A 57,165-nucleotide genomic window follows, 5' to 3' on the forward strand; every position below is an offset into this window, starting at 1 on the left:
TTCGGCGGCGTGCCGTGTGGCAATGTTGCGGGCGGTGCAGGTGCCCAACGCCGCCTCGGCCAGCCAGATTGAATCCTTGCCATGTTTCGGGCCTTTGGCGGCGGACCAGTCCAGTATCGCGATGCGGTCAAAGATCACGGGTCCGCTCACGAGCGCTGGCCAGATCCTCGGGCGTGTTGATGTTGAAAAACGGATCTTCGGCGGCAGCGAACCGTGTGGGAACGGCCCCATATTGCACCGCCCAGCGGATCACCTTGCGCTGCCCCGTCAGCAGATCGCGGCGCAGGTCGTGCCGGAGGCGGGTCGGCCAAAGGCCAAAGACCGGGTGCCAGTCAAGCGCGTCACCAAACCCGCTTGCGGCAAGGCTGAACCGGGCGGTGCCGTCCGTAGCCTGCAGACGCGCAACCAGATCGGTCGGAAAGAACGGCGTGTCGGCGGCCACGGTCACAACCGTATCTGCGCCGAGGCCCGCCGCCCAATCCATCGCCGCCAGCACCCCTGCCAGCGGGCCGGGGAACCCCGGCACCGGGTCTGGCAGCACCGGAAAGCCGAAAGGAAAGCGTGCGGCATCACCATTGGCGTTGATCGCCATGCGCTGCACCTGCGGCGACAGCCGGCGGATCACATGGTGCAGGATGCTGTGATCATCCAGCATCAGCAGGCCCTTGTCGCCCCCCCCCCATGCGCCGCGATTGCCCGCCCGCCAGAATGACGCCGATCGGCCCGGTCACCTGCATGATCTGTCTTGCCCCCAGCGAGCGCTTTCGCGTTTCGCGGGCATCATGTAAGCAGGGCCGTCAAGATTCAAGCGGACCGGGCAGGTGAACATGCTGGCATTTGTATCCGCCCCGGAGCGGGGGGAGGGCGACCGGCTGCTGGCCCGCGTGGCTCAGCGGCTGGGTGCGGCCGGGGTTGCGCTGGCCGGTGTGGTGCAGCTTAACACCGAGACCGACCCGGACCGGCCTTGTCTGATGGATCTGCGGATCCTGACCGATGGCAGCACCGTTCGGATCAGCCAAAGCCTTGGCCGCTATGCGCAGGGGTGTCGGCTGGATGCCGCGGGGCTGGAAGACGCCGTTGGGCGGGTTGGCGCAGCGCTGCTGGCCGCACCGCCACAGCTTCTGATCCTGAACAAATTCGGCAAGCAAGAGTCCGAAGGCCGTGGCTTTCGACCGGTGATCGCGCAGGCCATGGCGCTTGGCGTACCGGTGCTGACTTGCGTTTCGGAAAAGAACCGGGCTGGGTTTGATCTGTTTGCCGGTGATGTCGCGTCGGAACTAGGGACAGATGAAGCGGCTGTGCTGGCATGGTGCCAGCTGAAAACCGTTTGGCCCAGAAGCGTTTAGACTGGGGGATGCCCCTGCACAAAGCAGGGCGTAGTCTGGCCCTCGTCTCGGCGGTGGCCGCCCCCGGCTCAGGGTGCCGCATCAACCGGGGCGGTTGCCAAAAGGTCGGCAATCGCCTGCCGCGTGGCAGCACTTTGATTCAGCTGCGTCTGGCCCGCCAGCAGCGGTGGGGAGGTGGCAATGGCTTGATCCGGGTCAATCAGACCGGCTACAGCGGACCAAGGGTCCGTGGCAGCCAAACCTGATGCGCCTGTGTCCGCCGGATTTGACGGGTCGTCAGCGCCATCTGCGGGGGAGGGCCAGGTGCCTGACCAACGTTGCAACCGCTGTGCCTCTGCAATGTTGCCGGAACCTTCAAGACGGTTGGCCGCCGATTCAAAGTCGCCCAAAGCCGCGAAAGAGGCGGCAAGAAGATCGGCATCGGCATTGGGCAGGTTTGCGGCCAATGCCTGCAATGCGCCACGCGCATCGCCATTGGCCAAGGCGATCCGGGCGGTGAGGCTGTCGTCAAGATCGCCCTTTTGCGTCCAATTCGCCGCGATGTTGGGCAGGCCGGCGTCAAGTAGCCTTTCCGCGAGTTTGCTGCGTATGGCCAGCGGAAGGGAATCTCGCCGGATCGGGTCGAGCCCCACTGCATGCAGCAGCAGCTGCGATTCGGCCCCGACGTCACCCATCAACATCCAGACATCCTGTTCCAGAGCGGGTGAGTTTAGCGCATGATCGAAGGCTGCCGTAAAATCGCCCCCCAGCGCGGCACCATGGGCTAGCGCCCGGTCCAGTCGGGGGCGTAGCGGACCATTTCCATGTTCGAACGAAAACGCCTCCAGTGCCAGAATGTCTCTGCCTTCGATAGGTTTTCGTTGTTGAAACCGCGCCTCGACCAAGGTGAACAGGGCCGCCATTGCGGTTTCTCCGGTCGCACCCGTGGGCAGAGCGGCCTCGGCTTCGGCGGGGGCACCGCCGATCAGCGCCTGATCTGCACTGAGCAGGTCAATCGTCGGATCCCCTTGCGGTGCTGCACGGGCGAAGGATTGCGTGACCACCTGGGCATTGGCACCGTCGCCCGATCTCAGCAGGCGCTTTGCCACTTCAGGCCCAAGCATCGTGCGCAGGTGGCGAGGCAGCGCCAGGAAGGTGCGGCTGATCGAAGTGCCGTTGACATAAGGAAGTACCTCCCCCTCCGGCGCCGCCAGCAGAGCCCAAAGCGCGGCAGCGGAATCACAGCTTTGCATCGAAAGGAACGGGTTGTCGGGCGGCAGATCGCCATCGAGCAGATAAGAAAGCCCTGTGCGCAACGCAGTGTCCTGTCCGGCGGGCATAAAGCTCGAGAGCATCAGGCGCGCCTCTGCCCCAAAACCAAAGTGCAGATGTGTGTTCACCGCCTGCACCACGCTGTCCCGGTCCGGAACGTCAAATTCGCTGAGCAAGGCGGCACGGGCGCGGGATAGCTCGTCTGCGGCCTCCTCGGTTGCCGCCCAGGCGCCGACATCGACCTCGGCAGGTGCCGGACAGTTGCTGCCCTGCACCATGAGATCGGGCGGCGAGTCCGGCCCGGACGTGATGCCGATGCCCGGCAATTCGATGACGGCCGCGCGGGCATTGTCCGGCTGGGGAGAGATGGCGCTGTCTGTGGCCGGATCAGCAAGTCGTTGCCGCGGTTGCATCTCGACAACGCCCTGCGTGGCCCCTCGCCCCATCTCTTCAATCAACATGGTGCGGAAGTCTTGCAGCCGCAGATCACTGTCCAGCCCGGCGATCTCGGGTTCTGCCGGGGGCGTGGGTGCGGATCGTTGGACGGGCGTCGGTCGGTCAAGCCAGTCATAGGTGGCAGTGAAGCCGCCGTTACTGCGGGGCCGTATCGGCACCGAAGGCCGGATCGGAGAGGCCAGGGTGCCGTCCACAAGGCGACGCTCAAAGCTGGAATTCGGGGGTGGCGCACCATCCCTGATGTCGATCACCAGAAATCTGCTGCCGAGTTCAAAGGGAATGGCATGGCAAGGGCAATCAACGCCAAACAAAAGATCGCCGTTTGCCGGGTCAACCCCGATGGTGCGCAGCCTGTCCTTGGTGATCAGATCAAACACCGACGACAGATTGTAATTTAATCTTGGCCCGGCGACCCGCAGGCCGTAACCCCCCGATGTTCGTCCCAAAACCCAACTCACCCGCGCCGGGAAGGTCAGCACGATGCGGGTAAACGCCCCATGATCGCCCGTCCTGACCGTCACGCCCAGCGCCTGAGCCTGCGCTTGCCCGGTGAGAAGGGTGAACAGCAGCAGCAAAACCCTCATGCCGCCTCCTGCTTGAGGCCGCGCAGCGCCTCTTCAAGATCGCCGAAGCTGGGTCTTACGGAATGAGGTGTGTTCTGGCGTCCCACCTCTATGCAGATATTGGCTGGATGGTTGTGCAGATTGGCAATCAGCACCTCACGGATCAGCTGATAGAAATGGCCATCCTCATCCACCACGGCTTTCACGCGGCTGGCAAAGGGGCCCACGATGCCATAGGCCAGAAACACTCCAAGAAAAGTGCCGACCAGAGCGCCACCAATCATTTTTCCCAAAATTTCCGGAGGTTGATCAATCGACCCCATCGTTTTGATCACGCCCAGAACCGCCGCGACAATACCCAGCGCGGGCAGCGCATCGGCCATGGATTGCAGCGCATGGCTGGAGTGAAGCGCATGGTTCTGCGTCGCCTCCATCCGTTTATCGAGAACCTCTTCCACCTGATGCGGATCATCGTAATTCATCGAGGCGGCACGGAAGGTGTCGCAGATCAGATCGACCGCTTCGTGATCTTTCTGTATTTTCGGATAGCGCCCGAAAATGGTCGATGTCCCCGGGTTTTCGACGTGTTCTTCAAGCCCGACCGGGTTTGACCGGGCAAGGCGGATCAGTTCAAAGAGCAGACACAGCAGGTCACGGTAATCCGACGGCTTCCAATGCGCGCCCTTGAACACCTTGCCGATATCCTTGGCAGTGTGCTTGACCACAGAAATATTGTTGGAAATGAGGAAGGCACCAATGGCGGCCCCCCCGATCATCATCATCTCAAAGGGCAACGATTTCAGGATGATCCCCATTTTGCCGCCAGCCAGCATATAGCCGCCAAACACCATTACAAAGATCACGCCAATGCCAATGAACCCAAACATCCGGTTCCCATCCTGCTGTTGTTCGGCCTGATCATTGCAGCCAAGCGTAAAGAAAGGCTGACCTTATTCCTTTGGCGCGCGCGCATTGCGCCCTGCAATCAAGACGCTGATCGCATAGGCTGTTTCCAGTTGCATCCCGGCAAGGACTGCGGCAGCGGCATCGGGGCGCATGCGGCCAAGAAAACCTGCCGCAAATTCTTGCGCCATCGTTTCGAAAATCGCTGCGGCCTCGGCAGGTTTCATCGCTTCATAAACCGTGGTCAGCCGCTGCAGGTCTTTTTCGGCGGCCCCGTCTGCAATGGCGAGCGTAGCCCGCAGACTTGCCTCGGCAGTTTCCAGCTCTGCCAGACGGGCTGTAAGCGCAGAGTCTGCAAGGGACAATGCGGCAAGCCTGTCCTGCAAGGCGGCTTCGCGCGCCGCAAGGGCGGCGTCCCGGTCCCGCAGCGCCTGCGCGAGCGCGGCAGGCGGAGCGGGGCATTGCAGCGGTTCCGCACTGGCGACCGGGTCTTCGGCCGCCTGCAGCGCCATCGCGGTCCCGATCCCGTGCCCCAGGCGTAGGGCCCCGGCCGCCGCAAGGACAAGTGCCAGTAGTGCCAGCGTTCCCCGCCCGGCAAGTGTGGGGCGCAGGGTCATTCTGCAACCCTCAGCGCTGCCCGGTCGGAGCGGCGGCGCACGACCCGCAGGCGCTTGTCCTCTGCCGGCTCCTGCAATGGCGCGGCGGAGTCTTCTGGCAAGTCGTGCATCGAGGCGAGGATCAGATCAAGCCGGGCGGCTGCCGCTTCGGCGCGGCGCACCTGATCATCCAGCCCGGAGGCGGATTTCTGGGCCGATGCGCGCGCCCGTTCAAGGGCTTTCGTCATGTCGTCAACCTGCGCAGACAGCACCGCAATTGCCCCGCCCATGGCAGATTCCAATGCAGTGAACCGCCGGAGCCGGCGGGAGAGGACCAGACAATAGACCGAGACCGAAAAGGCACCGGCAGCCATCAGAAAATCGGCAATCAGGTTCATGATGCACCCCTTCAGTTCAGGACAAATTCAGAGATCAACAGGTCACGCACCCGGTCTTGCCCGGTCACGATTTGTACCCGACGCAGCATCTGCGCCTTGAGACGCATCAGGGCAGCGGGATCTTCGAGCTGCACCAGTTCTACGGCGCGCAGGTAGCTGTTGAGCACATCCGCAACGCGGGGCAGCAACAGCTGTACCTCGGCGACATGGGCGGCACTCACCTCCAGTTGCGACGCGAATCGCAGGTGCCGTGACCGGGATTGTGGGCCAAGGCTGATGATGATCGGGTCCACCGGTACAAAGACGATATCGGGAAGCGCCGTTGCCCCGCCGGACACCGGGGATTGCGCCCCCGGATCCCCGAGGAGTAGCCCTGAATAGGTTACATAAAATCCGCCGCCTCCAAGGGCGAGCGCCCCCGCCAATCCGATCAAAAGGGGCAGCTTGCCCTTCTTTTTCGGCAGATCTTCGGTCGGTGTGTCAGCTTGGGTCATCGCGGGCTCGCTTCTGTTCGGCGAGGACCAAAATAGATCAAAGGTCACTAACCGATTGTTAAGGCACATCCTTCATTGATCAGTCAAAGCGCAGACAGACGTCTGCTAGACGGAGGGCTGGTGTGAACAATCTCGTTTCCTTGTGGCAGGGGCTGACGCTGGCCAAGCGGGTCGTGCTGGTGGCCGCAACCGTCGGGATGTTTCTGTCGGTGCTGGCGCTGGCGCGTATTGGGCAATCAGGCGGGCAAAGCCTGCTCTATGCCGGGCTGGATGGGCGGACGGCGGGCGATGTGATCACCGCACTGGATCAGGTTGGCGTCATCTATGATGTGCGCGGCGATTCGATCTATGTGCCGTCGGCCGCGCGCGACGCGCTGCGCATGCAACTGGCCGGACAGGGCCTGCCGGCCTCGGGCGGTGCGGGCTACGAACTGCTTGACGGGCTGACCGGCTTCGGGACGACCTCGCAGATGTTCGACGCTGCCTATTGGCGCGCCAAGGAAGGCGAGCTTGCGCGCACCATTCTGGCGATGCCGCAGATCAAGGCGGCCCGCGTGCATATTTCGCAAGGCAACAGAAGCGGTTTTTTGCGCGACCAGACCCTGAGCGCCAGCATTACGGTGACAACTGCGTCAGGGTCGCTTTCAGCAGAGCAGGCCAATGCGCTGCGCCACCTGGTGGCCAGCGCAACCGGTAATCTGAAGCCCGATGATGTGTCAGTCATCGACTCGGTTGCGGGTCTGATCGCCGGGCAGGCAGACATGTCTGCGGCGTCGTCAGGCGATGCACGGGCGCAGGACATCAAACACAATGTCGAACGTCTGCTGGCCGCCCGCGTGGGGCCCGGACGGGCAGTTGTGGAAGTGTCTGTCGATGTGGTGCGCGACCGCGAAGCAATCACCGAGCGGACCTTTGACCCACAGGCGCGGGTGGCGATTTCTTCGGATACCGAGCAGAGCAGCGACAGCTCGAAGGACGGGCAGGCAGGTGTGACCGTTGCGTCCAACCTGCCCGATGGCGATGGTGCCGCAGGGGCCGCGGGCGAGAGCCAGAGCACCACCAGCCGCGAGCGTGTGAATTTCGAAGTCTCGCAAACCCAGAGAGAGCTTTTGCGCGAACCCGGTGCCATCCGCCGGCTGACCGTCGCTGTTCTGGTGGACGGGGAGCAGATCACGGCGGAAGACGGTACGGTAAGCTGGCAACCGCGGTTAGAGGCCGAACTGGCCGATCTGCGCGAACTTGTCAGCTCTGCGGCTGGTCTGGATGAGGCGCGGGGCGATGTGCTGACCCTCAAGTCCATGGAATTCAGCCCGCTGCCAGCCGAAGGCGCTCTGGCAGAGGCAGGGCTTCTGTCTCAGCTAGGCCCCATCGACCTGATGTCGGTGATTCAGCTTCTGGTTCTGGGCCTCGTCTCGCTGGTCCTTGGCCTGTTTGTGCTGCGCCCGCTGCTAACCCAGCGCGCAGGTGCCGCAGAGCTGCCGGGTGCTGCAAGCGGTGCCCTGTCCTTGCCGGGGCCGCCGGAATCGGACGCTTTCGCAGGTTTGACCGGGGAGATTGCTGACGGGTTCGATCTACCCGACATGCCGATGGTCAACTTTGACGATGCCGGCGTCTATGGGGCACCGCAGAACGACCCTGTGTCGCGGCTGCGGCGCCTGATTGACGAGCGCCAGAGTGAGTCGGTCGAGATTCTGCGCAATTGGATGGAAAAAGAAGAGGAGCGCAGCTGATGCCACCGCTGAAGCTGGAGGTGTTTGAATCGTCGTCGCAGCGGGACAACAGCCAGATCGTTGTGATGGACAATGCGGCCATCGAAGATGCCCGGCTGCGCGCCTATGAGACCGGTTATTCAGCAGGCTGGGAGGATGCAACGGCGGCAAGTCAGGATGATCAGGCCCGAATCAACTCTGAGCTTGCCAACAACCTGCAGCAGATGGGGTTCACCTTTCAGGAGGCGCGCGCGCATATCCTGCGGTCGGTGCAGCCGCTTCTGACCCAGCTCTGCACTCAGCTGCTTCCCCCGCTTGCCCAACAGGCTTTGGCTCCGGTGGTGCTGGAGACGGTCATGCCTTTGCTGGAGGGTCTGGCGGACACTCCGCTGCATGTGACGCTCAACCCCGCCGCCCGACCGGCGGTTGAGCAGCTTCTGTCACAGGCGGCTGGTGTGCCACTGGTGATTGTCGAGGAAGCAACGCTGGGCGAAGGGCAGGTCTATCTGCGGCTTGCGCAGGCGGAACACCGTGTCGACCTTGATCATGCGGTGGCTCGGATCACCCGCGCCGTACATGATTTTTTTGAATATTCCGAAAAGGATGAGACCAATGGCTGATCCGACTGACACAAACCCGTTTGCACAGGTACCGATCGAGATCACGGTTTCGGTTGGCAAGGCGTGGCCGCTGGTGCGTGACCTTCTCAAGCTGGGGCAGGATGCTGTTTTGCCGCTGGACCGGCGGGTGGAAGACCCGGTGGAACTGTACATAGGCGACCGGCTGATCGCGCGGGGCGAATTGCAGGAGCTGGAGGGAGAGCAGGCCGGGCAGCTCGCAGTGCGGCTGATCGAAGTTGCCAACCTGCGCGGCGGGCTGTGAGGCACACAGTGGCGGCTCTGCATGCCATTCTACCCCTGTGTCTGATCGCTCTGGCGAGCCCCGCGCTGGCGCAGGAACTGACGCTGGACCTTGGCGACGGGCCGTCACTTTCGGCGCGGTCGGTGCAGCTGATCCTGCTGCTGACGGTGCTCAGCCTTGCCCCCGGGCTGGCGATCATGGTGACCTGCTTTCCCTTTGTGGTAACCGTGCTGTCGATTCTGCGTCAGGCCATCGGGTTGCAACAGGCCCCGCCCAATATGCTGCTTGTCAGTCTGGCGCTGTTCCTGACCTGGTATGTGATGGACCCGGTGTTTACAGAAGCCTGGACGAACGGTCTTGGTCCGCTGAGCCGCGAAGAGCTGGAGATCGGGCCAGCCATCACCCTGACAATGGCCCCGTTCCGCGAATTCATGGCGGCGAGGCTGGATCCGGAGACATTTGCGCAGCTGGCCGAACTGCGCCCCGGCCCGTTGCCACCCGATCTGCCCGATGCGCCGCTGTCCGTGCTGGTGCCTGCCTTCATGCTGAGTGAGATCAAGCTGGCATTCGAAATCGGCTTTCTGGTGTTCCTGCCGTTTCTAATCATCGATCTGGTGGTCGCGGCGGTGCTGATGTCGATGGGTATGATGATGGTGCCGCCCGCGATTGTCTCGCTTCCGTTCAAGCTGGCCTTCTTTGTGGTCGCAGACGGCTGGAGCCTGATCGCGCAGGCTTTGGTGCGAAGTTACATGTGATGTCAGCCGAAAGCATCGCTGCGGAACGTCTTATGCAGATCCGGTGCTAAGGGCGCGTCTGCGCTACTGCGCGGCAAGGGCCGACAGGATCGCCTTGGCGCTGTCACTGTCCCACTCGGCATCGCCGATCAGCCGGGCAACCTCCTGTCCCTGCGGGTTCAGGATCAGGGTGACCGGCAGGGCCATCACGCTGGCAGAACGCGAAAGCTCTGATTTCGGGTCTCGCAGGATAGGCAGGTTGGTGATGCCCGCCTCGGCATAGAATTTCCGGATGCCGGGCACAGCATTGCGCCCTGTGGCGACCGGGACCACGGCGATATCGGGCAGGGCGGCCTGAAGCCGGTCGAGCGAGGGCATTTCGTGCCGGCATGGTGCGCACCAGGTGGCCCAGAAATTCAGAACAACCCATTTGCCGTGATAGTCCGCCATGGATTTCGGAGCGTCGTCGGCATCCAGCAGGCCAACCTCTGCCAGCGCCACCGGGGCAGAGTGCAGCGCCAGTTTTTTCATGTCGCCGATCCGCAGGGCCGCCACATCCGCCGCCACCGGATTTGCACCAAGCGCCAAGGCCGTATAAAGGACAGCCAGAGATTTCCGCAGCATAACCCCTCCGAAAGACGCATCCATGACCGCACCCGCAGATCCCAGAACCGCCAACCAGATGTGGGGCGGGCGTTTCGCCGAAGGGCCGGACGCGATCATGACGGCGATCAACGCCTCGATCGGGTTCGACAAACGGCTTTACGCACAGGACATTGCCGGGTCGCGTGCCCATGCGGCGATGCTGGCCGCCACGGGTATTCTGACACCTAGCGATGCAGAGGCGATCGGGGAAGGCCTGCTCACCGTGTTGTCAGAGATTGAAACGGGCGGGTTTGCGTTCCGCACCGATCTGGAAGACATTCACATGAATGTGGAAAACCGGCTGAAAGAGCTGATCGGTGCCCCTGCAGGGCGGTTGCACACGGCGCGCAGCCGGAATGATCAGGTGGCGGTGGATTTCCGCCTTTGGGTGCGTGATCAATGTGATGTGGCGATTGAGGGGCTGACCGCGCTGATGCGCGCCTTTGTCGCGCAGGCCGAGGCCGGGGCGGATTGGGTGATGCCGGGCTTCACGCATCTGCAAACCGCGCAGCCTGTGACCTGGGGCCATCACATGCTGGCCTATGTCGAGATGTTTGCGCGCGACCGCAGCCGGTTTGAGGATGCACGGGCGCGGATGAACGAATGTCCCCTGGGCGCGGCGGCGCTTGCCGGGACCGGCTTCCCGATTGACCGGCACATGACGGCAAAGGCGCTGGGGTTTGATCGACCCACCGCCAACAGCCTCGACTCCGTCAGCGACCGCGACTTCGCGCTGGAGTTTCTGGCAGCCAGCAGCATTTGTGCGATGCACCTGAGCCGGTTTGCCGAAGAGCTTGTAATCTGGTCGAGCGCGCAGTTCCGCTTTGTGCGTCTGTCGGACAAATGGACCACCGGCAGCAGCATCATGCCGCAGAAGAAGAACCCGGATGCGGCGGAACTGCTTCGCGCCAAGATCGGGCGGATTCTGGGGGCAACTGTGGCACTGTTCACAGTGATGAAGGGCCTGCCGCTGACCTATTCCAAGGATATGCAGGAAGACAAGGAACAGGTGTTCGACGCCGCTGACACGCTGATGCTGGGTCTGGCCGCGATGACCGGGATGGTGGCCGACATGAGCGCAAACCGCGCCGTGCTGGCGCAGGCCGCCGCGAGCGGGTTCTCAACGGCAACTGATCTGGCGGACTGGCTGGTGCGTGAGCTCAATCTGCCATTCCGCGAGGCGCATCATGTGACGGGCACGCTGGTAGCGCTGGCAGAAGGCGCGGGCTGCGATCTGCCGGACCTGACGCTGGCGCAGATGCAGGGCGTGCATGCGGGCATCCGGGCGGATGTGTTCGATGTGCTGGGGGTGGAAAACTCGGTGCGCTCGCGACAATCTTATGGTGGCACCGCACCCGATCAAGTGCGCGCCCAGGTGACGCGCTGGCAGGAGATTTTGGCATGATACGTGTGGTAAGCCTGTTGGCAATATTGGCAACGCTGGCGGCCTGCGGGGTTGATGGTGAACCTGAACGCCCGCGGCCGGGTGTAACCATGACGGGTGATTCGCGGGTCGGCGTGGTGTTGAACTGATCCGCTGGTCAGGCCGTCATGTTGCGCTAAGTGTACCCAAATCATGAAAGGGCAAGCGATGACACCGATCCGCGTGATCTATTTGGCACTGGCTCTGTGGGGCGCTGTGCACCCGATGTATTGGTTTGTCACCTACATGCGCGAAACCGGCACCGGGCTGTCGGGGTTGATCGGCGCCTGGTACGTCAACGCCTCAACAACCGGGTTGACCTGGGATCTGACCATTGCGGCGATTGCGTTGACCGTCTGGGTTGTGACCGAGACGGTGAAGCGCAAGTCTTGGATCAATCTGCTCGCCATACCGGCCACCTTCTGCATCGGGGTCAGCTGCGGCTTGCCGCTCTATCTGTTCCTGCGGTCGCGCTAGGCCACGTTCCGTTTGAATTCACGCGCGCCAACGGGTAGATGCAGGCGCGAAGTTTAGCCGGGATTGCGGGGCATATGGACCACTTTTTGTATCACAATGGGCTGCTTCATGCCGAGGGTGTGGCGATTGCCGACATTGCGGCAACGGTTGGTACACCGTTCTATTGCTATTCTGCGGCCACGCTGACCAGACACTACCATCTGTTCACCGAAGCGCTGACCCCGATGCCGCATCTGGTGTGCTTTGCGATCAAATCGCTGTCGAATGTGGCGGTGCTCAAGCTGCTGGGCGATCTGGGCGCAGGGATGGATGTGGTTTCGGGTGGCGAATATCGTCGGGCCCGCGCCGCCGGGGTGCCGGGAGAGCGGATCGTGTTTTCCGGCGTCGGCAAAACGCGTGAAGAAATGCGGCTGGCGCTGACCGGCGGCATCCGGCAGTTCAACGTGGAATCCGAACCCGAAATGCGGGCGCTGTCCGAAGTGGCGGTCTCTCTGGGCGTGGTGGCCCCGATCACAATCCGGGTGAACCCCGATGTGGATGCCAAGACGCATGAAAAGATCGCAACCGGCAAGAGTGAGAACAAGTTCGGCATTCCGATTGCTCGCGCGTCGGAGGTTTATGCCGAGGCGGCGGCCCTGCCGGGTCTGCGTGTCATCGGCATCGACGTGCATATCGGCAGCCAGTTGACAGAGCTGGAACCGTTTGAGCAGGCCTATCTGAAGGTGGCCGACCTGACCCGCCGGTTGCGTAGCGAAGGTCACAGCATAGAACGGCTGGATCTGGGCGGCGGTCTGGGTATCCCCTACGCGCGGTCGAACGAGGCGCCGCCCTTGCCGACCGATTATGGCGCGCTGATCAAGCGGACAGTGGGCGATCTGGGTTGCGAAATCGAGATCGAGCCGGGGCGGCTGATTTCCGGCAATGCGGGGATATTGGTTTCATCGGTCATTTATGTGAAAAACGGCGAGGGTCGGGATTTTCTGATCGTCGATGCCGCGATGAATGATCTGGTGCGCCCGTCGATGTACGGCGCGCATCATGACATCGTGCCGGTGGTGGAACCGGCTGTGGCGCAGGATCTGCAGCCCTATGATGTGGTGGGCCCGGTGTGTGAGACGGGGGACACCTTTGCCAAGCAGCGGGCGCTTGCCCCGCTGGCCGAAGGTGACCTGATCGCGTTTCGCAGTGCGGGGGCTTATGGGTCGGTTATGGCCTCGGAATACAACACGCGGCCGCTTATCCCGGAGGTTTTGGTCAAAGGGGATCACTTCGCTGTCATAAGAGCGCGTCCGACCTTTGACGAAATCCTTTCGCGCGATACCATTCCCGCATGGCTGTGACACCCTGTTCGGCCTCTGGAAAGGCTGACATGGCGGTTTCCGACCCGAATGATCTGATGAAACGCATCGCGGGGCCGCTGCGGTTAACCCACATCGGCATGTGGGCAGAGCGGTTGACTCGGGCGTTCTGGCCGCTGTGGACAATTGTGCTGGCGGTGCTGGCCGCCCTGGCCTTTGGTGTGCAGGATCATGTTTCTATTGAGGTTCTTTGGGGTGCTGCGGCGCTTGTGGTGATCGGGGCAGTGGTGGCTTTGGCGCTTGGCCTGCGGGTGTTTCGCGCACCCGGGCGGGCCGAGGCGTTGGTGCGGCTTGATTCGCGGCTGCCCGGCAATCCGATTGCGGCGCTGACCGATGTGCAGGCCATTGGCGCGGCTGATCCGGCCTCGCTTGCCGTGTGGCGGGCGCATCAAACTCGGATGGCGGCGCGGGCCGCTCAGGCGCGCGCGGTGGAGCCTGATCTGCGGCTATCGTCGCGCGACCCCTTTGCGTTGCGTTATGTGGCACTGACTGCCTTTGTCATGGCGCTGATGTTTGGCTCGCTGTGGCGGGTGACATCGGTGGCGGCACTTGCCCCCGGAGCGGTCGGAGGTTTGGCGGCGGGACCGACATGGGAAGGCTGGGCGCAGCCACCCGCCTACACCGGCAAGCCGACGCTGTATCTGAATGATGTGACCACAGATACACTTGAGGTGCCGGTGGGCACCCGCATGCAGTTCCGCCTCTACGGCGAGGTTGGCGCGCTGACCCTGACGGAAACCGTGTCGGGTGGTGCAGATGCCCCGGCCGAAGCTGCGCAAAGCGTTGCCCGCGATTTCGTGCTGAACTCCTCGGGCTCGGTCACGATTGACGGGCCGGGCGGGCGGGCTTGGGCCTTTACTGCCACCCCCGATCAGGCGCCGACCATCACGCCGGAGGGCGAAATCGGGCGTGAGGCGGATGGTCGGTTCCGGCAGGGATTCGCGACCAGTGACGATTACGGCGTGGTCGCGGGTCAGGTGAGCATCGCGCTCGATCTGTCAGGCATTGACCGCCGGTTTGGCTTGGAACCAGAGCCCGAGGCGCGCGAGCCTGTGGTCCTGGACCTGCCGATGCCGGTGACCGGCGACCGGGCGGTATTTTCCGAGATCCTGATCGATGATCTGTCGCAGCACCCTTTTGCCAACCTGCCGGTGGTGATGACATTTTCGGCCACCGATGCGGCTGGCCAGTCGGGTGCGGCCGCACCGCTGAACGTGACGCTGCCCGGCAAGCGATTTTTCGACCCGCTGGCTGCCGCGCTGATCGAGATGCGGCGGGATCTTTTGTGGACGCGCGAAAATGCGGCCCGCTCGGCGCAGGTTTTGAAGGCTGTTACGCATGAGCCCGAAGACTTCATCCGCAACCAGCGCGCCTATCTGCGGTTGCGGGTGGTGATGCGGCAGTTGGACGCCGAAAAGGCCAGCCTGTCCCCCGATATCCGCGACGAGATTGCCGAAGAGTTGTGGCAGATCGCGCTTCTTGTGGAAGAGGGCGATCTGGCGTCTGCGATGGAGCGCCTGCAGCGCGCGCAAGACCGGCTGGACGAGGCGATCCGCAACGGGGCCAGCCCGGAAGAGATTGACCAACTGATGCAGGAAATGCGTCAGGCGCTTGCCGACTACATGCAGCAATTGGCCCAAGAGGCGCAGCGCAACCCCGAAGGCCAGCTTTCCCAGAACATGGAAGGCATGGAAATGTCGGGCGACCAGCTGCAGCAGATGCTGGATGAACTGCAACAGCTGATGGAAGAAGGCCGCATGGCCGAGGCGCAGGAGCTGATGGAGATGCTGCGCCAGCTGATGGAAAACATGCAGGTGGCCCAAGGCGAAGGTCAGGGCCAGGGTCAGGGACAAGGCCAGGGCAACCAAGCCATGCGCGAGTTGGGTGAGGCATTGCGCGATCAGCAGGGCCTGTCGGACGATGCTTTCCGCGATCTGCAGGACGGTCAGCCGGGCGGGCAGCAGCCGGGGCAAGAAGGCGAGGGGCAGGGCGGCGAAGGCTTGGCCGAGCGTCAGCAGGAATTGCGCGACCGGCTGGGCCAGCTGGGCCGCGGGCAATTGCCGGGCGAGGGCAGCGAACGCGGCGAGGCGGGACGCCAGCAGATGGACCGTGCAGGCCGCGCCATGCGCGAGGCCGAGGACGCGTTGCGGGGAGGCGATCTGCCCGGAGCACTGGACCGGCAGGCCGAAGCGATGGAGGCCCTGCGCGAAGGCATGCGTAACTTTGGCGAGGCTTTGGCCCTAGAACAGCGCGAGCAACAGAATGGCGAAGGTCAGGGCGAGGCCTTTGGCCGTGCCGACCCCAACAGTCAGCGCGATCCGTTGGGCCGCGAACCGGGCGATTCCGCGCGGATCGGGTCTGACCGCAACATGTTGCAGGGCGAGGATGTGTATCGCCGGGCACAGGATCTGCTGGACGAAATTCGCCGGCGCACCGGTGACCAGCTGCGCCCAGAGGCGGAGCGGGATTATCTGCGCCGCCTGCTGGACATGTTCTAGGCACCGGTCTGCCCCTTGTGGGCAACCAACCATGCCCCCCGCTTTAGCGCAGGCGCAACTCGGATTTTGCGTCAAACGCCATGAGATGCGCCGGATCGAAGCTGACCCCCACCCTGTCGCCCAGCTGCAGCCGTGGCACTTCGCGCGACTCGATCACCAGCTTCTCGCCGGTCTGAGCGCTGAGATGCAGATAGCTGACACCTCCCAGCGCCTCTTTCATCTCAACCCGGTGGGTTGCGCCCTCGGCCAACATCAGGTGCTGGGGACGCAGGCCAAGGATGACAACGTCTCCCAGTGCGGGAAGGCGCATTGAAACGGGGGTGTGTCCGGTCAGGCCGGGGGCGGTCACGGTGCCGGGGCCATCGACGGTGGCGGCGACAAAGTTCATAGCAGGGCTGCCGATGAAGCCCGCCACGAATTTGTTGTCGGGGTCGTCATACAAATCCAGTGGTGCGCCAACCTGTTCCACCCGTCCTGCGCGCAGCACCACGATCTTGTCGGCCAGCGTCATCGCCTCAACCTGATCATGGGTGACGTAGATCATCGTGGCCCCGATTTCACGGTGCAGGCGGGCAATCTCGACGCGCATTTCCACCCGCAACTCGGCATCCAGGTTCGACAACGGTTCGTCGAACAGAAACACCTCGGGCCCGCGCACGATGGCGCGGCCGATCGCGACCCGCTGGCGTTGACCACCCGACAGAGCCTTTGGCTTGCGGGTCAGGTAATCATCCAGCTTCAGGATGCGGCTGGCCTCGGCTACCTTGCGGTCGATCTCGGGCTTCGGGTGGCCGGTCATCTTGAGCCCGAAACCCATGTTTTCCGCCACCGTCATGTGCGGGTACAAGGCATAGGTCTGGAACACCATGGCCACGCCCCGCTCTGCCGGGTCTGCATGGGTGACATCGCGGTTGCCGATGCGGATGCTGCCCCCGGAGGTGTCTTCCAGCCCGGCCACCATGCGCAGCAAGGTGGATTTGCCGCAGCCTGAGGGGCCCACAAAGACGCAGAATTCGCCATCCCCGACGTGCAGGTCGACCCCGTGAATCACCTGTGCATCGCCGTATTTCTTGACCACCCGGGCCAGTGTCACACCTGTCATTCTTGTCCCCTACCCTTCAACCCTGTTCCGGAAAGCGCCAGCTTTCCGCCGCGGACGCGATCTGCGCCGCGCATGCCTTGATCCGGTCTGCCTCTGCCTCCAGCGCGGCCAGCGAACTGCGCGCCGTGGTTGATGTCACCGACAGTGCCCCCAGCACCCGACCGTTGCGCGCCAGAATCGGTGCGGCGCAGCAGATGATGCCCGGCTCGTGTTCTTCGCGGTCAAAAGCGTGGCCCCGGACGCGAATCGCCGCCAGTTCGGCGCGCAGCTTTTCGGGCGTATCCAGTGTCTGGTGGCCGAATCGGTGGAACGATTGGCGCGCAATGGCGGAGTCGACCTCCGCCTCGGACATGAAGGCGAGCATCGCCTTGCCGACCCCAGTGCAATAGGCCGGGCCGACCTTGCCGGCCTGTGAAAACATCTCGACCGGCCTGGCTGCATTGCGTTTGTCGACGTAAAGCACCTGGCCCTGATCCATCTGCGCCAGGTGCACCGTTTCCCCGGTCAGGGTGGCCAGATCACTGATAAACGGGCGGGCAATCGGCGCAAGCGAGCTTTGCGCCCATGCCGCATGGGCCAACCGCACCAGCCGCACGCCCAAGGCATAGGTGCCCAGATCCGCATCGTAGGCCAGCATTCCTTGATTCGTCAGGGTCTGCAGAAAACGGTAGAGCGTGGCCTTGGGATAGGGCGAGCGGTCCAGCAGATCGGAAAAGCGCACGGGGCGGCCATGGCCTGCCACCATGTCCAGCACATCCAGCGCCTTGCCGACAGTTCCGTCTGAATGTCCGTCGCTTCCCATATGCGCCTCCCAGTTGACAGCTTTATCAATAGCGGACATAGTTTTCAATATTCAAGACTAAGTTTCAAATAATGGAACCAAAGGGAGGAAACCATGGTCCATCTTGCAAGGGGCGCTCTGGCCCTGACAGCGGCGTTGCTGTTGTCCACCGCGGCGTCGGCGCAGCAGCGTGTGCTGACCTTTACCACCGACAACAATGATCCGGCCCCGAAGGCGGCATGGGAACAGCTGGTCGCCGATTTCGAAGCCGAGAACCCGGATGTCGACGTTCAGATGAACATCATGGACCGCGAGGCTTACAAGACCGCCATCCGCAACTTCCTGACCAGCGATCCGCCGGATGTGGCCAACTGGTATCCGGCAAACCGGATGCAGCCGTTCGTCGATGCCGGGCTGTTCCTGGATATCTCGGATGTCTATGCCGACAATGACCTGAACACGCAGTTGGCCTCGACCCTGCCAATCGTCACGCAGGACGACAAGCAGTGGATGGTGCCCTACACCTATTACCAGTGGGGCATGTATTTCAACCGCACCGCCTATGAGCAGGTCGACGCTGCTGTTCCCGCCACATGGGAAGAGTTTCTGGCCAATTGCGAGAAGTTCAAGGCCGCAGGCATCGACTGCCTGACCACCGGGTCCAGCCAGCTGTGGCCGATTGCGGGGATCTTCGACTATCTGAACCTGCGCACCAACGGCTATGAATTCCACAAGGCGCTGACCAATGGCGAAGTGCCGTGGACCGATGACCGCGTTCGCGCGACATTTGCCGAATGGGCGAAAGTTCTGCCCTATACCACCGCCAACCACGCCGCCATTGACTGGCAAGATGCGGTGCCGCTGATCGTGCAGGGCAAGGCGGCGAACTATGTGATGGGCAACTTCGCCGTCGCAGCCTTCAAGGAAGGCGGCATGACCGACGAGACGCTGGGCTTCCTGCCGTTCCCGACGATCAACCCGGACGTGCCGCGCGCCGAAGAGGCACCGACCGACGCCGTGTTCATCCCTGCAGGGGCCAAGAACGTGGATGATGCCAAGAAGTTCATGGCCTTTGTCGCCCGCGCTGATGTGCAGACCAAGCTGAACACGGCGCTTGGCCAATTGCCGGTGAACGCCGGGGCGACCGTGGGCGACGATCCGTTCCTGCAGGCCGGGTTCGAAATGCTGTCGACCACGCCGGGGGGCATTGCCCAGTTCTTTGACCGCGACGCGCCTGCCGAAATGGCCAAAGTCGGGATGGAAGGCTTCCAGGAATTCATGGTTCGTCCTGAAAACCTTGATGCGATCCTCGACCGTCTCGAGAAGGCCCGCGCGCGCATCTACAAATGACCGCGTCCACCGTCTGATATTCCCGTACCCCGGCATTGGCTTGCCGGGGTACATCCACCCCTGAAGACAAGAGCGCGACATGTCCGCATATTGGAAAACCAACCAGCGCAGGCTTGCGCCCTGGCTGTTTCTGGCCCCCGGGCTGTTCATGTTCATGCTCTACGTCATCATCCCGATCTTTCAGTCGGTCTTTGTCAGCTTTCAGGATTGGGACGGGCTGGGTGAGGCGCGCTGGATCGGGGTCGACAACTATGTCGAGCTGATGGATGACGACGCCTTTTACACATCGCTCAAGAACAACGTGATCTGGCTGGCGCTGTATATGCTGGCGGTGCCTGCGGGCTTGCTGATCGCGATTTTCCTGAACCAGACCATTGCGGGCATGCGGCTTTACAAGTCGTTGTTCTTCTTTCCCTTCGTGATTTCGCAAGTCGTGGTGGGCCTGATGTTTTCGTGGTTCTATGCCCCCAATTTCGGTCTGTTCTACAACCTGCTGGAATGGCTGACCGGGACCGGCACCGCCGTTCTGGCCGACGACCGCTTTGTCACCTATGGCATCATCGTGGCCGGGCTTTGGCCGCAGATTGCCTATGTGATGATCCTGTACCTGACCGGCCTGAACAACGTGGCTCCCGATCAGGTGGAGGCGGCGCGGCTGGACGGGGCCAAGGGCTGGCGGATGCTGTGGTACGTGATCCTGCCGCAACTGCGCCCGGCGACCTTCATCGCGGTGGTGGTCACGGTGATCGGCGCGCTGCGCAGCTTTGATCTGGTGTCGATCATGACCAACGGCGGCCCCTATGGCACGTCGCGGGTACTGTCCTTTTATATGTATGAACAGGCGCTCAGCGAATACGGCTACCGCATGGGCTACGGCGCCGCGATTGCGGTGGTGCTGTTTGCCATCATGATGATTTTCATCTCGGGCTTCATCTGGAAGATGTGGCGCGACGAGACGGAGCGCTAAGCCATGTTTCCCCGCCCGATCACGCAACTGTCGGCCCCGTCGCAGACCCTGTATAAAATCGCCGTTCCGGTGGCGCTGTTCCTGTGGCTGCTGCCGCTTCTGGGGGTGGCGCTGACCTCGGTCCGTCCGGCGTCGGATCTGGCGCAGGGTAATTACTTTGGCCTGCCGTCGGCCTTGGCGTTCGAGAATTATGCGACCGTGTTCCGGAACACGCCGATGCTGCAATACATGCTCAATTCGTTCTGGGTCACGATCCCTACAGTGATCGGGGCGATCACGCTGTCTTGCATGACCGGCTTTGCCTTGGCGATCTACCGCTTTCCGTCGAACCTGATCGTGTTTTTCATGTTCGTGGCGGGCAATTTCGTGCCGTTCCAGATCCTGATGGTGCCGGTGCGCGATCTGACGCTCAGCCTTGGAATGTACAACACCTGGTATGGGCTGGCGCTGTTTCACATCGCGTTCCAGACCGGGTTTTGCACGCTGTTCATGCGCAATTTCATCAAGGCGCTGCCGTTCGAGCTGATCGAGGCCGCGCGGGTCGAAGGCGTGGCCGAGTGGCGGATCTTCTGGTTCATCGTGATCCCGCTGATGCGCCCCGCCATCGCCGCGTTGTCGGTGTTGGTGTTCACCTTCATCTGGAATGACTTCTTCTGGGCCACGGTTCTGACCAACAGTGCGGCCACGCAGCCGGTGACGGCGGGGCTGTCGTCGCTGAACGGGCAATGGATCGCGCAGTGGCATCTGGTGTCGGCGGGGTCCATCCTCGCGGCGCTGCCGCCGGTGGTGATGTTCTTCATGATGCAGAAGCACTTTATTGCGGGTCTCACACTGGGAGCGGTGAAGTGAGGCAGTGGCGGATGGACGCGGGCGGCCAGACGCTCGCGCTGACCTCGGACGGCGGTTTGCCTGCGGTGGTGTATTGGGGTGCGCGGTTGCCCGAGGGCGAGGACCTGGCGCAGCTTGTGGCAGCCGCGCGGCAGGATCTGACCGGCGGCATGATCGACCAACTGCCTGCGCTGACGCTGACGCCCGAAGCTGGCCGCGCCTTTCCCGGCCAGCCGGGTCTGATGGTGGCAGAGGCCGATGGAACGCCGTTCCAACCGCAGTTCACATTTGATCGGGCAGAGCAATCCGGCACGCAGCTATCGCTGATCTCCTGCGCTGAGGGGCTAACGCTGACCCACCACCTCACCGCACACACCACCGGCGTGTTCACCCTGCAAACGGTGCTGGAGGCGGACCGCGACATCCGCCTGCACTGGCTGGCCGCGCCCGTGCTGCCCGCGTCACAGTTGGCCGATCACATGGTGGATGTTCATGGCCGCTGGGTGCGCGAGTTCCACCTGAACCGCGTGTCGTGGACCCCCGGCATCCGCCTGCGCGAGTCGCGGACTGGCCGGTCGGGGCAGGAGCATCCGCCCTATCTGATCCTGCCCGAAGCCGGTTGCACCAATACCCAAGGAACCGCCTTTGCCCTGCACTACGCATGGTCGGGCGGGCACCGGATGGTGGCCGAGGAATTGCCCGACGGCCGCCGTCAGGTGCAGTTCGGTGCTCCCGTGGGCGCACAGACCAAGCCCAGTCGCAGGTTCGCGTCGGCCGAGTTGGTGGCGATCTGGTCCGGCACCGGGCTGAACGGCATCGCCACCGCGTTTCAGCACGACATCCGCGACCGCGTGATCACATGGCCCAACCCGGCCCGCCCGCGCCCGGTGCATTATAATTGCTGGGAGGCGATCTATTTCGATCATTCGCTGGCCGACCTGTCGGACATTGCCGATCACGCCGCCGCCTTGGGCGCGGAGCGGTTCGTGCTGGATGATGGCTGGTTCGGGCGGCGCGATGACGACACATCCTCGCTGGGCGATTGGGGCATCGACCGGCGCAAATGGCCGGATGGTTTGCAGCCCTTGATTGCGCATGTGCAGTCACTTGGCATGACTTTCGGCCTGTGGTTCGAACCGGAAATGGTGAACCCCGATTCCGACCTGTACCGCGCGCATCCCGATTGGGTGCTTGGCCCGGCGGATCAGGTGACAGGGCGCAACCAGTTGGTGCTGGATCTGTCCCGGGCAGAGGTGCGCGATTATCTGTTCAAAGCGGTCTCGGCGATCCTGTCTGCGCATGACATTGACTATATCAAGTGGGATCACAACCGCCTGCTGCCGGTGGTGGATGTGGCGCAGACCCATGGTGCCTACGACCTGTTCGACCGGTTGCGCGCCGCGCATCCGGGGGTGGAGATCGAAAGCTGCGCAAGCGGTGGCGGGCGGATTGATGGGGGGATTCTGGCGCGCACGCACCGCGTCTGGCTGTCTGATTGTATCGACGCCCATGAACGGTTGCGGATGCAGCACGACGCGGCGCTGTTCCTGCCGTCCTGTGTCACCGGCAGCCATGTCGGCGCGTTGCACAGCCATACCACGGGCCGCGCCTTGCCGATGGCGTTTCGGGCGTGGGTGGCGGCGCAACGGCATTTCGGTTTTGAAATGGACCCGCGCAAGATTTCCGATGCTGATGCGGCGATTCTGCGCGATGTGACTGCGTGGTACAAGGCCAACCGCGACTGGATGGTGGCGGGCACCATCCTGCGTCTGGACAGTGCCGACCCCACGGTAACCGCCGAGATGCAGCTCGCTGAGGGCGGCGCGCGCTTTGTGGTCTTTGCCGGGCAGAACGCCCAGACTGTGCAGACCCTGCCGCGCCCCTTGCGGCTGACCGGGCTTGACCCTGCGGCCCGCTACCGTATCAGCCTGCGCAACGGGGCGGACAGGCCGCCGCAATCGCGGGGGCCGAATGCCCTGAAAGACGGGCCGCTGACCCTGACCGGGCGGGCGCTGATGGCGCAGGGCATTCTGCTGCCCGTCGCATGGCCTGCAACGATGTGGGTGGTAGAGGGAGAACGGCTGTGACGCCAGACTGGATCGCGGTTGACTGGGGGACCTCCAACCTGCGGGTCTGGGCGATGGGGCCGGATGGCATCCTCGCGCAGGCGATGTCAGATGATGGCATGGGGCGGCTGAGCCCGGACCGGTTCGAGCCGGCGCTGCTGGCCTTGATCGCGCCCTGGCTTGGCACCGGGGTGAAGCCGGTGATCGCCTGCGGCATGGTCGGTAGCCGTCAGGGCTGGCACGAGGCACCTTACCGCGCCGTGCCCTGCGCCCCGCTGGACCGGGCGGGGCTTGTGCGGGTTCCGGTAAAGGATGCGCGCGTTGCGGTCTACATCGCGCCCGGGCTGAAACAGACCCGGCCCGCCGATGTGATGCGCGGTGAGGAAACGCAGATCGCCGGGGCCTTGGCCCTGCACCCTGCCTTTGACGGCGTGATGTGCTTGCCCGGCACCCATTCCAAATGGGCGCATATCAGCGCGGGTGAGGTGGTCAGCTTTCAGACCTATCTGACGGGCGAGATGTTTGCCCTGCTGTCGGAGCATTCGGTCCTGCGGCACGGGATGGCGGGCAAGGGCTGGGACGATGCGGCCTTTGATACCGGCCTGTCCGACGCGCTGTCGCGCCCCGACCGCATCGGCGCGCAACTGTTCACGCTGCGGGCCGAAGGGCTGATCGCGGATCTGCCCTCGGATCAGGCCCGCGCGCGGCTGTCGGGCCTGCTTATCGGCGTCGAACTTGCTGCTGCCAAACCCTATTGGCTGGGTCAGCCTGTCACCCTGATCGGGGCCGAAGCGCTGTGCCGCAGCTATGCCCGCGCGCTGTCGGCCCAAGGGGTCACGGCGCGCATACTGCCCGCCACCGAATGCACTCTGGCGGGTCTTGCCAGCCTTGCCCGGACCTTGGAGACACACCCATGACCCACCGCAACCTGATTGCCATCCTGCGCGGCATCACCTCGCCCGATGCCGTGGCGGTGGCCGAGGCGCTGATCGCAGCTGGTATCACGCGGATCGAGGTGCCGCTGAACTCACCCGATCCGCTGGTGTCTATCGCCGCCATGGCGCAGGCATGCGCGGGCCGGGCGCAGATCGGTGCGGGCACGGTGCTGACGGTGGCCGATGTGGCGGCGGTGCAGGCGGCCGGTGGCACGCTGATCGTGTCGCCCAACTGCGACCCCGAGGTCATTGCCGCCACCAAGGCGCGCAGCATGGATTCGTGGCCCGGCGTCATGACGCCATCGGAATGCTTTGCCGCTCTGAAGGCAGGGGCGGACGGGCTGAAGATTTTCCCCGCCTCGCTGATCGGTCCCGAAGGGGTCAAGGCGATGCGGGCTGTGCTCCCGCGCGCCACACCGGTCTATGCCGTCGGCGGGGCAGGGCCGGACAATTTTGCCGAATGGATCAAGGCTGGTGCGAATGGCTTTGGCATCGGCACCGCGATCTATACCCCCGGCCTTTCGGTGGCCGAGGTCACCGCGCGCGCGCAGGCCATTGTCAAAGCCTACGATGAGGCCACAGCATGACTGTTTTCGACGCCACCAACTGCATCCTTGGCGAAGGTCCCTTGTGGCACCCGGAGCGCGGCGAACTCCTATGGTTCGACATTGTCGGAAAACGCCTGCATTCCGCCAGCCGCCAGTGGGACTTTCGTGAAATGGTCAGCGCCGCAGGCTGGGTCAGCCGAGACGATCTGCTGATCGCGTCAGAGTCGCGGCTGTTCCGGTTCAATATGGAAACCGGGGCTGAGGAAACGCTTTGCACGCTGGAGGCGGACAATGCCGCCACGAGGTCCAACGATGGCCGCGCCGACCCGATGGGCGGCTTCTGGATCGGCACCATGGCCAAGGTCGAGGCCAAGGGCGCAGGCGCGTTCTACCGCTACTACAAGGGCGATCTGCGCAAACTGTGGGGTGGCATCACCGTGCCCAATGCCCAGTGCTTCGCGCCCGACGGTCGCACTGTCTATTTCAGCGACACCCCCACGCATCAGGTGATGCGTGTGGCGCTGGATGCCGATGGCTGGCCCGCTGCGGAACCGCAGGTCGCTTTGGATTTCACTGATCAGGGCTGGTATCCCGATGGGGCGGTCACCGATGTGGCGGGCAATCTGTGGATCGCGTTCTGGGGGCGTGGCTGTGTCGAGGGCTATACGCCCGCCGGGGAAAAGCTGGCCAGCTTTGATTTCCCTTGCCCGCAGACCACCTGCCCGGCGTTTGGCGGGGCTGGGTTCAGCCAGCTCTATTGCACCTCTGCCGCGCGCGATCTGACCGATGGCAACACCGCCAACGGACAGACCTTCATGACCGACACCCCGGTCAAGGGCCGCGCCGAGGCGCGCGTCCTACTCTGACCTCCACTCACGGACCATCCGCATGAAACGTACCCTTGGCGTCTGTTATTACCCTGAACACTGGCCCGAACCGCAATGGGAGGAGGACGCCGCCCGGATGGCGGCCCTTGGCCTCACGTGGGTGCGGATCGGGGAATTCGCCTGGGCCCGGATGGAGCCGGTGCCGGGCCACTATGACTGGGGCTGGCTTGACCGCGCGATTGGCACGCTGGGGCGGCATGGCTTGCAGGTGGTGCTGGGCACCCCCACCGCCACGCCGCCGCGCTGGATGATCGACCGCCACCCCGACATGCTGGCGGTGGACGCGCAAGGCCGGGTGCGTGGCTTTGGGTCGCGCCGGCACTACGATTTCTCGCATCGGGGCTATCGGGGCGAGTGCGCCCGGATCGTGCAGGCGATGGCCGAGCGCTATGGCCGCAACCCGCATGTCGCGGCCTGGCAGACCGACAATGAATACGCCTGCCATGACACTGTGCTGTCCTATTCGCCCGCCGCGCTGAATGCGTTCCGCGACTGGTGCGCGCAGAAATATCAGTCCACCGATGCGCTGAACCGGGCATGGGGCAATGTGTTCTGGTCAATGGATTACGACCGTTTCGACGACATCGGCCTGCCCAACCTGACGGTGACCGAGGCGAACCCCGCGCATGTGATGGCCTTCCGCCGCTTTGCCAGCTATGAGGTGGTAAGCTTCAACCGGGTTCAGACCGAAATCATCCGGCGGTTTTCCGACGCGCCGATTGCCCACAACTACATGGGCCGGATCACTGACTTCGACCATTTCGACGTGGGGGCCGATCTGGATATCGCGTCTTGGGACAGCTACCCGCTGGGGTTTCTGATTGACAGGTCGGAAGCGACACCCGAGCATAAAGTCCGCTTTGTGCGGCAGGGCGACCCTGATCTGCAAGCGCTGCACCACGACCTTTATCGCGCGGTCGGGCGGGGCCGCTGGTGGATCATGGAACAGCAGCCTGGCCCGGTGAACTGGGCCCCCTACAACCCCGATCCGCTGCCCGGGATGGCGCGGCTTTGGGCGTGGGAGGCATTTGCCCACGGGGCCGAGGCGGTGTGCTATTTCCGCTGGCGTCAGGCCCCGTTCGCGCAGGAAACCATGCATGCCGGGCTGCTGCGGCCCGATTCGGTTGCCGCCCCCGCGCATGACGAGGCGATGCAGGTCGCGCGCGAACTGGCTGCGATGCCGGATCAGGGCACGGCAAAGGCCGATGTCGGGCTGGTGTTTGACTATGCCTCGGCCTGGGCGTGGCAAACCCAGCCGCAGGGACGGGACTTCGACTATTTCCGGCTGGTGTTCCACATCTACAAGGGGCTGCGCCGTCTGGGGCTGAACGTGGACATCTTGCCGCCCGATACGGCGGTTCTGTCGGCTTACCCGCTGGTGCTGGCCCCCGGAGTGGCGACGCTGTCGGAGCCCTTCCTTGCGGCTTTGGCCGCACATCAGGGCCAGAGCATCATCGGCCCGCGCAGCAATGCCAAGACAGCGGAGTTCGCCACGCCGGTGCCCCTACCGCCGAACCTGCCGGGGCTGGACGCCACCGTGATGCGTGTGGAAAGCCTGCCACCGGATGTGCCGGTGCCTTTGGCTGGTGGTGGCAACCTGCTGCACTGGCGTGAGAAGGTGGACACCTCGGGTCAGGTTCTGGAAATGTCGGAAGACGGTTTCCCGGCGCTGATGGCTTCGGGTGGGCTGCATTATCTGGCGGGCTGGCCGGACGAGATGGCGCTGGATCGGATGCTGACCGCCGCTTGTCAGCGCGCCGGGGTGCAGGTGGAACTGCTGCCCGAAGGGCTGCGGCGGCGTGACAGTGATACGCACCGGTTCTGGTTCAACTACAACTCGGTGGCGGTGGACTGGGCAGGGGTAACGATCCCGCCTGCGGGTGTGCACTGGGTCGCGCTTTAGCGCCCCTTTACTTCGATGGAGCACCGGATCAGAACGGCCCCGCAATCCTTGTGGGGCCAAAATGTTTGAAGTGACTGCTGATCTTGTGGCCCTGCTGGTGCTGGCCGCCTTTGTCGCAGGCTTTGTCGATGCCATCGCCGGTGGCGGCGGACTTATCACGGTGCCCGCGCTGTTGCTGGCAGGTGCCAACCCGGTGGAGGCGCTGGCGACCAACAAGCTGCAGGGCAGCTTCGGCTCAGGTACGGCGATGATCAGCTATGCCCGTGCCGGGCATGTGCGGCTGCGCGATCAGGCAGGAATGGCGCTGGTTGCCTTGCTTGCAGGGGCGGGCGGCGCGTTGGTGGCGCATCTGATCCCGGCCGAGGTGCTGCGGGTGATCATGCCGGTGGTGCTGGTGGCGGTCGCGCTGTTCTTTGCCATCAAGCCCGGGCTGACCGATCTGGACCGGGTGCAGCGGATGGGGCCGGGGGTGTTCACCTTTACCGCCGTGCCACTGATTGCCGCCTATGACGGATTTTTCGGGCCGGGAACGGGCAGCTTTTTCATGATCGGGTTCATCCTGCTGGCGGGCTATGGGGTGCTGAAGGCGACGGCCCATACCAAGCTTTTGAACTTCGCCTCCAACCTGGGGTCGCTGGCAGTGTTCGTGTTTTCGGGGGCGACCTGGTGGGCGGTGGGGCTGGTGATGGCCCTGGCCCAGACGGCGGGCGCCCTGTTGGGGGCGCGGCTGGCGATGCGGGTGGGGGCGCGGCTGATCAAGCCCTTGTTGGTGACCACATCCACCCTGATGGCGGCCCGGCTGCTGTGGCAGGTCTGGGGTGTGTAAAGCAGTGCGGCAAGTTATTAATGTAATTTAATTTTATAGGTTAGAAAATAAACTTAAGAGATTTTAAAATTCTGACCACAGCCTCTGACGGACGCAGCCTGACCGGCAGGCGTATTTGAGCAGCGTGAAGTGCTCATTGCGGTTTTTGCCGCCGCAACGTGGATGGTCCGCGACCGTAGAGCTTTTGAAAGGCCGCGTTGAAGCTTCGGACACTGCCAAAACCAGCGTGAAACGCGATTTCGGTCACGGGCAGGGTGGTCTCGTCCAGCAAGCGCTTTGCGCGGGCTATGCGCACTGTCTGGGCGGTCTGGACCGGCGAAGCACCGATATGCTGCAGGAACAGTCGTGACAGATGCCGGCTGCCGATGCCAAGACGCTGCGCAAGAGCATCGACCGAACCCCGGTCCAATGCGCCGTCCCCGATCATCTTCAAGGCGCGTTCCACCGTGGTTTTCGTGCCCTGCCACGCTGGGCAGAAAGGTGCTGTTTCAGGGCGGCAGCGCAGACAGGGGCGATATCCCGCGCGCTCGGCTGCAGCGGCGGTCGGATAGTAGCTGACATTCTTGGTCAGCGGATGCTTTACCGGGCAGACCGGGCGGCAATAGATGCCGGTCGTCTTCACTGCCGTAAAGAACACGCCGTCAAAACCCGGGTCGCGCCGCAGCCGTGCCTCATTGCATGTGTCAAAATCAAGCATGACACAAGCCTATGGCGACCATGCGGACTTGGCGAGGTGCCAAAGATGATGATGTCCGAAACCTGCCAGACAGCCAGCGTCCGGGCGCATACTCAGGCACAACGTAGAACGGAGTCTGTTGATGCGTATGTCCTGCCGGGATTGGGGCCTGTTGCTCCTGCTGTCTTTCCTTTGGGGCGGAGCCTTCTTTTTCGGCGCTGTTGCGGTAAAGGAGTTGCCCCCGTTGACGGTTGTGCTGCTGCGGACCGGGCTTGCTGCGATGGCGCTGGCAATTGTGCTTCGTGTCGGAGGCGAAGGCTCGCCGTTCAGGGGCGCCACCATCCCGTCCTTTCTGATCATGGGCCTGCTGAACAATCTGCTGCCGTTCAGCCTGCTGTTCTGGGCGCAGACCGTGATTCCCAGTGGTCTGGCGTCGATCCTGAACGCAACCACGCCGATCTTTGCGATTATTGCCGCGCATTTCCTGCTGTCAGACGAGAGGGGCGCCGTGAACAAGATCATCGGGATTGTCTTCGGCTTTCTGGGTGTTGTTGTGCTGCTGGGCGGCGGTCTTCTGGATGGAAAGGGGTTCGCGGTGGCCGGGATGCTTGCCTGCCTTGGCGCGGCTTTGTCCTATGGGCTTGCGGGCACCTATGGTCGCAGGTTCAGGTCATCGGGGCTGTCCTCTGTTCAGGTGGCGCTTGGGCAGCTGACGGCGACAACGTTGATGATGATCAACAATGCGAAAGGTTTCGGTTCGCCGGAAACGCGCGGGGGGCCGCCGTTCACGCCGCCGATTGCCACGCCACCCGGCGCATGAGATAAGACGGCATGCCGATTGCGCGCATCAGAGCTGTGACCCGCCGGGCGTTTCTTGCCTGGTTTGTGGTGTTGGCGATGGTCTGTGTGTGGACGGGTGCGCCGCAGGCACCGCTGATGCTGCCGCAGGTTGTAGCGCAGGCAGGGTTGAGCCTGACGCCTGCCCCCGATCTGGCTGCAACGCAGATCAAGCCAAGTCTTGTTCAGCGCGCCACCGATGAACGCTTTGCCACCGACCCGGATGCGGCGCTAGGTCTGCCACCGGCGGGCACGCCAGGCGTGCCGCCGTTGGGGGCGCATGCCGCGCTTGCCGCAGGAACCATGGTGCTGGCGCGCGGGCATGCGCGGCCAGAACCCCGCGCGCCGCCGGTTGTCTGACACGGCTGTGCAGTGCCTAACGGCGGGGTTCAGCCCCGCGTGCCGGCGTATTCTCTGAATTTTCTATGTCTGACCCCGCTTTGCGCTGGCCCTTGGCGCGCAAGGTGCTGTGGGTCGTGAGGAACACTCATGTCGAGAACTGTTGTCTGGAAACGACTGTTTATCTGGGCCGTCTGCATCTGGGGGTTGCTGTTTGCGCTGCCCAATGCGTTTTATCCGCAGGTGGAGCGGCACAATGATGCAATGGCGGAGGTGGCGGAGGGTGTGCTGCCTGCGCCGGGCGATCTGGCGGGCTGGCCATCGTGGTTGCCGTCAAACCTTGTGGCGCTTGGGCTTGATCTGCGCGGCGGCGCGCATCTGCTGGCCGAGGTGAACGTGGCCGAGGTGCATGCCGCGCGCATGGACAGCCTGTGGCGCGAGGTGCGCGAGGCGTTGCGACCCCTGCGCGATCAGGTCGGCACCGTGCGCCGCGACGCGGCGGCCCCGGCAGACACGCTACGGGTCGTGCTGACCGAGCCTGCAGGAATGCAGGCGGCGCTGGGCGCGGTGTGGGCGCTGGCTTCGCCGGTGGCCTCGCTGACCGGGGCGGGGCAGAGTGATTTCGTGGTGCAGGCAGAGGGTGCTGCACTGGTGATCGCGCTGTCGGACGCGGAAAAGAAACTGTCGGATGACCGCACGGTGCAGCAGGTGCTGGAGATTGTCCGCCGCCGGGTGGACGAGGTGGGCACGCGGGAACCGACGATTCAGCGGCAGGGCGAGGACCGGGTGCTGATCCAGGTGCCGGGGATAGGGTCGGCGGCAGAGCTGAAGGCGCTGATCGGGACGACGGCAAAGCTGACCTTTCACTCTGTGCTGGGGATGGGAGCGGGGCAAGAGCCGGGCGATCTGCTGCTGCCGTCAGCGGAAGAGCCGGGCGTGGTCTACCGGCTGGAGGCCGAGTCCGTGATCAGCGGCGAGGATCTGGTGGATGCGCAACCCGCGTTTGACCAGACCAACCGGCCGGCGGTGAATTTCCGCTTTGATGCGTCGGGCGCGCGGGTGTTTGGCGATTACACCGCGTCCAATATCGGCAAGCCCTTCGCCATCGTGCTGGACGGCGCGGTGATCTCGGCCCCGGTGATCCAGAGCCATATTGCGGGTGGATCGGGGATCATTACCGGGAATTTCACGGTGGAAGACAGCACCGAACTGGCGGTGCTGTTGCGTGCAGGTGCCTTGCCTGCCGGGATGACCTTTCTGGAAGAGCGGACCATCGGGCCCGAACTGGGGCAGGACAGCATTGATGCGGGCAAGACCGCGGCGGTGATCGGGATGGCGGCGGTCGTGGTGTTCATGCTGGCCTGCTATGGCGGGTTTGGGGTGCTGGCCAATGTGGCGCTGGGGATCAACATGCTGCTGCTGTTTGCCGCGCTGTCGGTGATGGGGGCGACGCTGACGCTGCCCGGAATTGCCGGGATCGTACTGACGATGGGCATGGCGGTGGATGCCAATGTGCTGATCTTCGAGCGGATCCGCGAAGAGCTGCGCGCCGGACGCACGCCGGGGCGGGCGGTGACGGTGGGGTTTGACAAGGCGCTGTCGGCGATCATGGACAGCAACATCACCGGGCTTCTGACGGCGGTGATCATGTTTGCCATCGGGTCGGGTGCCGTGCGCGGGTTTGCGGTGACGCTAGGGTTGGGGATCCTCACATCCATGTTCACAGCCGTGTATGTGACGCGGCTGTTGGTGGAAAGCTGGATGGTCTGGCGCAGGCCAAAGGTGTTGCGGCTGGCCGGGGTGATCCGGCTGGCCCCGGTGCATAGCACGTTTGATTTCTTCCGCTGGCAATGGGTGACGTTTGGGGCATCTGTGGTGGCGGTTGTGGCATCGTTGGTGCTGGTGGCGGTGATGGGGCTGAACTTCGGCATCGACTTCAAGGGGGGCACCACGTTCCGCACAGAATCTTCGCAACAGGTGGATGTGGCGGAATACCGCGCGGCGTTGTCGGGGCTGGGCCTTGGCGATGTGGCAATTGCCGAGGTGTTCGATCCGGGCTTTCCCGCCGGCCAGCATGTCGCGATGATCCGGGTGCAGGCGCAGGACGGGGCCGAGGCGATTTCGGCCGCAACGATTGCGCAGGTTGAAACGGCGCTGCGCGCGGTGGACCCGGGCATCAGCTTTCCTGCGGTAGAATCGGTGGGGCCGAAAGTCTCGGCCGAGCTGATCTGGCTGGCGGTGATGGCAGTGGGGGCAGGGGCGGCGGGCATTCTGACCTATGTCTGGCTGCGCTTCGAATGGCAGTTCGCGGTCGGCACGGTGGCGGCGCTGGTGCATGATGTGGTGGTGACGGTGGGGGTATTCGCGCTGTTCCAGCTGCGGTTCGATCTGACCATCGTGGCGGCCTTGCTGACCATTCTGGGCTATTCGGTGAACGACACGGTGGTGATCTTTGACCGGCTGCGGGAAAACCTTGCGAAATACAAGGAAATGCCGCTGCGCGACCTGATGAACCTGTCGGCGAACGAAACCCTTAGCCGCACGGTGATGACCGCGCTGACCACGCTGATTGCACTCGTCGCGTTGTTGATCTTTGGCGGTGATGTGATCCGGGGCTTCGTCTTCGCGATGCTGTTTGGGGTCATCATCGGTACGTATTCCAGCCTGTATGTGGCCAAGAACATCGTGCTGTTTCTGGGTCTGGACCGCACGGAAAAGGCCGGGCGCAAGCCGACGCACGAGTTTGCCGGGATCGACGCCTGAATTTTGGTACAGCGGGGCTGCGGCCCCGCTGCGCCAGAGTCCGGGAGGCTTAGTGCCCCCGGACCCCCGGTTTTGCGGCGAGATGGACGATTTCCTACAAAGAAGGCCTCGCCTGTTCGTAGGAATATTTTGGGTAGCCTGTGAGAAATGCATTCCTCTGCGGGCAATCCTCTAACAGGGATACCTGCAGAGCAGCATACGCCAACACTTGACAGCGAAGAGCAAAGCAATCCTTGCAGTCACCATGTTGAGCGATGTGTGCCCACCAGTTTCCTTTGGTCGACCCGCACCTTACTGACCCCAATCTGCGCCCTGCATTTCGCGCAACCTGCTGGCAGTGCGTTCGAATTCAAAGCTGCCGGTGCCTTCGGTATACAGCCGTTCGGGTTCATCGGCGGCAGAGCAGATCAGGCGGACGCGCGCCTCATAGAGCGCGTCGATCAGCAGGACGAAACGCTTGGCCTCATTGTAGTTGCTGGCCGACAGCTGCGGGATGTCTTCCAAGATCAGCACGCGGACGGCGGCGGCGATGGCCAGAAAATCGGCGGCCCCCAAGGGCCTTGCGCAGAATTCCCAGAAGGTGGCGCGGCCGATGCCATTGGCAAAGCGGGGAATTTCCACCTCGCGCCCGTTGACCGGCAGTTTCAGCGGCGCACCGGGCGTGCCGCCGGAAAGGTCGGTCCAGATGTTGTCGATCTGCGCGCGGGCCTTGCCTGCGGGGTGAAAATAAACCTGCGCCCCGGACAGCCGGTGCTGGCGGTAATCATTGGGGCTTTCCAGCTCATGAACCGTCAGCCGGTCGCGCAGCATGGCGATGAAGGGCAGAAACAGCGACCGGTTCAGCCCATCCAGATACAGATCTTCGGGGGGGCGGTTCGAAGTGGTGACGATGACAACACCAGCTGCAAACAGCCGCTCGAACAACCGGCCAACGATCATCGCATCGGTGATGTCGGTGATCTGCATTTCATCAAAGCACAGCAGTCGGGTGTCCTTGATGATCGCCTCGGCCACCGGGGCGATGGGGTCTTCGACGCCCTTTTGCCGTGCTGCGTGGATGCCGTGGTGGATGTCCTGCATGAAGGCGTGGAAATGCACGCGGCGCTTTTTCGCAATGTCGGTGGACTGGCAAAACATATCCATCAACATGGATTTGCCGCGTCCCACCCCACCCCACATATACATGCCCTTGGGCGGCACCAGCGGCTTGGCGAACAGGCCCGCGAACAGGCCCGTTCGGCGGGTGGCGTTTTCCTCCAGCCACAGCCGCACCGACTCCAGCTCCGGCAGCACGGCGTGCTGTGCCGGATCGGGGCGCAGGGTGCCTGCGGCGATGCGGGCGTCGTAGATCTGGGTCAGGGTCTGGCGCATGGCGAGTGGTATACATCTGTATGCGAAGAGCGGGCAATTGGGGCAGGTGCCGATTCCGGGTTGAAGGCCAGATTCAAAACGGTTTGAGTGGCGCAAACGGTGCAGGGGACGGCGATGACGGAGTGGTGGCGGGGATCGGTGACCTATCAAGTCTATCCGAGGTCATTTCAGGATACCAATGGCGATGGCATCGGCGATCTGGCCGGGATCACTGCGCGCCTGCCGCATCTGGCGCAGCTTGGTGTGGATGCAATCTGGCTGTCGCCGATCTTCAAAAGTCCGATGGCGGATATGGGCTATGACGTCTCAGATTACACCGATGTCGACCCGCTGTTCGGCGATCTGGCGGCGTTTGATGCACTGGTGGCGCGCGCGCACGCGCTTGGGCTGAAGGTGATCATTGATCAGGTGATTTCGCATTCATCCGACCAGCATCCGTTCTTCCGCGAAAGCCGGATGACCCGCGATAATCCGCGTGCCGATTGGTATGTCTGGGCCGATTCGCACCATGATGGCAGCCCGCCGAACAACTGGCTGTCGGTGTTCGGCGGATCGGCATGGGAATGGGATGCGCGGCGGCGGCAGTATTATCTGCACAACTTTCTGCCCAGCCAGCCGGATCTGAATTTTCACAACCCGGAAGTGCAGGACTGGGCGCTGTCTGTGCTGCGGTTCTGGCTGGACCGGGGGGTGGACGGGTTCCGGCTGGATACGGTGAATTACTATTTCCACGACCGCGAGCTGCGGTCGAACGGGCCGATGCCGCAAAAGGACAACCGCCCGCCGGTGAACCCCTATGACATGCAGGATCACGTGTTTTCAAAGTCGCGGCCCGAAAACGCCGGCTGGCTGGAGCGGTTGCGGGCGTTGACCGATGAATACCCGGACCGGACTATGGTGGGCGAGGTGGGCGATGCGCCGTGGCGCAATGTGGCGATCATGGCGGAATACACGCAGCCGGGGCGGCTGCACATGACCTACAGCTTCGATATGCTAGGGCCGGAATTCACGGCAGGCCATTTCCGCGAAAAGATCGAAGGGTTCTTTCAGGGCGCGCCGGATGGCTGGCCCATGTGGGCGTTCTCGAACCATGATGTGATCCGCCACGCGACCCGCTGGGCTGATCAGGGCGCGGGTGATGCTGTGGCCAAGCTGGCGGCGGCGATGTTGTTGTCGTTTGAAGGCTCGGTCTGTCTGTATCAGGGTGAAGAGGTGGGGCAGGTCGAGACGGACATTCTGTATGACGAGTTGACCGATCCGCCGGGCATCCGGTTCTGGCCCGATTACAAGGGGCGCGATGGCTGCCGCACGCCGATGGTATGGGATGCGTCTGATCATGGCGGGTTTTCAACGGTGAAGCCGTGGCTGCCGGTGAAACCTCCGCAACTGGCGCGCAATGTGGCGGCGCAAGACGGGCTGGCGGGGTCGGTGCTGGAATTCTACCGCGAGATGCTGGCGTTCCGGCGGGCGACGCCTTTCTTGCGCGTCGGGCGGACACGGTTCTTCAACCTGCCCGAACCGTTGCTTGGCTTTGCGCGCGGCGACGGGCTGGCCTGCGTGTTCAACCTGTCGGCCCGCCCGGTGACGCTGGCCGCGCATGGCGCGCTGATTCCGGGCGCGCCGTGCCACGCCGCGCATCTGGAGGGCGAGCGGTTGCTGCTGGGGCCGAACGGCTTTGCCTTTGTGCAGGGCGATGCGCCGTTGCTGCTTAGCGCAGAGTAAGTTTGCGGAAGATACGACCGACTACCTGCCCGGTGACGAGCGCATAGTCCGGTTCGGCCCCGACATCGGTGAAACCCAGGCGGGCGTAATAGGCCAGACCGGGGACATTGTCGGCGCGGATGGCGGCAAAGATCTCGTTGATGCCTTTGGCGGCGCAAAGCGCGCGGGTCTGCGCGAAAAGCTGTGCGCCGATGCCCTTGGCCTGCGTGTGCGGGCTGACAAAGGTGCCGATGTGCACCTCGCCATGGTGTTGGTCGACCGCTTGCCAGCCAAGGATCTGGCCGGCCTCTTCCGCGACGACGCAGGTGAGAGTGCCCGGGCCGTCGATATAGTCGTGGCGGACGGTATCGGGGCTTTTGGGCTGTTCGTGCGCGGTGGTGCCACCGATGGCGATGATGGCATTCAGCAGGTCAGCCATGGCGGGCGCGTCATCTGGCCCTGCGGGGCGGATCATCATCAGGCAAACTCTTCGCGTCGGTAGCCTTGCAGGTATAAAAGCGCCGTTAGATCGCCGTGGTTCACCCGCAGGCTGCACTCTGCGGCGACCGACGGCTTGGCATGCAGCGCGACGCCTGCGCCCGCACGGGAAAGCATGGCAAGATCATTGGCCCCGTCACCCACCGCCATGGCGTCGTCTGGTGTGATGCCCAGACGGGTGGTGATCTGAAGCAGCGCGTCAAGCTTGGCCTGTTTGCCAAGGATCGGATCAGCGACCTGTCCGGTCAGCTTGCCATCCGCGACCAGCAGGGTGTTGGCGCGGTGTTCATCAAAGCCAAGCGTTTGCGCGATGCGGGCGGTAAAGGCAGTGAACCCGCCCGAGACCAGTGCCGCATAGGCTCCGTTGGCGCGCATGGTGGCCAAGAGGGCGGGGCCACCCGGCATCAGGGTGATGCGGTCGCGGATCACGTGGCCAATGGTGCTTTCGGGCAGATCGCGCAGCAGGCCGACACGTTCGCGCAAGGCGGCTTCAAAATCCAGTTCGCCATTCATGGCCCGCGCGGTGATGTTGGCGACATAGGCACCGACCCCCGCCTCATCCGCCAATTCGTCGATGCATTCCTGCTGGATCATCGTGCTGTCCATATCGGCGATCAGCAGGCGTTTGCGGCGGTTGGCGGTGGGCTGCACGCACAGGTCGATGCGCAGGGCCTGCAGGCCTTCCCACGCGTCCCACAGGTTGGCGGGCATCGCCCCGACCGGAAATTCCGCGGCCACGCCCGGATCAAGCCAGATCGCATCGCCGCCGCCCCAGGCATTGCGCAGCGCCTGCACGGTTTCCCGGTCAAGCACCGGGGTGTCGGGGTTGGTCAGCAGGGTGGCGGTGAACATGGGCGGCATCCGTCTGGATAAATGCGTCGCTTTCGCGCAGTGATGCGCCGCATTACGACGATTTTCCCTCTTGTGCCAGAGGGGGCAGGTCTGTAAGCCCGGCGGCGGGACACCCTTCCCCAACGAAGGGCATTTATCTGTGAGGATACCATGGCTGATCTGATCGCCCCGGCAGTGCGCCCGGCAAACCCGCGCTTTTCGTCTGGCCCCTGTGCCAAGATCCCCGGTTTTTCCCTTGATATGCTTGGTGATGCCCCTTTGGGTCGCTCGCACCGTGCCGCCGTCGGCAAGGCCAAGCTGAAAGAAGCCATTGACCTGACCCGCGAGATTCTGGGCGTGCCGGCAGACTACCGTATCGGCATCGTGCCCGCGTCGGACACCGGCGCCTTTGAAATGGCAATGTGGACCATGCTGGGCGCGCGCAATGTGGAGATGCTGGCCTGGGAATCGTTCGGCGAGGGCTGGGTGACCGATGCGGTCAAGCAGCTGAAGCTGGACGCGGCGGTGAAGATTGCGCCCTATGGTCAGATCGTGGACCTTGCAACGGTCGATTTCGATGCCGACGTGGCGTTCACCTGGAACGGCACCACTTCGGGTTGCCGGGTGCCAAATGGCGATGCCATCCCCACCGACCGCCAGGGCCTGACCCTGTGTGACGCCACCAGCGCCGCCTTCGCGATGGATCTGCCCTGGGACAAGCTGGATGTGACCACCTTCAGCTGGCAAAAGGTGCTGGGCGGGGAGGGCGCGCATGGCGTGCTGATCCTGTCGCCCCGCGCGGTGGAACGGCTGGAAAGCTATACCCCCGCATGGCCACTGCCGAAGATTTTTCGGCTGACTGCAAAGGGCAAGCTGATTGAAGGCATCTTTGTTGGCGAGACGATCAACACCCCGTCGATGCTGGCAGTCGAAGATTACCTCGTCGCGTTGAAATGGGCGAAATCGGTCGGCGGCCTGCGCGGTCTGGTCGATCGGGCGAGCGCCAATGCGCAGGTGGTCTGGGACTTCTGCGCGTCGAACCCTTGGCTGCAGAATCTGGCGGAAACCCCAGACATTGCATCGACGACTTCGGTGTGCCTCAAGTTTGCTGATGCGCGGATTGTGGACGGCGAGGCATTCGCAAAGGCCGTCGCCAAACGGCTGGAAAAGGCCGGGGTTGCCTACGACATCGGAGCCTACCGCGATGCGCCTGCGGGCCTGCGGATCTGGTGCGGATCGACGGTGGAAACCGCCGATGTGCAAGCCCTGATGCCATGGATCGCCCATGCCTTCGAAGCCGAAATCGCCGCGCAGGCACAAGCCGCCTGACCGGGATGGCGGGGTGCGCCCCGCCCTACCCCTATCCGTAGGGCGGGGTTCACCCCGCCGCCCCCATTCATATTTCAAGGACTTCCCAAATGGCCCCCAAGGTTCTCGTTTCCGACGAACTCTCTGAAACCGCTGTTCAGATCTTCCGCGACCGTGGGGTCGAGGTGGATTACATGCCCAAGCTGGGCAAGGACAAGGATGCGCTGCTGGCCGTTATCGATCAGTATGACGGGCTGGCGATCCGGTCGGCCACCAAAGCCACCGAAAAGCTGCTGGCGGCCGCCACACGGCTGAAGGTGATCGGCCGCGCCGGCATCGGTGTCGACAATGTCGACATTCCCGCCGCGTCTAAAAAGGGCGTTATCGTGATGAACACGCCGTTCGGCAACTCGATCACCACAGCCGAACATGCGATTGCGATGATGTTTGCCGTGGCCCGGCAATTGCCAGACGCCAATGCCAGCACCCATGCGGGTCTGTGGGAAAAGTCGCGCTTCATGGGGGTAGAGCTGTTCAACAAGACCCTGGGCGTGATCGGGGCTGGCAATATCGGCGGCATCGTCTGCGACCGCGCCGTGGGGTTGAAGATGAAGGTTGTGGCCTATGACCCCTTCCTGTCTGATGAGCGCGCGGTGCAGATGGGCGTCACCAAGGTGGAACTGGATGAGCTGCTGGCGCGGGCCGATTTCATCACCCTGCATGTGCCGCTCACCGACAAGACCCGCAACATCCTGTCGGCGGAAAGCCTTGCGAAGACCAAAAAGGGCGTGCGGATCATCAACTGCGCCCGGGGCGGTCTGATTGACGAAGCCGCGCTTGCCGCCGCCCTGACCTCCGGCCACGTCGCAGGCGCGGCCTTGGATGTGTTCGAGGTCGAACCGGCCAAGGACAGCCCGCTGTTCAACCTGCCCAATGTTGTCGTCACCCCGCATCTTGGTGCCTCGACCACCGAAGCGCAGGAGAACGTGGCGCTGCAGGTGGCCGAGCAGATGTCGGATTACCTGCTGACGGGGGCCGTCACCAATGCGCTGAACATGCCCAACGTCACCGCCGAAGAAGCTGCCGTGATGGGCCCTTGGGTCAAGCTGGCCAGCCATCTGGGTGCGTTCATCGGTCAGATGACGGACGAGCCGATCAAGGCGATCAACATTCTGTACGATGGCCGGGTGTCGGACATGAACATCGCTGCCCTGAACCAGTCGGTCATCGCGGGCGTGCTGAAAGCACAGAACCCGGATGTGAACCTGGTGTCGGCCCCGGTGGTGGCCAAAGACAAGGGCATCCAGATCTCCACCACCCGGCAAGACAAGTCGGGCGTGTTCGACGCTTATATCAAGGTGACCATGGTGACCGACAAGCGCGAACGCTCGATCGCGGGCACCTGCTTCTCGGATGGCAAGCCGCGCTTCATCCAGATCAAGGGCATTAATATCGACGCCGAGGTGGGCGAGCACATGCTTTACACCACCAACGAAGATGTGCCGGGCATCATTGGTTTGCTCGGGATGACGCTTGGTAAGAACGGGGTGAACATCGCGAACTTCACCCTTGGCCGTTCCTCCATCGGGCAGGATGCGATTGCGCTTTTGTACCTCGATCAGCCGATCAACCCCAAGGTGGTGGAGACCCTGGACTCGACTGGCATGTTCCTGCAGGTGAAGCCTTTGGTGTTCGAAGGGGCATGACAGGGCGCGCCGCATTGCTCATCATCTGTTCCTAAATATCCCGGGGGTCCGGGGGCAGCGCCCCCGGGCTTTCCGCTAAAGCAAAGGCCCGGTCATGCAGCCCCGTCACACCTATGCCGTCGGCGATATCCACGGCCATCTGGACCTCCTGCGCGGTGTCCATGACCTGATCGACAAGGACATGGCGCGCTATGGGGCGGGTAAGGTGGTGCATGTCGGCGATCTGGTGGATCGCGGGCCGGACAGCCGGGGCGTGGTCGGCTATTTGCGGCAAGGTCTGGCACAGGGGCAGGACTGGATCGTGCTCAAGAGCAACCATGACCGTCTGTTCACCATGTTCATGGACGACCCCAAGGCCAGCGATCCGGGCCTGCGCCCCGAATACAGCTGGCTGCATCCCAAGATCGGCGGGTCCGAGACGTTGGAGTCCTACGGTGTGCCCAATGCGGCGGACCGTCCGGTGGCAAAGGTCCATGCCGATGCGTTGGAGAGGGTCCCGCAAGAGGATCTGGACTTCTTGGCCAGTCGCCCGGCGTGGCACCGCGTGGACGGGGTGATCTTTGTACATGCCGGGGTGCGCCCCGGCCTTCCGATTGCCGAGCAGGCCGAGAATGATCTGCTCTGGATCCGCAAGGGCTTTCTTGATCATGCAGACCCGTTCGAGGCGTTGATCGTGCATGGCCATACGGCGATCAATGCGCCGACGCATTACGGCAACCGGGTCAACATCGATTCCTCTGCCGCCTATGGCGGGCCCCTTTCGGCCATTGTGATCGAGGGGGCCGACGTGTTCCACCTGACCATAAAGGGCCGGGTGCCGTTGCGGCCCGAGAGTCAGTGACCCAAGGGGTAGCCCCCGGCCCGCAGTAACGGGTCGGGACCAGCTTAGTGCCGCATTTCCGGCAGGCGGCGACAGAGCCGCAGGCTCAAAACCGCGCAGGTGGCAGAAACAGCGGCGAGGATGCCAAAAAAGCCGCTGCTGCCCAGTTGATCCAGCACGGGGGCAAGCAAGACCGGGGCTGCGATGCCGCCGACCAGCCCGGCGGCGATGATGGTGGGGGCGGTGCGCGGGTCATCGCCCATCCGGCGGGTGGCGGCGACGTAGAAGCCGGGAAAGAACAGCCCCGCCGAGATGCCCATGGCCACAAAGAACACGCCGGGGCTGACAAAGACTGCCAGTGTGGCGGAGACGGCAGCGGCCAGCATCGCGCCCACATATAGCAGAAATGGCGCGGTCAGATGGGCGGTGAAGATCAGCACAGTGCGCGCGCCAAGGAAGGCCACGAAAAACGCGCTGAGCAGCTGCGCGGCGGCGGTCTCCGACAGGTCCGAGCGGATCAGCGCGCTGGGGCCAAGGCCGATCAGCGCGGCCTCTATCCCGATGCCGGCGACGGCGAACAGCTGAAACGCCAGCATCGGGCGGAACGGGCCGGCGCTTCCGGCCTGCGGCGGCGGTGCCGCGCGCCCGGCGGGGCCAGCCCCCAGCCAGATCAACGCAGCCAGCCCTGCAACCAGCGCATAGGCCAGGGCGGGGTTTGACCCCAGCCAGACAAAAATCAGCGGGGCGACAATCGCCCCCAGACCAAAGCTGGCGTTCACCAGACTGACCATGGCGGTGCCGCGTGCGCCATAGGCCCGCAGGATGCGCGGGTTGAAGACAACCGTGGACAGCCCGTAACCCGCCCCGAAGATCAGCGCGCCCCCAAAGGTCGCCACTGTGCCCAATGCCGCCGCAATCAGGGCTGCCCCGCAAAGCATGATGCCAAGGCTGATCCGGGGCGAGACATGTGCCCCCCAGCGATACATCGCAGCGACACCGACGGCGCAGCCGATCCAATGCGCCGACACCAGCCAACCCGCCTGCGCCGCGCTGAGCGACAGCGCCCGGCCAAAGGCGGGCAGCGCCGGGCCATACAGCGATTGCCCGGCGCCCATCATGACAAAGGTGGCGATCCCCACCAGCAACAGGCCGGTGTTTGCCCGATTCATGTCTTTCATCATGGCCCGTTTGCGCGTTGTGACGGCTCTCATTCTCTTGGCGCGGGCAGAGTGTCAATCGACGCCGCGTCATCTTTCCCCCCGGCGCGAAATGGCGTTAAGATTGGTGAAATTCAGGAGGTTCCCATGGCCAGCTTTCCGCAAGACGTTTTCATCCTGTCCGCGACGCGCAGCGCGATCGGCGGCTTTGGCGGGGCCCTTGCCGGGGTGTCGCCAATTGATGTTGCCACGCAAGTGATCAGCTCGGCCCTGCGGCGGGCGGGGATTGGCGGGGCGCAGGTAGGGCATGTGGTGATGGGGCATGTGATCAACACCGAACCGCGTGACATGTATCTGAGCCGGGTGGCGGCGATGCAGGCTGGAATCCCTGAAACCGTGCCTGCGATGAACGTGAACCGGCTGTGCGGATCGGGGGCGCAGGCAGTGGTGTCGGCGGTGCAGGCGCTGGTGTTGGGCGACTGCACTGTCGCGGTGGCGGGCGGCGCGGAAAGCATGAGCCGGTCGCCCTATATCCTGCCTGCCGCGCGGTTCGGGCAGAAGATGGGGGACACAAAAGCGCTCGACATGATGACCGGCGCGCTGACCTGCCCGTTTGGCACCGGGCATATGGGGGTGACGGCAGAGAATGTCGCGGCGCAATATGGCATCAGTCGTGCCGCGCAGGATGCCTTTGCGCTGGAAAGCCAGAAGCGTGCGGCGCGGGCGATTGCCGAGGGCATTTTTGCCGCCCAGATCACCCCGATCCGGGTGGAGACGCGCAAGGGTGTGGTGGAATTTGCGGTCGATGAACACCCCAAGGCGACGTCGCTGGAGGCTTTGGCGGGGTTGCGCCCGGTGTTCCAGAAGGATGGCACAGTGACGGCGGGCAATGCTTCGGGCATCAATGACGGGGCTGCCGCACTTGTTTTGTCGCGTGGGCTGTTTCCGGGCGCAAAGCCGCGGGCACGGGTGATGGGCTATGCGCATGCCGGGGTGGACCCCAAGGTAATGGGAATCGGACCGATTCCGGCGGTAGAGGCCTTGTGCGCGAAGCTGAGAATGAAGCCCGGCGACTTCGATCTTGTGGAATCCAACGAGGCCTTTGCCGCGCAGGCCATTGCGGTGAACCGCGAGCTGGGTCTGGATGTGGCCCGGGTGAACCCCAATGGCGGTGCAATTGCGCTTGGCCATCCGGTAGGGGCGACGGGGGCAATTCTGGTGGTCAAGGCGCTGCACGAGCTGGAGCGGACGGCCGCGCGCACCGCGCTGATCACCATGTGCATCGGCGGCGGTCAGGGCATCGCGCTGGCGATTGAACGGGTCTGAGCGCGTTTTGCGCGGCGACCCCACCCCCGGCCCTCCCCCACGATGGGGAGGGAGCCGCTTGGCCCCGGCGGTGCGCAGTGCGCTGATCAGTGCAGCCGCACCCTCGCGCGGGCGGACCTGCCCTGCGCATCAATCACCGACAGGCTGACAAAGCCGGTGCCGGGCAGGGTGAGCAAGGCTTGCCGTGCGCGGTCCTGTACCACGACCGGCACACCATCGGCCAGCCAGGTGAAAGGCCCGGTACCGCCTGCCACCTTGACCATCAGTGCACCATTCAGCAGCTCCACCTCGGCCCCGTCGGGCGGGAAGGCGACGGCGGGCGCATCGGCATCGGCGGCCAGACTGCCCCGCGCGCGAAAGCGTTGCAGCGGTTGCGGCAGTTGGGCGTTGGAAACCAGCAGGGTCGCGGGCGGCGCGGGCGGCTGGGGTTCAAGCCCCGGCGCGATGCGGGCAAAGGCCTGAAACAGCACAGGGGCAGCCAGATCGGCGCCGAACACGCCAGGCACCGGGGTGCCATCGGCGCGGCCCATCCAGACGCCCACCACATGCCGCCCGTCATAGCCGATGGCCCAGGCGTCGCGGTGGCCATAGCTGGTGCCGGTCTTGTAGGCCAGCCGGTTGGTGGGGGCTCCGGGCGGCGGGGCCAGGCCGGCGAGAATGTCGCCGATCTGCCACGCGGCGCTGGTGGACAGCAGCCGCTGGCCCTCGGCGCGGCTGCCATCCATCCGCCAGGTCAGCGGCAGGGCCACGCCGCCGCGCGCGAGGGCGGCGTAAAGTTGCACCATATCGGTCAGGCTGATGCCGATGCCGCCAAGGCCAATGGCAAGGCCCGGTTCATTGCCGGGGATCACGGCGCGGATCGCGGCCTTGTCGAGCGCCGCCAGCAGGCGCGGCGGGCCCATCGCATCAAGCAACTGCACCACTGGCAGGTTCAGCGACAGTTGCAACGCGTCGCGCACCCGGATGGTGCCGCGAAACTGGCGGTCGAAATTTTGTGGTGCGTAAGTGCCAAAGCGCTGCGGACGGTCTTCGATCAGCGTTTCGGGATGAGCGAGGCCTTGATCAAAAGCCAGCCCGTAGATCAGCGGTTTCAAGGTTGATCCGGGGCTGCGCAGGGCCGTGGTCATATCGACAAAGCCTGCGCGCTGATCGGCCTGAAACGCGGCAGAGCCGACAGAGGCGAGGATTTCCCCGGATGTGTGGTCGGCGGCGACAATGGCGATCTGCAACCGCTCGCCCTGTGTGGCGATCACGTCACGGGCGAGGGCTTCGAGGCTGCGTTGCAGGCTGGTCTTCAGGGTCAGCTGGTGCCGGTGCATGATCGGGTCCGCGCTGCGGGCGCGGTCGGCGAGGTGGGGGGCGAGGGTCGGAAACGGCTGGCGGGCGTGGGGCACCGGTTCGGTCAGCGCGCCATTCGCCATATGGTCGGGCACGATGCCGTCGCGCAGAGCGCGGGCCAGCACGCGGGCGCGGGCGGCCACGGCGCGGTCATGCGCGCGGTCGGGGCGGCGCGATTCCGGGGCCTGCGGGATAGCGACCAGCAGGGCAGCTTGCGCAGGTGTCAGACGGCGGGGTTCCTTGCCGAAATAGGCGAAGGATGCGGCGCGCACGCCTTCGAGATTGCCGCCGAACGGGGCGAGATGCATGTAGAGTTGCAGGATCTGGTCCTTGGTCAGCCTGCGCTCCAGCGCCCATGCGACGCGCATCTGGCGCAGTTTGCCCGCCACCGCGCCTGTGCCGGAGGCTTCGAGCAAACGCGCCACCTGCATGGTCAGGGTAGAACCGCCGGAAATCACCCGGCCATTGCGCAGGGCTTGTGCGACCGCGCGAGTCATGGCGCGCAAATCGACGCCTGAGTGGTCATGGAACCGCTTGTCCTCATAGGCGATCAGCATGGCGCGGTAGTCTTCATCCACTTGCGCAAGGTCTACCGCCATGCGCCAGCGACCATCGGCCACCGTATAGGCGCGCAGCAGGATGCCGTCGCGGTCTGTCACCTCGACCGAGGTTTCCAGCGACAGCGGCGGGAGGGTGGTGGCGGTGATCCAGTCGTCAAAACAGTCGCGGGCGAGCCCGGTAAGGAACAGGCCCGCGGCGAGGGCGAAGACGTGTCTGGTCCGCATCACTCGGCAATCGTGATCCGGCCCGTGGCGGACCGGGCGCGGAAGGTCGGGCGGTACATATCTTCGACCGCAGCCGCAGGGTGGTGGAAGGTGCCCGGCGAGATGGCGCGGACGATGTAGCCAAGGCGGAAGCTGTCGGCGTTGGTGCGGTCGATGGCGGTCAGGAAGCGGTCCTGGCGGAACTCGCTGTGCGCCACATCGCCTTCGAGGTTCAGCCAGTCCAGGTTGGCCAATTGTCCGCCCGAAATCAGGTTGGGGTTGTCGATTTCAAACCCGGCGGGCAGCGGGTCGCTGACCATCAGCCGTGCCTCGCCGGTGCCGAAGGGCGTCACCTCCAGCACGGTGACCAGACGGTCGCCGGTGTGAAGGGCTTCCACAGTCGCCGGTTCCCCCGCCAGTGTGTAATAGCTGCGGGTGATGGCATAGCCATTGCCGCCTGCCGGTTCCGGTTTGATGGGAATGCCGTAGGCGGTCACGGTCAGCTGGGTATCGGTCCCGCTGTTGTGCACAGTGACCGGCCCGGTGGCTGCGGTCAGCACCCGGACCAGCGGCCCGGTTGCGGGTTCACCGTTCAGGGTGATGCCCGCCAGCCCCGGCCGGTCGATCAGGGCGTTGGTGGCCATCAGCGCCCATGTCGCCTCTTGCGTCGAAAGTGTGCTGGGGTTGGCCGACAGGCGGATCAGCAGCGCGTCCCGGTCGATTGCCTGCGTGCCTGCATCCACCGCGAGGGTGAGGATGGCGGCGGCGTCGCGAAAGTTGGTGCCGTAATCGGTTCGGAAGGTCTGTTCCGTCTCGGTCGCGCTCAGGGCCAGCAGGCGGTTGCCTGCGCGGCGGAACATGGCGTCGGCCCGGGGCTGGTCGCCATAGCTGGCCAATGCTGCGCCAAGCTGGGCTTGAGCAAGAGCGGTGCGGAAGTCATCGCCTTTGACATCGGCATAATAGCGCAGGTCGCCGATGGCGGCGGCGCCTTCCCGGGCAAGGACCATGAGCGCATAGGCAAGTGCCTCGCCGCCGCCGTTCGATCTCGCGTCGAAGTCTGGGGCGTAGTTCACCTGATTGCGCAGAGAGTCGAGCGCAGAACGGAAGGCGCGGTCGGGCACCGCGTAGCCCTGCGCGCGGGCGCGGGACAGGAAATCGGTGACAAAGGCATCGAGCCACAGATCACCGCTGCCGGGTGACCACAGGCCAAAGCCACCTTCGGCCCCCTGATGGGTCAGGATCTGGGCCACCGCCTGTCCGATGCGTTCGGCGATATTGTCGGCCCCTTGAAGGTCCATCGCTTGCGCGACCTGATCGAAGTACAGCAGCGGCAAAGCCTTGGAGGTGATCTGCTCGGTGCAGCCATAGGGGTAGCGGTCTAGTGCGGCCAGCAGGCCGGGCGCATCCATCCGGGCCAGCGGGCCGATGGCCATGGTGGCCTTGGCCGAACCTGCGGCAAGGCCGGTGAACAGGGTGTCATCCAGCGTGAGGGTCTGGCCTTGGGTCAGGGTCAGGCGGGTGGTGCGGGCGACCTCGGGGTCGTTGGATTGCACCGGCAGGGTCAGAGTCCTGGTCAGCTGCTTTCCGTCTGGGGTGGTGAGGTTGACGATGATAGTCTGAAGGCCCGCCTCCCCGGCGGTGACGGGGATGGCGAGGACGGTTCTGGCCTGATCGCCAAGGTCAAAGCCCGACGGCACCGCGCCAAGCGTGACGCCATTGGCGGTGACATCTAGGCCCATTCGGCCGGACGGACCGCTGGCATGGACGACTTCCAGCAGCATGCGGCTGCTGTCGCCGGGGGCCATGAAGCGGGGCAGGCTGGCGGTTACCACGACCGGGTCGCGCACCAGTACATCGGCATTGGCGTGGCCAACGGCCTTGGCCGACCATGCCACGGCCATGATTTTGACGCTGCCGTTAAAGGAGGGCAGGGGAAATGTGGTGTGGGCGGTGCCATCGGTGCCCACCTGCACTGGGCCGGTGAAATAGGCGACAAGCTCTTCGGTAGGGGGTGGAGCTTGCAGGCGAGCTTGCGCGCCTGCGTCGCCGCCCGAGCGGACGGTGCCTGTTGCGCCGTTCAGCCCGTCGATCAACCGGCCATAGACATCGCGGATGCCGATGCCCAGCTTGCGCTGGCCGAAGTAATGCGCCGACGGGTCGGGTGGGGCGAAAGCGGTGAGGTTCAGGATGCCCTGATCCACCGCCGCGATGGTGACCCATGCGGGTTCACCGTCTGCGATGCCATCGACCTTGACCGCGACATCAAGCGGGCCGCGTGGGGCGGCGTCGGACAGGGTTTCGATGCTGACCGCCAACTGACGCGCGCCGGGATCGACGGCGGCATGGGCAAGGCCAAGCGCGCGGGCCGGGTTGCGGCCAGCCGCCACATCCATCGGGCGCAGCACAGAGGCTGTGACATAGACACCGGCGCCCCAGTCATCGGTCACCGGCAGGGTGATCAGATTTTCGCCTTCCGTCACCTCGACCGCCTGCATGGCGATCAGGCGGTTCGCCAGCACGGTAATCAGCGCCGTGCCCGCCGCGCGGGGCACAACGCGCAGGGTGGCGGTTTCGCCCGATGTATAGGCCGATTTGTCCAGCGAAAGTTCCAGCGTGTCGGGGGTGGCGGTCACATCGGCGGGGGCGTACCAGCCTGCGAAGAACGGGGTAGAGGTGATGGCCCCGTTGACCGACTGCACCCGCAACTCATACTCGCCCCATTGCACCGGCGCAGCGATTTCAACCGGTTGTGGGCCAAGTTGGGCGGTGCCTTCGGCAGCGATGGTGCGCCCGACAACAGGCTCCCAGTTCCAGACACCATAGCTTTGATACCATTGGTAATTGGTCTCGATCCGGGTGATCTGCCACTCTGCCGCCATGTCGGCGGGTTGTCCGTCCGGGCCAAGGCCGATCAGGCTGAACCGCGCCTCTGTCCCTTCGGCGACCACCTCATCGAACAGCGGTCGGACGCCGATCATCGGGGTGGTGGGGTTTATCAGTCTGGTCAGCTGGCGTTCGACCGGGCGGCCGGAGCCTTCGGCGACGCGAACTGTGAAGTGCGCTTCCAGCGGGTGCTGGGGGGCGTCGGCCTCGGGCAGGGCGGGGGTGACGACAGCGGTGCCTGATGCATCGGTCCGCGCGCCGCCAAAGGACTCCATCCGCGCGGCAAAGGGGTCGTCATGCGGGCCGAAAACGTAGCCGGTGAGGCCCGCGACTTCCGACGCGGCGCGCAGGAGCACCTCGCCTTCAATCGCAAGGTCGGCACCGGGGGCACCGAACAGGTAGCGGGCCGTGACGGTCAGGTCCGGCGTATCACCAAGCCGAAGCGTCCGGTCGGGAAGCGACAGGTCAAAGTCGATGCGTTCGGGCAGGAAATCCTCGACCAGAAAGGTCTGGCTGGTGAGGGGGGCGGCGTCGGGGTCGGCCAGCACTTCCAGCCGCCACACGCCGCGCGGGGCGGTGCCTCCGATAGGCATCGCGAAGACATGGCCGCCCGCGCCCGCATCTTCGACCAGAGCGCGGGAGTATTCCACACCATCGGGGCGTTTCAGCCGGGCAGTCAGTGGCAGGCCGGGAACGGCAGCTGCCGTGCTGTCACGGGCCAGCGCTGTGGCGTAGACCGTCTCCCCCGCCCGGTAGGCACCGCGATCTGTGGTCAGGAACACATCGACCGGGGGGGCGGCGGCGCGGCCTTCGACGCCGCGATCCGACAGGTCAAATTCCGGGTCGGTCAGAGACAGGAAGGCCAGATCATGATCCCCATCGCGCGCCACGATCAGCGCCGCAGCCGCGCCGCCGGTGCCGCGTGCCAGACCCGCATCAAACTGCGCATAGCCCATGGCATCGGTGGTGGCGGTGCCGAGGATGTCGTTCGCGGTGGAAAGCAGCTCTACCGTGACGCCTGTCACAGCCTGCGCCGTGCCAAGGCTGCGGACAAAGACATGCACCCCGTCAACGCCCGACAGGGTGGTCAGGCCAAGATCGGACACCACGAACCATTGCCAGGCTGCCGCAGTTTCATAGGGGTCTTCGCCGGAAATGGCGGCTTTCAGCGCGTAGACGCCGGCGGGTTGGCCCTGCAGCGCTTCGCTCAACGGCAGACGGGTTGTGACATCGCGGTTTATGTCCATCCCGACGGTGGCGCTGCCCTGCCAGATTTGCGCGCCGATCTGGCCGTCAAAATCGCCTTCCTGCCAGTTGGAAATCGGCTGGCTGACGTAGCCGTTCTGAAAAGCGCGCAACAGGTTGCGGTCGGTCACGCGGAAGAGGGTCAGGTCCAGCGCGTCGGTGTTGACGGTTTCTACCGGAACAGCCGCGCTGACTCCCTTCGGCAGCACGTAAGACCGGCCCGGAAAGCGCACGGTTGCGGCACGGTCACGGACATAGGCGGTGATGGCAACGGATTTCGCCATTTCCTGCCCATCGGCGGCGGGCAGTCCCTGCCGGAACGTCAGTGCATAGCGCGCGCCATGGACAAGACCTTCGACACACATCGTGCTGTCACCGTCAGAGGTGACGGTCATCCCCGATTGGGGCAGTTGCACGAATGAGTCGTAGTCCACCCCCGCCTTGACCAGATTGTCAGAGAAGGCGGCACAGATCCGCGGGCGCGGCGTATCGGCCTGCACCTCGTGGCTGGTGATGCGGAAGCCGTACTTGCCGGTCGCGGTTTCCAGCGCGCTTGCGGTGTCATCACGCGGCTGAAGTGCCTGCGCCAGACGCAGGGCACCAACGCTGTCGCGGCCCCGGCCAAGCGGCTCCATCGCCTCTGCCATTGTGACAAGGATGGTATGCCGCAGCGGGGCTGCCTCGGCCCGCAGATAGGCGTTGATGGCCGCGGTCAGGCCCTGCTGGCGCAGGTCTTGCTGATCATTGCGGTTACGGCTGCCCGCCAGCAGCGACAGGCGGGCATAGTCAAGCCAGGCCTCGGGCTGATCTGACGCGCTGACGGCGGACCCGGCAAAGCCGATGGCGCTGTCGACATTCCCTTGGCTCAGCGCTTCTGTCGCGGACTGGTTAAGATCTGTGGCGGCATATCCGTTTGCCATATGCTTGCGCCCGAAGGCCTCGGCCTGTCCGCGTGCGTCTTGCAGATCTTGATCGGACAAAAAGCTCAGCTCGCCCCGGCGCGTGGCCGCACGGCTGGCGGAATCGGCAGGGGAGGACACAACCTGCGCGGAAACAGCGCCCTGATAAAACGCCCCCGCCCCCGGACCGGCTTTGAGAAAGCATGATCCGTTGCGGCTGTTGAAGGTGAAGGCAGTGCATTGCGCCGTACTGAGGCAGGCGCGCTCGCAAGACTCCAGCGTGGTGTCGAACAGCTGCGCGATATCGCCGCCAGGAAGGTCGGTGTCCTGCGCCAGAACCGCCCGCTTTTGCGGCACAAGGGGCGAATCCTGCGCCAGGGATGGCATGGCAAACACCATGCAGGCGAGCAGCGCCGGGCCAAAATACCGCATGGCAATACCTCTCATCTGAATGGGTGCATGATGCGTCCGGCGGTCTGGCGGCGCAAGCGCCCTGCAGCCGATGACATTATTTGTCATGTTAATCAGTCATTCACGCTGCTGCCTCTATGGTCCGCCATGGCCCCGCGGCAGAAAGCGGAACGGGGAACGGATCGCGATGGATATGACGGAACGTTTGGCAAAAGAACGGCGCGCCCGGCTGGCCGCTGAACGTTTGCTGGAACAGAAAAGCCGTGAATTGTTTGCCGCCAACGAAAGGCTGGCGATGCATGCGCGTGCGCTGTCTGACCAGATTGTCGAACAGCGGACTGTCGCGCGCGAAGCGCAGTCTGAAGCACAAGCTCTGAAAGGCCAGAACGCGGATATCGCGACCGCGCTGCAAGAGGCGCATTCCGCTGCCGTGGTGGCAGAACGCCGGTTGTGGGACTCGGTTGACACGATCCGTGATGGCTTCGCCGTCTATGACCCCGATCTGCGGCTGGTGGCTGCGAACGCACCCTATCTGAAAGCCTTTGAAAGCCTGAACATCAGCCCCGGCATCAGCTACGCGACCCTGATGACCCTGTGCGCTGAATCCGGTCTGGTCCGGCTGGGCGACACACCGATCGACGACTGGGTCGCGCACATGCTGTCGCGGCTGGAGGCCGAGGTGATCGAACCCCTCGTCGTGCAGATGTCCAATGGCAATTATTACCGGATCATGAGCCGGCGCACGCTTGATGGCGGCATGGCCACACTGGCGATCGACATGACCGAACAAATGCGAATCTGGGCCGCAGTAGAAGCGATCCCGGATGGTTTTGTACTTTTTGACAGGGAGGACAGGCTGTTGACCTGCAATCAGCAATACCGCGACATTTATCCTGAAACCGCCGATATCCTGCGCCCCGGCGTGACCTTCGAGGATATGCTGCGCCACGGCCTGGCGCGCGGCAAATATGCCGAAGCCGTGGGGCGAGAGGCGGAATGGATGTCGGAACGCCTCGCAGCCCACCGGGCGCCGTCGTCCATCCACGAACAGAAGCTGTCAAATGGCCGCTGGCTGCGCGTGCTGGAGCAAAGCACGCCGGATGGCGGGCGGGTCGGGCTGCGGGTGGATATCACCGATTGGAAGGAGCAGCAGGCCGCGCTTGAGGCGGCGCGCCTGCAGGCCGAAGCGGCGAACCGGGCAAAATCGGCATTTCTGGCCAATATGAGCCATGAAATCCGCACGCCCATGAACGGGGTGGTCGGGATGGCCGAACTGCTTTGCGATACCGAACTTTCCGAAGAACAGCGGCTGTTTGCCGAAACCATCCGCTCTTCGGGTGAGGCGCTCTTGGTGATCATCAATGACATTCTGGATTATTCCAAGATCGAGGCGGAGCGGCTGACCCTGCACCCAGAACCCTTTGATCTGGAGCGTACGATCCACGAGGTGACGATGCTGCTGCAACCCCGGGCGCGGGCCAAGGGAATCCGGCTGATGATCGACTACGACATGTTCCTGCCGACCCGGTTTGTCGGAGATCCGGGACGGATCCGGCAGGTGATGACCAATCTTATCGGGAATGCCGTCAAGTTCACCGATACGGGCCATGTGCTGGTGCGCGTCGTGGGGCCGGAAGGGGCGGTGGACGTGCAGCAGGTGCATGTCACCGTGGAAGATACCGGAATCGGCATCTCTGCGGCCAACATTGACCATGTCTTTGGCGAATTCAATCAGGTGGAGGATCAGCAGAACCGCAAGTTCGAAGGCACCGGTCTGGGTCTTGCGATCACCCGCCGCCTGATTGAGCAGATGGACGGTACGGTCTGGGTCGACAGTGAGCCGGGCAAGGGGTCTTGTTTCGGCTTCCGGATTTCGCTGCCGGTGTCAGAACCCGCGCCAGAGGTGCGGTTGCCGATCACACTGCGCCGCGCGCTGGTGGTGGATGACCAGTTCATCAACCGCACCATTCTGGAACGCCAGCTTGCCCCGCACGGCATCGCGGTGACGCTGTGCCGGTCTGGGGCCGAGGCGCTGACGACACTTGCACAGGATGCGCGGTTTGATGTGGTGCTGACCGACCATGACATGCCCGAGATGGACGGTGTGACACTGGCCCGACAGATCCGCGCGGCCGGGCATCAGATGCCGCTTGTGCTGTTGTCATCAAACCCGCTGCTTGCCCGCGCCGAGGGGGAGGATGCGGGGCTGAATGTGGTTTTGCAAAAACCATTGCTGCGGGCCGATCTGTATCGCCATCTGCAGGCGCTGTCGGTGGCAGTACCCGCGCCGATGGCCGAGCTGCCGGCGGCAGTGCCGCCCGCACCCAAACCGACGCAGCGGCAGATGCGGGTGCTTGCAGCCGAGGACAACCGGACCAACCAACTGGTCTTTGCCAAGATGGTCAAGGATGTCGACATCGAGTTGCGCTTTGCCGCCAACGGCTGCGAGGCGGTGGAATTGTTTCAGAGCTGGGCACCCGATCTGGTATTCATGGATATCTCGATGCCAGAGATGGACGGGCTGGAGGCTGTGCGCGCGATCCGGGTGATCGAGGATGGTCAGGGCACTGTGCCGGTGGTCGCGCTGACTGCGCATGCCATGGACGGGGACGCCGCCGAAATTCTGGCCGCAGGGATGGACCGGTACCTGACAAAACCGTTGCGCAAATCCGCGATTCTGGACGTGCTGGCCGCCTATTGCCCCCCAGATGTGCGACCGGTTGTGCCGGAGTAACGCGGGCTTGGTCCGGCGCATCCCGCCTTTTACCCCGATCGTACGCGGCGGCTATGGTCGGGGCGCGGCAGTTCAGGGCGACACTTCACGCCGCCTGTTGTGCCGGGGCCTGACGGCGGAACACCATGTGCCCGTCGGTCGATGTGTCGGGGTCGTGGCGATAACCGCCGGTATCGAAGCCACGCAAATCGGCGGGGTTGGTAATCTGGTTGTCGCAGATGTGGCGCGCCATGGCACCACGGGCCCGTTTGGCCCAGAAGCTGACAGTTTTCGCCTGCCCGTCCCGCTCTTCCAGAAAGACCGGGGTGATGACCGGCAGATGCAGAGTGTTGCGGTCAACCGCCCCGAAATACTCGACCGAAGCGCAGTTGATCAGGGCTTTTGCCCCGGTTTCCTGTGACAGTGTGTTGAGCGATTGGGCGATACGCGTGCCCCAGAACGCGTATAAGTCAGCCCCCTGTGGATTGGTCAGACGGCTGCCCATTTCCAGCCGATAGGCCTGAATGGCATCAAAAGGGCGCAACACGCCGTACAGGCCCGACAGGATGCGCAGATGCGCGCTCGCCCAGTCGAGGGCGGTGGCGGGTAGGGTGCGGGCATCAAGCCCTTGGTAGGTGTCACCGGCAAAGCAATGCACCGCCGGAAAGATCGTGCCCGGCGCAGGTGTGGCGCTGAAGGCGGCAAACCGACCTTGGTTCAGGCGGGCGAGCGGTTCGGAAATATGGCTGAGCTTGCGCAGATCATCGACCGAAAGGCGGCGGGCAAGTGTGGCCAGGTCCAGCGCTTGGGCCGCAAACTCGGGGTCGGTCAACTGATGCCCATCGGGCAGAGCCTGCGGCACCTCGTTCAGTTTCTTGGCGGGGGAGATCACGATCAGCATGGCGGGCCCTTTCCTTGGCCTCACAAAATATGGTGGTGCACAGCAGTGTAAACCCCAACGGGTCAGGCATCGCGCAAAACGTCCAGAAATGCCGGGCCAAAGCGTTCGATCTTGGCCGGACCAAGATCACCCACGCGGTCAAGGTCGGACAGGGTGGAGGGTCGCGCTTCGGCAATGCGGCGCAGGGTGCCTGGCGACAGGCTGAGCGGTTTTCCGGTGCCGTCCTCCCCCCGCAGAAGCGCCAGCTGCACCTCGGCCAGACGGTCGTAGATCGGGCCCGACGGGCGACCGGCAAGCCGTTGGCGCGCAGGGTGAAGCGACTCACTCGCGCCATTGATCACAGCCAGAAACGCCGCACCGTAGCTTTCCAGCTTTTTCGCCCCGACCCCGGTGACGCCCGCCATATCGTCCAGCGTGGCGGGCTTGCGTTCTGCCATCTCGATCAGGGTGCGATCGGGAAAGACGACATAGGCGGGCACGCCCTGCGCCTCGGCCAAGGCGCGGCGCTTGGCTTTCAGCGCGGAGAGCAGCGGCGCGTCTTCGTCTGAGACCAGCGTTTTGACCACGGTGCGCGGGATGGCAGAGGTGATGGTGTCACGCCGCAGCGAAATGCTTTCCTCGCCGCGCAAAATCGGGCGGGCGGCGTCAGTCATGCGCAGCGCACCGAAACGGTCGGCATCTGGGCGCACCAGATCGCGCCCCATCATCTGGCGGAACACCGCGCCCCAAGCGGGTTTGGACAGGTCGCGGCCCACGGCAAAGGTGGGCAGCTGATCATGGCCCTTTTCGCGGACCTTGGCGGTGGCGTTGCCGGTGAGGATGTCAATCAGATGGCCCGCGCCAAACCATTCGCCGGTGCGCAGGATGGCCGACAGCGCCTTGCGCACGGATTCGGTAGCGTCGAACACATCGACGGGGCGGTCGCACAGGTCGCAGTTGCCGCAGGGCGTGGAGGCCTCGCCGAAATAGCCCAGCAACACCTGCCTGCGGCAGGCCGTCGCCTCGGCCAACCCCAGAAGGGCATTCAACCGGCCATGGTCGGCGGCCTTGCGGTCGGCCGGTGCGGCACCTTCGTCGATCTGGGTGCGGCGCAGGCGGATATCGTCGGGGCCATAAAGCGTGAGGGTCTCGGCGGCGGCCCCGTCACGCCCGGCGCGGCCGATTTCCTGATAATAGCCCTCGATCGACTTGGGCAGATCGGCGTGGGCGACCCAGCGGATATCGGGTTTGTCGATGCCCATGCCGAAGGCGATGGTGGCGACGACGATCAGCCCATCCTCTTGCTGAAACCGTATTTCCACGCGGCGGCGTTCTTCCGCCTCCATCCCGCCGTGGTAATGGCAGGCGGAATGCCCAGCCTCACGCAAAGCCTGCGCCAGCACCTCGGTCCGGGCGCGCGATGCGGTGTAGACGATGCCGGACTGACCCTTGCGCGCGGCGGCAAAGCGCAGGATCTGGTCGCGCGGCTTGTCCTTGACGGCAAAGGCAAGGTGGATGTTGGGCCGGTCGAACCCACGCAGAAAGGTTTCGGGTGCCACGCCATCGAACAGCCGGGTCACGATTTCGGCGCGGGTTTCTTCATCCGCGGTGGCGGTGAAGGCCGCGAGCGGCACATTGAGCGCGCGGCGCAGCTCACCGATGCGGAGGTAATCTGGGCGGAAGTCATGGCCCCATTGGGACACACAATGCGCTTCATCCACCGCGATCAGCGTCACATTGGCGCGACGCAACAGCCCCATGGCCCCGCCGGAGGCAAGGCGCTCGGGGGCCATGTACAGCAGTTTCAGCCGGCCCGCGTCGATGGCGGCGAAGACATCTTCGGTTTCCTGATCGGTGTTGCCCGAGGTCAGCGCCCCCGCCTCTACCCCTGCCGCTTTCAGCGCGCGGACCTGATCGCGCATCAGCGCGATCAGCGGTGAGATCACGACCGTGATGCCCTCACGGCACAGCGCGGGCAGCTGGAAGCACAGCGATTTGCCGCCCCCGGTGGGCATGATGGCAAGGGTATTGCGGCCCGCCAGCACGGCTTGCACAATCTCTTCCTGTCCCGGGCGAAAGCCGGGAAAGCCGAAGATTTGCTGCAGCAGCTGATGGGGATCGCGCATGGAGCCCGGACCTTACAGGAAGGCGGCGGCGTTGTTGATCAGGATGATGCGCAACGCGTAGATCCCCAGCAGCACCACCAGCGGCGCAAGATCCAGCCCGCCAAGGCTGGGCATCACCGACCGAACGCGGGAATACACCGGTTCCAGCAGGCGGTTGATGCCATACCAGATCTGCGAGACGATGGGCTGGCGCAGGTTGAGCACCTGAAAATTGATCAGCCAGCTCATGATGATATGGGCGATGATGATCCATTGCGCGATATCAAGGATCAAGAGCAGGATCTGCAGAAGCGAGGTCATGTGCGGGGCCCTCTGAAGCCATGGATGTGGTTATGCCGCGAACCGGCACAATCTGTTGTGGCAGTGGTATCAACCGGCCCCCCGAAGGGCAACCGCCTTCCGCCGCGTCCGGCTTGACCTTTGCGTCAAGCCGGGGCAAGGGAAAGCGGTCAAACCGAGGTGTCCGTGCATGTATCCCTACGTCCGAATGTTCAAGGAAATCTTCAAATTCCGCAATTCCCCGCAACTGGGGCTGTTTGACACCCATATCAGCCATCACATCTGCTGGCCCTGGGATATCGACCCGTGGATGGAGCTGAACAACGGCCGGACGCTGACGCTGTATGATCTGGGGCGGATTCCGCTGGGGCAGCGGATGGGGTTGCACA

General features: G+C 64.0%; 48 protein-coding genes and 1 pseudogene (2 of these 49 running past the window's edge). 29 read left to right on the forward strand and 20 right to left on the reverse strand.

Annotated elements, in window-relative coordinates:
- Positions 1-138: the 5' end (the start) of a molybdopterin guanine dinucleotide synthesis gene (locus EEB11_RS03215; protein WP_135428980.1), read on the reverse strand. The gene continues 723 nt to the left of window position 1, outside the view; only the first 138 of its 861 coding nucleotides appear in the window; it begins with the start codon at positions 136-138; its stop codon lies beyond the left edge, outside the window.
- Positions 128-737, reverse strand: a pseudogene (gene mobA / locus EEB11_RS03220) (molybdenum cofactor guanylyltransferase MobA). Before mobA ends, EEB11_RS03215 begins: the two are co-directional and overlap by 11 nt.
- Positions 738-827: 90 nt before the next feature.
- Here mobA and EEB11_RS03225 point away from each other — a divergent pair.
- Positions 828-1,346, forward strand: a complete 519-nt coding sequence (locus EEB11_RS03225; protein ID WP_135428981.1) for a DUF2478 domain-containing protein — start codon at positions 828-830, stop codon at positions 1,344-1,346.
- Between the two features lie 68 nt (positions 1,347-1,414).
- Here the strand turns inward: EEB11_RS03225 and EEB11_RS03230 are convergent, their stop codons facing one another.
- The 5 genes from EEB11_RS03230 to EEB11_RS03250 form a co-directional block, all read right to left on the reverse strand.
- Entirely contained in the window at positions 1,415-3,637 is a 2,223-nt protein-coding gene (locus EEB11_RS03230) for a hypothetical protein (protein ID WP_135428982.1), read from the reverse strand.
- Positions 3,634-4,503: a flagellar motor stator protein MotA gene (gene motA / locus EEB11_RS03235; protein ID WP_135428983.1), complete on the reverse strand. Its 870-nt coding sequence runs from the start codon at positions 4,501-4,503 to the stop codon at positions 3,634-3,636. Before motA ends, EEB11_RS03230 begins: the two co-directional genes overlap by 4 nt.
- A 63-nt stretch (positions 4,504-4,566) precedes the next feature.
- Entirely contained in the window at positions 4,567-5,136 is a 570-nt protein-coding gene (locus EEB11_RS03240) for a MotE family protein (RefSeq protein ID WP_135428984.1), read from the reverse strand.
- Positions 5,133-5,513: a DUF6468 domain-containing protein gene (locus EEB11_RS03245; protein ID WP_135428985.1), complete on the reverse strand. Its 381-nt coding sequence runs from the start codon at positions 5,511-5,513 to the stop codon at positions 5,133-5,135. The genes EEB11_RS03240 and EEB11_RS03245 overlap by 4 nt, the downstream gene beginning before the upstream one ends.
- A gap of 11 nt (positions 5,514-5,524) precedes the next feature.
- Complete coding sequence (locus EEB11_RS03250) at positions 5,525-6,007, reverse strand: flagellar basal body-associated FliL family protein (RefSeq protein ID WP_135428986.1); 483 nt, start codon at positions 6,005-6,007, stop codon at positions 5,525-5,527.
- A 122-nt stretch (positions 6,008-6,129) separates the two neighbouring features.
- Here EEB11_RS03250 and fliF point away from each other — a divergent pair, with 122 nt between their 5' ends.
- The 4 genes from fliF to fliP are packed head-to-tail and all read left to right on the forward strand — an operon-like array spanning position 6,130 to position 9,332.
- Positions 6,130-7,737: a flagellar basal-body MS-ring/collar protein FliF gene (gene fliF, locus EEB11_RS03255; RefSeq protein ID WP_135428987.1), complete on the forward strand. Its 1,608-nt coding sequence runs from the start codon at positions 6,130-6,132 to the stop codon at positions 7,735-7,737.
- On the forward strand, positions 7,737-8,336 hold the full coding sequence (locus EEB11_RS03260; protein ID WP_135428988.1) for a FliH/SctL family protein: 600 nt from the start codon (positions 7,737-7,739) through the stop codon (positions 8,334-8,336). Before fliF ends, EEB11_RS03260 begins: the two co-directional genes overlap by 1 nt.
- Positions 8,329-8,598, forward strand: a complete 270-nt coding sequence (locus EEB11_RS03265) for a FliM/FliN family flagellar motor switch protein (protein WP_135428989.1) — start codon at positions 8,329-8,331, stop codon at positions 8,596-8,598. Before EEB11_RS03260 ends, EEB11_RS03265 begins: the two co-directional genes overlap by 8 nt.
- Before the next feature lie 8 nt (positions 8,599-8,606).
- The gene (gene fliP / locus EEB11_RS03270) at positions 8,607-9,332 is read left to right on the forward strand and encodes a flagellar type III secretion system pore protein FliP (protein WP_245298755.1); all 726 of its coding nucleotides are present in this window, start codon (positions 8,607-8,609) and stop codon (positions 9,330-9,332) included.
- Positions 9,333-9,395: 63 nt separating this feature from the next.
- Here fliP and EEB11_RS03275 read toward each other — a convergent pair whose 3' ends face one another.
- A complete protein-coding gene (locus EEB11_RS03275; RefSeq protein WP_135428990.1) occupies positions 9,396-9,935 on the reverse strand; it encodes a TlpA family protein disulfide reductase in 540 nt (179 codons plus the stop codon).
- A gap of 22 nt (positions 9,936-9,957) precedes the next feature.
- Between EEB11_RS03275 and argH the strand changes: the two genes are divergently transcribed.
- The 5 genes from argH (at position 9,958) to EEB11_RS03295 (ending at position 15,712) form a co-directional block, all read left to right on the forward strand.
- Complete coding sequence (gene argH, locus EEB11_RS03280) at positions 9,958-11,361, forward strand: argininosuccinate lyase (RefSeq protein WP_135428991.1); 1,404 nt, start codon at positions 9,958-9,960, stop codon at positions 11,359-11,361.
- The gene (locus tag EEB11_RS20215) at positions 11,358-11,489 is read left to right on the forward strand and encodes a hypothetical protein (protein WP_280950245.1); all 132 of its coding nucleotides are present in this window, start codon (positions 11,358-11,360) and stop codon (positions 11,487-11,489) included. Before argH ends, EEB11_RS20215 begins: the two co-directional genes overlap by 4 nt.
- A gap of 58 nt (positions 11,490-11,547) precedes the next feature.
- A complete protein-coding gene (locus EEB11_RS03285) occupies positions 11,548-11,856 on the forward strand; it encodes a DUF2834 domain-containing protein (protein ID WP_135428992.1) in 309 nt (102 codons plus the stop codon).
- A gap of 74 nt (positions 11,857-11,930) precedes the next feature.
- Positions 11,931-13,196: a diaminopimelate decarboxylase gene (lysA, locus tag EEB11_RS03290; RefSeq protein ID WP_135428993.1), complete on the forward strand. Its 1,266-nt coding sequence runs from the start codon at positions 11,931-11,933 to the stop codon at positions 13,194-13,196.
- Positions 13,197-13,225: 29 nt separating this feature from the next.
- Entirely contained in the window at positions 13,226-15,712 is a 2,487-nt protein-coding gene (locus EEB11_RS03295; RefSeq protein ID WP_135428994.1) for a TIGR02302 family protein, read from the forward strand.
- A gap of 43 nt (positions 15,713-15,755) precedes the next feature.
- Here EEB11_RS03295 and EEB11_RS03300 read toward each other — a convergent pair whose 3' ends face one another.
- Together EEB11_RS03300 and EEB11_RS03305 are read right to left on the reverse strand one after the other, a co-directional pair.
- Positions 15,756-16,814, reverse strand: a complete 1,059-nt coding sequence (locus EEB11_RS03300; protein ID WP_135428995.1) for an ABC transporter ATP-binding protein — start codon at positions 16,812-16,814, stop codon at positions 15,756-15,758.
- A 16-nt stretch (positions 16,815-16,830) separates the two neighbouring features.
- Positions 16,831-17,616: an IclR family transcriptional regulator gene (locus tag EEB11_RS03305; RefSeq protein ID WP_135428996.1), complete on the reverse strand. Its 786-nt coding sequence runs from the start codon at positions 17,614-17,616 to the stop codon at positions 16,831-16,833.
- A 93-nt stretch (positions 17,617-17,709) separates the two neighbouring features.
- On the opposite strand from EEB11_RS03305, the gene EEB11_RS03310 reads away from it, so the two are divergent.
- The 9 genes from EEB11_RS03310 (at position 17,710) to EEB11_RS03350 (ending at position 27,905) form a co-directional block, all read left to right on the forward strand.
- Positions 17,710-18,945 (forward strand): ABC transporter substrate-binding protein, encoded by a 1,236-nt coding sequence (locus EEB11_RS03310; RefSeq protein WP_135428997.1) that lies wholly within the window; start codon positions 17,710-17,712, stop codon positions 18,943-18,945.
- Between the two features lie 79 nt (positions 18,946-19,024).
- Positions 19,025-19,912, forward strand: a complete 888-nt coding sequence (locus tag EEB11_RS03315) for a carbohydrate ABC transporter permease (protein ID WP_135428998.1) — start codon at positions 19,025-19,027, stop codon at positions 19,910-19,912.
- A 3-nt stretch (positions 19,913-19,915) separates the two neighbouring features.
- Positions 19,916-20,761, forward strand: coding sequence for a carbohydrate ABC transporter permease (locus EEB11_RS03320; RefSeq protein WP_135428999.1), 846 nt, complete (start codon positions 19,916-19,918; stop codon positions 20,759-20,761).
- Positions 20,758-22,827 (forward strand): alpha-galactosidase, encoded by a 2,070-nt coding sequence (locus EEB11_RS03325; RefSeq protein ID WP_245298756.1) that lies wholly within the window; start codon positions 20,758-20,760, stop codon positions 22,825-22,827. Before EEB11_RS03320 ends, EEB11_RS03325 begins: the two co-directional genes overlap by 4 nt.
- On the forward strand, positions 22,824-23,723 hold the full coding sequence (locus EEB11_RS03330) for a 2-dehydro-3-deoxygalactonokinase (protein WP_210134371.1): 900 nt from the start codon (positions 22,824-22,826) through the stop codon (positions 23,721-23,723). Before EEB11_RS03325 ends, EEB11_RS03330 begins: the two co-directional genes overlap by 4 nt.
- Positions 23,720-24,328 (forward strand): 2-dehydro-3-deoxy-6-phosphogalactonate aldolase, encoded by a 609-nt coding sequence (locus tag EEB11_RS03335; protein WP_135429001.1) that lies wholly within the window; start codon positions 23,720-23,722, stop codon positions 24,326-24,328. The genes EEB11_RS03330 and EEB11_RS03335 overlap by 4 nt, the downstream gene beginning before the upstream one ends.
- Positions 24,325-25,155, forward strand: a complete 831-nt coding sequence (locus EEB11_RS03340; RefSeq protein ID WP_135429002.1) for an SMP-30/gluconolactonase/LRE family protein — start codon at positions 24,325-24,327, stop codon at positions 25,153-25,155. The genes EEB11_RS03335 and EEB11_RS03340 overlap by 4 nt, the downstream gene beginning before the upstream one ends.
- 22 nt (positions 25,156-25,177) lie before the next feature.
- Positions 25,178-27,079: a beta-galactosidase gene (locus EEB11_RS03345; protein ID WP_135429003.1), complete on the forward strand. Its 1,902-nt coding sequence runs from the start codon at positions 25,178-25,180 to the stop codon at positions 27,077-27,079.
- A 61-nt stretch (positions 27,080-27,140) separates the two neighbouring features.
- The gene (locus EEB11_RS03350; RefSeq protein WP_135429004.1) at positions 27,141-27,905 is read left to right on the forward strand and encodes a TSUP family transporter; all 765 of its coding nucleotides are present in this window, start codon (positions 27,141-27,143) and stop codon (positions 27,903-27,905) included.
- Positions 27,906-28,038: 133 nt separating this feature from the next.
- Here the strand turns inward: EEB11_RS03350 and EEB11_RS03355 are convergent, their stop codons facing one another.
- Positions 28,039-28,602, reverse strand: a complete 564-nt coding sequence (locus EEB11_RS03355; protein ID WP_135429005.1) for a bifunctional transcriptional activator/DNA repair enzyme AdaA — start codon at positions 28,600-28,602, stop codon at positions 28,039-28,041.
- 121 nt (positions 28,603-28,723) lie between these two features.
- Here EEB11_RS03355 and EEB11_RS03360 point away from each other — a divergent pair, with 121 nt between their 5' ends.
- From EEB11_RS03360 to secD, 3 genes are all read left to right on the forward strand, one after another.
- Positions 28,724-29,401: a DMT family transporter gene (locus EEB11_RS03360; protein ID WP_135429006.1), complete on the forward strand. Its 678-nt coding sequence runs from the start codon at positions 28,724-28,726 to the stop codon at positions 29,399-29,401.
- Between the two features lie 11 nt (positions 29,402-29,412).
- Positions 29,413-29,778 (forward strand): hypothetical protein, encoded by a 366-nt coding sequence (locus EEB11_RS03365; protein WP_135429007.1) that lies wholly within the window; start codon positions 29,413-29,415, stop codon positions 29,776-29,778.
- Between the two features lie 129 nt (positions 29,779-29,907).
- Positions 29,908-32,520, forward strand: coding sequence for a protein translocase subunit SecD (secD, locus tag EEB11_RS03370; protein ID WP_135429008.1), 2,613 nt, complete (start codon positions 29,908-29,910; stop codon positions 32,518-32,520).
- A 291-nt stretch (positions 32,521-32,811) separates the two neighbouring features.
- On the opposite strand, the gene zapE is transcribed toward secD, so the two are convergent.
- Positions 32,812-33,891, reverse strand: a complete 1,080-nt coding sequence (gene zapE / locus EEB11_RS03375; RefSeq protein WP_135429009.1) for a cell division protein ZapE — start codon at positions 33,889-33,891, stop codon at positions 32,812-32,814.
- Between the two features lie 114 nt (positions 33,892-34,005).
- Between zapE and EEB11_RS03380 the strand changes: the two genes are divergently transcribed.
- Positions 34,006-35,613, forward strand: coding sequence for an alpha-amylase family glycosyl hydrolase (locus tag EEB11_RS03380; RefSeq protein WP_135429010.1), 1,608 nt, complete (start codon positions 34,006-34,008; stop codon positions 35,611-35,613).
- On the opposite strand, the gene EEB11_RS03385 is transcribed toward EEB11_RS03380, so the two are convergent.
- Complete coding sequence (locus EEB11_RS03385) at positions 35,600-36,070, reverse strand: GNAT family N-acetyltransferase (RefSeq protein WP_135429011.1); 471 nt, start codon at positions 36,068-36,070, stop codon at positions 35,600-35,602. The genes EEB11_RS03380 and EEB11_RS03385 overlap by 14 nt on opposite strands.
- Positions 36,070-36,942: a phosphoserine phosphatase SerB gene (serB, locus tag EEB11_RS03390; RefSeq protein WP_135429012.1), complete on the reverse strand. Its 873-nt coding sequence runs from the start codon at positions 36,940-36,942 to the stop codon at positions 36,070-36,072. Before serB ends, EEB11_RS03385 begins: the two co-directional genes overlap by 1 nt.
- Positions 36,943-37,092: 150 nt before the next feature.
- Here serB and EEB11_RS03395 point away from each other — a divergent pair, with 150 nt between their 5' ends.
- The 3 genes from EEB11_RS03395 to EEB11_RS03405 all read left to right on the forward strand — a co-directional run bounded on the left by EEB11_RS03395 (position 37,093) and on the right by EEB11_RS03405 (position 40,776).
- Positions 37,093-38,250 (forward strand): phosphoserine transaminase, encoded by a 1,158-nt coding sequence (locus EEB11_RS03395; RefSeq protein WP_135429013.1) that lies wholly within the window; start codon positions 37,093-37,095, stop codon positions 38,248-38,250.
- An 89-nt stretch (positions 38,251-38,339) separates the two neighbouring features.
- Positions 38,340-39,935, forward strand: coding sequence for a phosphoglycerate dehydrogenase (gene serA / locus EEB11_RS03400; protein WP_135429014.1), 1,596 nt, complete (start codon positions 38,340-38,342; stop codon positions 39,933-39,935).
- A 94-nt stretch (positions 39,936-40,029) separates the two neighbouring features.
- Entirely contained in the window at positions 40,030-40,776 is a 747-nt protein-coding gene (locus tag EEB11_RS03405; protein WP_135429015.1) for a metallophosphoesterase, read from the forward strand.
- Positions 40,777-40,820: 44 nt separating this feature from the next.
- Here the strand turns inward: EEB11_RS03405 and EEB11_RS03410 are convergent, their stop codons facing one another.
- The gene (locus tag EEB11_RS03410; protein ID WP_135429016.1) at positions 40,821-41,924 is read right to left on the reverse strand and encodes an MFS transporter; all 1,104 of its coding nucleotides are present in this window, start codon (positions 41,922-41,924) and stop codon (positions 40,821-40,823) included.
- Between the two features lie 135 nt (positions 41,925-42,059).
- Between EEB11_RS03410 and bktB the strand changes: the two genes are divergently transcribed.
- Complete coding sequence (gene bktB, locus EEB11_RS03415) at positions 42,060-43,238, forward strand: beta-ketothiolase BktB (protein WP_135429017.1); 1,179 nt, start codon at positions 42,060-42,062, stop codon at positions 43,236-43,238.
- 86 nt (positions 43,239-43,324) lie between these two features.
- Here bktB and pbpC read toward each other — a convergent pair whose 3' ends face one another.
- Entirely contained in the window at positions 43,325-45,361 is a 2,037-nt protein-coding gene (gene pbpC, locus EEB11_RS03420; protein ID WP_435531094.1) for a penicillin-binding protein 1C, read from the reverse strand.
- Positions 45,361-50,799: an alpha-2-macroglobulin family protein gene (locus tag EEB11_RS03425; protein ID WP_494338049.1), complete on the reverse strand. Its 5,439-nt coding sequence runs from the start codon at positions 50,797-50,799 to the stop codon at positions 45,361-45,363. The genes pbpC and EEB11_RS03425 overlap by 1 nt, the downstream gene beginning before the upstream one ends.
- A gap of 166 nt (positions 50,800-50,965) precedes the next feature.
- Between EEB11_RS03425 and EEB11_RS03430 the strand changes: the two genes are divergently transcribed.
- Complete coding sequence (locus EEB11_RS03430; protein ID WP_135429019.1) at positions 50,966-53,512, forward strand: response regulator; 2,547 nt, start codon at positions 50,966-50,968, stop codon at positions 53,510-53,512.
- An 85-nt stretch (positions 53,513-53,597) separates the two neighbouring features.
- Here the strand turns inward: EEB11_RS03430 and yaaA are convergent, their stop codons facing one another.
- The 3 genes from yaaA to EEB11_RS03445 form a co-directional block, all read right to left on the reverse strand.
- Positions 53,598-54,392 (reverse strand): peroxide stress protein YaaA, encoded by a 795-nt coding sequence (gene yaaA, locus EEB11_RS03435; RefSeq protein WP_135429020.1) that lies wholly within the window; start codon positions 54,390-54,392, stop codon positions 53,598-53,600.
- Positions 54,393-54,454: 62 nt separating this feature from the next.
- On the reverse strand, positions 54,455-56,497 hold the full coding sequence (gene recQ, locus EEB11_RS03440) for a DNA helicase RecQ (RefSeq protein WP_135429021.1): 2,043 nt from the start codon (positions 56,495-56,497) through the stop codon (positions 54,455-54,457).
- A 12-nt stretch (positions 56,498-56,509) separates the two neighbouring features.
- Complete coding sequence (locus EEB11_RS03445) at positions 56,510-56,797, reverse strand: YggT family protein (protein WP_135429022.1); 288 nt, start codon at positions 56,795-56,797, stop codon at positions 56,510-56,512.
- Positions 56,798-56,966: 169 nt separating this feature from the next.
- On the opposite strand from EEB11_RS03445, the gene EEB11_RS03450 reads away from it, so the two are divergent.
- Positions 56,967-57,165 carry the 5' end (the start) of an acyl-CoA thioesterase gene (locus tag EEB11_RS03450; RefSeq protein WP_135429023.1) on the forward strand. Its footprint extends 347 nt past the window's final position, so the window shows 199 of its 546 coding nt (coding positions 1-199); it begins with the start codon at positions 56,967-56,969; its stop codon lies beyond the right edge, outside the window.

It is taken from the genome of Pseudotabrizicola sediminis (assembly GCF_004745575.1).
Classification (GTDB): domain Bacteria; phylum Pseudomonadota; class Alphaproteobacteria; order Rhodobacterales; family Rhodobacteraceae; genus Pseudotabrizicola; species Pseudotabrizicola sediminis.

Excerpts from the sequence above, each read along its gene's own strand:
- EEB11_RS03245 (WP_135428985.1), bottom strand. The coding sequence starts at position 5,513 with ATGAACCTGATTGCCGATTTTCTGATGGCTGCCGGTGCCTTTTCGGTC.
- EEB11_RS20215 (WP_280950245.1), top strand. The coding sequence starts at position 11,358 with ATGATACGTGTGGTAAGCCTGTTGGCAATATTGGCAACGCTGGCGGCC.
- EEB11_RS03260 (WP_135428988.1), top strand. The coding sequence starts at position 7,737 with ATGCCACCGCTGAAGCTGGAGGTGTTTGAATCGTCGTCGCAGCGGGAC.
- pbpC (WP_435531094.1), bottom strand. The coding sequence starts at position 45,361 with ATGCGGACCAGACACGTCTTCGCCCTCGCCGCGGGCCTGTTCCTTACC.
- motA (WP_135428983.1), bottom strand. The coding sequence starts at position 4,503 with ATGTTTGGGTTCATTGGCATTGGCGTGATCTTTGTAATGGTGTTTGGC.
- EEB11_RS03335 (WP_135429001.1), top strand. The coding sequence starts at position 23,720 with ATGACCCACCGCAACCTGATTGCCATCCTGCGCGGCATCACCTCGCCC.
- EEB11_RS03365 (WP_135429007.1), top strand. The coding sequence starts at position 29,413 with ATGCCGATTGCGCGCATCAGAGCTGTGACCCGCCGGGCGTTTCTTGCC.
- EEB11_RS03240 (WP_135428984.1), bottom strand. The coding sequence starts at position 5,136 with ATGACCCTGCGCCCCACACTTGCCGGGCGGGGAACGCTGGCACTACTG.
- EEB11_RS03360 (WP_135429006.1), top strand. The coding sequence starts at position 28,724 with ATGCGTATGTCCTGCCGGGATTGGGGCCTGTTGCTCCTGCTGTCTTTC.
- bktB (WP_135429017.1), top strand. The coding sequence starts at position 42,060 with ATGGCCAGCTTTCCGCAAGACGTTTTCATCCTGTCCGCGACGCGCAGC.
- serA (WP_135429014.1), top strand. The coding sequence starts at position 38,340 with ATGGCCCCCAAGGTTCTCGTTTCCGACGAACTCTCTGAAACCGCTGTT.
- EEB11_RS03285 (WP_135428992.1), top strand. The coding sequence starts at position 11,548 with ATGACACCGATCCGCGTGATCTATTTGGCACTGGCTCTGTGGGGCGCT.
- EEB11_RS03395 (WP_135429013.1), top strand. The coding sequence starts at position 37,093 with ATGGCTGATCTGATCGCCCCGGCAGTGCGCCCGGCAAACCCGCGCTTT.
- EEB11_RS03425 (WP_494338049.1), bottom strand. The coding sequence starts at position 50,799 with ATGCGGTATTTTGGCCCGGCGCTGCTCGCCTGCATGGTGTTTGCCATG.
- EEB11_RS03265 (WP_135428989.1), top strand. The coding sequence starts at position 8,329 with ATGGCTGATCCGACTGACACAAACCCGTTTGCACAGGTACCGATCGAG.
- zapE (WP_135429009.1), bottom strand. The coding sequence starts at position 33,891 with ATGCGCCAGACCCTGACCCAGATCTACGACGCCCGCATCGCCGCAGGC.
- EEB11_RS03340 (WP_135429002.1), top strand. The coding sequence starts at position 24,325 with ATGACTGTTTTCGACGCCACCAACTGCATCCTTGGCGAAGGTCCCTTG.
- EEB11_RS03405 (WP_135429015.1), top strand. The coding sequence starts at position 40,030 with ATGCAGCCCCGTCACACCTATGCCGTCGGCGATATCCACGGCCATCTG.
- EEB11_RS03250 (WP_135428986.1), bottom strand. The coding sequence starts at position 6,007 with ATGACCCAAGCTGACACACCGACCGAAGATCTGCCGAAAAAGAAGGGC.
- EEB11_RS03410 (WP_135429016.1), bottom strand. The coding sequence starts at position 41,924 with ATGAATCGGGCAAACACCGGCCTGTTGCTGGTGGGGATCGCCACCTTT.
- EEB11_RS03315 (WP_135428998.1), top strand. The coding sequence starts at position 19,025 with ATGTCCGCATATTGGAAAACCAACCAGCGCAGGCTTGCGCCCTGGCTG.
- recQ (WP_135429021.1), bottom strand. The coding sequence starts at position 56,497 with ATGCGCGATCCCCATCAGCTGCTGCAGCAAATCTTCGGCTTTCCCGGC.
- EEB11_RS03320 (WP_135428999.1), top strand. The coding sequence starts at position 19,916 with ATGTTTCCCCGCCCGATCACGCAACTGTCGGCCCCGTCGCAGACCCTG.
- EEB11_RS03300 (WP_135428995.1), bottom strand. The coding sequence starts at position 16,814 with ATGACAGGTGTGACACTGGCCCGGGTGGTCAAGAAATACGGCGATGCA.
- EEB11_RS03310 (WP_135428997.1), top strand. The coding sequence starts at position 17,710 with ATGGTCCATCTTGCAAGGGGCGCTCTGGCCCTGACAGCGGCGTTGCTG.
- argH (WP_135428991.1), top strand. The coding sequence starts at position 9,958 with ATGACCGCACCCGCAGATCCCAGAACCGCCAACCAGATGTGGGGCGGG.
- EEB11_RS03345 (WP_135429003.1), top strand. The coding sequence starts at position 25,178 with ATGAAACGTACCCTTGGCGTCTGTTATTACCCTGAACACTGGCCCGAA.
- EEB11_RS03275 (WP_135428990.1), bottom strand. The coding sequence starts at position 9,935 with ATGCTGCGGAAATCTCTGGCTGTCCTTTATACGGCCTTGGCGCTTGGT.
- EEB11_RS03380 (WP_135429010.1), top strand. The coding sequence starts at position 34,006 with ATGACGGAGTGGTGGCGGGGATCGGTGACCTATCAAGTCTATCCGAGG.
- EEB11_RS03230 (WP_135428982.1), bottom strand. The coding sequence starts at position 3,637 with ATGAGGGTTTTGCTGCTGCTGTTCACCCTTCTCACCGGGCAAGCGCAG.
- EEB11_RS03355 (WP_135429005.1), bottom strand. The coding sequence starts at position 28,602 with ATGCTTGATTTTGACACATGCAATGAGGCACGGCTGCGGCGCGACCCG.
- EEB11_RS03445 (WP_135429022.1), bottom strand. The coding sequence starts at position 56,797 with ATGACCTCGCTTCTGCAGATCCTGCTCTTGATCCTTGATATCGCGCAA.
- lysA (WP_135428993.1), top strand. The coding sequence starts at position 11,931 with ATGGACCACTTTTTGTATCACAATGGGCTGCTTCATGCCGAGGGTGTG.
- serB (WP_135429012.1), bottom strand. The coding sequence starts at position 36,942 with ATGTTCACCGCCACCCTGCTGACCAACCCCGACACCCCGGTGCTTGAC.
- EEB11_RS03305 (WP_135428996.1), bottom strand. The coding sequence starts at position 17,616 with ATGGGAAGCGACGGACATTCAGACGGAACTGTCGGCAAGGCGCTGGAT.
- EEB11_RS03295 (WP_135428994.1), top strand. The coding sequence starts at position 13,226 with ATGGCGGTTTCCGACCCGAATGATCTGATGAAACGCATCGCGGGGCCG.
- secD (WP_135429008.1), top strand. The coding sequence starts at position 29,908 with ATGTCGAGAACTGTTGTCTGGAAACGACTGTTTATCTGGGCCGTCTGC.
- EEB11_RS03350 (WP_135429004.1), top strand. The coding sequence starts at position 27,141 with ATGTTTGAAGTGACTGCTGATCTTGTGGCCCTGCTGGTGCTGGCCGCC.
- EEB11_RS03430 (WP_135429019.1), top strand. The coding sequence starts at position 50,966 with ATGGATATGACGGAACGTTTGGCAAAAGAACGGCGCGCCCGGCTGGCC.
- EEB11_RS03385 (WP_135429011.1), bottom strand. The coding sequence starts at position 36,070 with ATGATGATCCGCCCCGCAGGGCCAGATGACGCGCCCGCCATGGCTGAC.
- yaaA (WP_135429020.1), bottom strand. The coding sequence starts at position 54,392 with ATGCTGATCGTGATCTCCCCCGCCAAGAAACTGAACGAGGTGCCGCAG.
- EEB11_RS03225 (WP_135428981.1), top strand. The coding sequence starts at position 828 with ATGCTGGCATTTGTATCCGCCCCGGAGCGGGGGGAGGGCGACCGGCTG.